We start from the raw sequence: 57142 nt of genomic DNA, 5'->3' as shown, positions 1-57142 counted from the left end.
GCGAATTTGCGCAGACGACGCAGGGCAACCTTGATGTTGCGCGTGCCCAGCTCCACCGAATCGTCGAGGTTCTTGTACTCGCGCTGATCCCAGACCTTGACCGCTTTGCCCTGACGCTTGCCGGCGTCGCCGACGCGGATGCCTTCCGGGTTGAAGCCGCCGGAACCGAATGGGCTGGTGCCGCCGGTACCGATCCATTTGTTGCCGCCGGCGTGACGCTCCTTCTGTTCTTCCAGACGTTTCTTGAACTCTTCGATCAGCTTGTCCAGGCCGCCGAGGGACTGGATCTGCGCACGTTCCTCGTCGGTCAGCGAGCGCTCGAATTCCTTGCGCAGCCAGTCTTCGGGAATTAGCGCCTGGAGATGATCGTCGAGTTTTTCCAGGCCATTGAAGTAGGCGCCGAACGCACGGTCGAACTTGTCGAAATGCCGTTCGTCCTTGACCAGAATCGCCCGCGACAAATAGTAGAACTCGTCCATGTCGGCGAAAGTTACGCGCTGCTTCAGCGCGTTGATCAGGTCGAGCAGTTCGCGCACCGAGACCGGCACCTTGGCTGCACGCATTTCATTGAACAGGTTGAGCAACATGGCATCAGCCTCTTAGCGAGAACCGCGACGGCTCATGAACGCCAGGCGCTCAAGCAATTGCACGTCCTGCTCGTTTTTCACCAGCGCACCGGCCAACGGCGGAATGGCCTTGGTCGGATCGCGCTCGCGCAGCACCGCTTCGCCGATGTTGTCGGCCATCAGCAGCTTCAGCCAGTCGACCAGCTCCGAGGTCGACGGCTTCTTCTTCAGGCCCGGCACCTTGCGCACGTCGAAGAACACGTCCAGCGCTTCGCTGACCAGATCCTTCTTGATGTCCGGGTAGTGCACGTCGACGATTTTCTGCAGGGTGCTGCGGTCGGGGAAGGCGATGTAGTGGAAGAAGCAGCGGCCGCTCCAGGGTGATGGCGGCGTTGACCGCCAGCTTCAGGTCATCGGTGGCGACGTAGGCCTGGGTGCCTTCGAACTTCATCTGCTAATCCTCGAACGGTAACGCCGACCTGCACGGGCAGGGCGGGGGCGAAAAAATCGGATGCCCCGACTATAACGCGCAGCCCGGTCGACTGTGAACGCAGACGGCTTATTCAGTCTCTGAATGGGGCGTCACATGTTGACTCAGTTTCGGCTGATGGCCAGCATTCAGGCCTTGCCCATTTAAGATAGCCTCCAGGATGCCCACTAAATCTGTGGCGAGGGAGCTTGCTCCCGCTGGGCTGCGAAGCAGCCCCATCATCTGATGGAGGACTTGCGCTGATGTTACGGATGAAACGCCCCCGCCTGTCGGCGGTTCGTGTCTGGTCTGATTTTTGTCTGGAACTGACCTTTATCGATGATCAGCGATGGGTGGTCGATTTGAGTCAAGATCTTCAAGACGCTCCAAGGCTCCAGCCGTTGCTGGATCCTGAGATATTCGCCTCTGTAATCCTGGGCGATCACGGCTGGAGTGTGGAATGGCCTGAACCGGATATTCAGATCGGCGCTGATACACTCTATTTGGAAATGCTGGCGCAGCGCTCTAGCCCGCATCCGGCTTAGGTCTTTCATACCGCGCATTAAAGGCCTGAATGAAGCCATTGCGCAGAATCTGCAAAAACGCTTCGAATGCGCTGATATTTTGCTGATGCACGTTGCCGCTGAGTTCGACCTTGGTGGCGAACTGGTTTTTGGCCTGGTTCTTCAGCACGGTTTCCGTGCCGCCGACGATGGCTTCCCAGACGGAGCGGAAGATGCTCTTGTCCTTGTTTTCGACGTCCTGTTGCCAGTTGAACACCTCGACATCGCGCAGCAGCGGTTTGATGTAGCCAGTGACCTGGGCTTTTTTCGCCTGGGCTTCGATGACCACGTCGCCGTGGCCGGCGTTGAAATCGAACTTGCCGTAGGCCGAGGCGAAGTCGTTCATGCGCTTGAGTTCGATGTCGCGGGCGCGCAGGCGGAACTGGAAGTCCTCGAAGTTGCTCAGCGGATCGAAGGTCGCCGTGGTTTCCAGCGGTGCCTGGCCGAGCAGTTTGGCCTTGCCTTCGAAACGCGCGTCGCGCTTGCCCTGCTTGTCGACCACGTTAGTCAGGTTGTAGATGCTCGCTTCGACGTTGCTGGCGTTCATGTTGACCGGCGGTTTGGAGTTGAAATTGCGGAAACTGATCTTGCCATCATGAATCTGCACTTCGTCGAGGGTGATCGGCAGCAACTTGCCCAGTTGCGCCCGCCAGTCGGTGCCTTTACCGGTCTGGGAGTTCTGCTTGTTGGGGCCGCCATCGACAAAGTTGATCTCGGGATTGAAGAACTGCACCTGCGCCACCACGGCATGGTCGTACCACAGCGAGTGCCAGCTGACCGCCAGATCGATCACGGGCGCGTTGACGAACGGCACCGGTACCTTGCCGTCGACCTTGACGATTTTCAGGCCGTTGATCCGGTAGGCGCCGCGCCACAGGGCCAGATCGACGTCGGTGACCTGGCCGCGGTAATCACCCATGTCGGCCAGTTTGCCGTTGAGATAATCGCGCACCACGTAAGGCAGGGCGATGTGCAGGGCGATCAGCAGCACAACGACGACGGCGAAGATCCCTATTGGCCAGCTGTAGCGACGCTTCATGGCAACAATTCCCGAACGATGTAAGCGATTGACTGTGGCGCGGCGCAGACGTTCGACCCGACTGGACTGTGCCCGGCAACAGGCATACCTTGAAAGGCTGAATTCAACGCTGCATAAGGACCCAGCCATGAGCCGTATTTTTGCTGACAACGCCCATTCCATCGGCAACACGCCGCTGGTGCAGATCAACCGCATCGCGCCACGTGGCGTGACCATCCTGGCCAAGATCGAGGGGCGCAACCCCGGTTATTCGGTCAAGTGCCGGATCGGCGCGAACATGATCTGGGACGCCGAAAGCAGCGGCAAACTCAAGCCGGGCATGACCATCGTCGAGCCGACGTCGGGCAATACCGGCATTGGTCTGGCCTTCGTTGCCGCCGCCCGAGGTTACAAGTTGATGCTGACCATGCCGGCCTCGATGAGCATCGAACGCCGCAAAGTCTTGAAAGCATTGGGTGCGGAGCTGGTTCTGACCGAACCGGCCAAGGGCATGAAAGGCGCGATCGAGAAGGCCGCCGAAATCGTTGCCAGCGACAGCGGCAAATACTTCATGCCGTCGCAATTCGATAACCCGGCCAACCCGGCGATCCATGAAAAAACCACCGGCCCGGAAATCTGGAACGACACCGATGGCGCCGTTGATGTGCTGGTGGCTGGCGTCGGCACGGGTGGCACCATCACCGGCGTGTCGCGCTATATCAAGAACACCCAGGGCAAACCGATCCTGTCGGTGGCGGTAGAGCCGGTGTCTTCACCGGTGATCAGCCAGGCGCTGGCGGGAGAAGAGATCAAGCCGAGCCCGCACAAGATTCAGGGGATTGGTGCCGGATTCGTGCCGAAGAACCTCGATCTGTCGATGGTCGACCGGGTGGAACAGGTCACCGACGACGAATCCAAGGCCATGGCGCTGCGTCTGATGCAGGAAGAAGGGATTTTGTGCGGTATCTCGTGCGGCGCGGCCATGGCCGTAGCGGTGCGGCTGGCAGAGACCCCGGAAATGCAGGGCAAGACCATCGTGGTGATTTTGCCGGACTCCGGTGAGCGCTATCTGTCGAGCATGTTGTTCAGTGATCTGTTCACCGAACAGGAGAATCAGCAGTAGTCGAATTGACTCAGATCAGCCGGGATTCAGGATCGTTATGCTAATAAATGCTTTGTTGCGCAATTCTTAACACTGAATCTTGGGTTGGGCGGGTTTTTCCCGAGGCCGGTAGTGTTTATCATGGCCGGCTGCCATGCCGGGTAATGGGCATTGCGCAGCGTTGTCTTTATTCAAGGAGTCGTTGATGACCTTTTCGTTAGCCGCCAAGGTGTTGGTGTTGCTGCTGTTTGTGGGCAGCATCCTCTATGTGCATTTGCGCGGCAAGGCGCGTTTGCCGGTACTGCGTCAGTTCGTCAACCACTCGGCGCTGTTCGCCCCGTACAACGCGCTGATGTACCTGTTCTCCGGCGTGCCGTCCAAGCCGTATCTGGATCGCAGCAAATTTCCGGAACTGGATGTGCTGCGCGATAACTGGGAAACCATTCGCGACGAGGCCATGCACCTGTTCGACGAGGGCTACATCCGCGCCGCCGAGAAGAACAATGACGCCGGGTTCGGCTCGTTCTTCAAGAAGGGCTGGAAGCGTTTCTACCTCAAGTGGTACGACAAACCGCTGCCATCGGCCGAAACCCTGTGCCCGAAAACCGTGGCGCTGGTCAGTGCGATCCCTAACGTCAAGGGCGCGATGTTCGCGCTGTTGCCGGGTGGCAGCCACCTGAACCCGCACCGTGACCCGTTTGCCGGTTCCCTGCGCTATCACCTGGGCCTGTCGACGCCGAACTCCGACGACTGCCGGATCTTCGTCGACGGTCAGGTTTACGCCTGGCGCGACGGTGAGGACGTGATGTTCGATGAGACCTACGTGCATTGGGTCAAGAACGAAACCGAACAGACTCGCGTCATTCTGTTCTGCGACGTCGAGCGTCCGCTTAGCAATCGCCTGATGACCCGCATCAACCGCGCCATCAGCGCCTGGCTGGGACGCGCTACCGCCCCGCAGAACCTTGATGACGAACGTGTCGGCGGCATCAACCAGGCCTACGCCTGGAGCAAGAATTTCAGCGACCGGTTCAGCGGCGTGGTCAAACAGTGGAAGCGCCGCCATCCCAAGGCCTACCGAGTTTTGCGCCCGGTGCTGGCGGTGGTGGTGCTGACGTTGTTGGGGTATTGGCTGTTTGGTTGAGGCTGGATGTTGAAATAAAAAAAACCGCTCCTGGTGAGCGGTTTTTTTATGAAGGGAAGGTGAAAGAGGCGCCGGCAAGAACACCGCGAGGCTCCTCAACGGCCGGGTTGGCCAATGCTTCCCTTATTCGCTGCAACTCTCTCTCAGAAAGCTCTGCGCACGAGCGCTTTCTATCGTCCTTCGTTGACTTGGCACCTGATGCCCTGTTTTCAACGACAGCTTTCATGGTATCTCCGACGTTGATCATTAAATGAGCAGATGCCCCGATACTAGACTTAGTCAATAAGCTTAACAAGCCGACCTTCTGCGTCGAACTCAAAACCCAGTTGCCTATAAAGCGGAACTACTGCTGGGAGAGGTTCCTGTATTTCTATTTGCTCGCTGCCTATGATTCGTGCGAAGTGAGTAACGGCGGTCAAGGCAAACGTGGCGATGCGGCTCTTGAGAGGGTGATCCGTTCCCGGTTGACCTTCAAGGCGTACGATTTTCACGCGCAACCGACTCTGGTTAGGATTCGCGAAGCAGAGTCCGCAAAGTTCTTGATCAAACCAGATTGCCAAATCGAACGCCATAGGCTCTCTTGCCTTCCACCTGACAACTTCCTGCCAGGAAAAATGAGGATCAAGCCATTTTTCATAGGCATTCAGGGCCAGAGCATCGATGGCCTCAAATCGAACTCTGGAATGGTCCAGGTCCACAATTCCGCTCTGTTGCAAGTCTTTCTGCAGTTTTGCAAAAGTAATACCGGCCTGCTTCCTCGCCTCTGACCGATACACCTGATACCGCAAATATGTCCGTTCCCTTGGCATGTGATCTCGAGCATTCCATGTCTCCCCGTTTTGGGCGTAGCCGTTACACAACAGCCTATTCACCTCGCGGCCAACTGTCCCTGCTGGCCCTTTGGCCAAATCATTGCAATCCATGTCCCGCGCTGGTTATAGTCGGCGCTCGTGAATCAGCTGATTCGCGTTTCAAACCCTCAAAGAAGATCAGCCCCAATGCCTGCATCCCTCATCAACGCGGTAGTCGATTCAGCGGTCAACGCTGGCGTCGTGCCGTGCGGGAATCAGCAGCCAGGGCAGATCAGTCATTACCCCCCACCTGTCAGTAGCACGCCGGTGTGCGCCGTCGTATCACCGCCGGGCGTTGGCGTTTCGGGCTGATCGGCATTCTGCTGACCCCTGCGCCCGCCAGAACAACTACTGAATTTCAGCTTCGGCTGAGTTGGCTATTTGCCTGACTACAGGTGGTATTCATGTTGGTCCTTTCGAAACAATCCGCGCTCGCGGCGACGTCCACGAGCCTGTTCGTTCTGCTGTGGAGCAGCGGGGCGATCTTTTCCAAATGGGGTCTGGCCCACGCTTCGCCCTTTGCCTTTCTGCTGATTCGCTTTGTGATCGCCCTGTGCGGGCTGCTGCTGTTGGCGCCGCTGCTCAAGTTGAAGCGGCCCAAGGGCGGTCGGCCAATGCTGTTTGCGATGGCTACGGGCGTGGTGCTGCTGGGGGCTTATCAGATTTTCTATCTGCTGGCCCTGAACAGCAAAGTCACGCCGGGGGTGATGGCGACCCTCATGGGCGTACAGCCGATCCTCACCGTGGTGTTGATGGAGCGGCAGCGCTCGGCGAGCCGGGTATTCGGTCTGGCGTTGGGGCTGGCCGGGCTGATCATGGTGGTTTACCAGGGGATTGGTCTGGCCGGGATGTCTTGGGCGGGCATGTTGTTCGGCCTGCTGGCGCTGGCGAGCATGACCCTCGGTTCGATCATGCAGAAACGCATCAGCGAAAATCCCCTCGGTACGCTGCCGGTGCAGTACCTGGCCGGGCTGTTGTTGTGCGCAGCTCTTGTGCCGTTTCAGCCGTTCCACTTCGAACACAGCGCAGGTTTCATCGTGCCGGTGTTGTGGATGGGGCTGGTGGTGTCGGTGCTGGCGACGCTGTTGCTGTATCGCCTGATCGCCCGGGGCAATCTGGTGAATGTCACCAGTCTGTTCTATCTGGTGCCTGCAGTGACGGCGGTGATGGACTACCTGATTTTCGGCAATCGTCTGGCGGCGTTGAGTGTGCTGGGGATGCTGTTGATCATTGTCGGTTTGGCGTTTGTGTTCCGTAAAACTGCTTGAAAACCTTCAGGCCAACCCGGGCATTTTCAGTGTCTGGGCCGGCCTCTTCGCGAGCAAGCCCGCTCCCACAATTGGAATGCATTCCTCCTGTGGGAGCGGGCTTGCTCGCGAAGACTGACTTGTTAACGCCGCAAATCAGCGGACGGTTACGGCAGCGGGTTTCACCACCGCCGGCTTCAACACCAGCCACAATGCCAGCGCAATCAATACCCCGCCATACACGTGCGCCATCGACAACGGCTCATCCAGCAGCAATGCCCCCCACAACACGCCGAACGGCGGGATCATGAAGGTCACGGTCATCGACTTGACCGGGCCGATCGAACTCATCAGCCGGAAATAAATGATGTAGGCGAATGCGGTGCAACCCAGACCCAGGCCCAGCAGCGACAGCCAGACACTCCAGCCGCCCCAGCTCGCCGGCGGTTGCGTGAGCACGCTGTAAGCGAACAGCGGCAACAGGAACAACGTGGCACCGAGCATGCTGCCCACTGCTGACAGACGGCTGTCGAGGCCGCCGGCCTGATCCAGCCAGCGTCGCGTGAGGAACCCGGCAAAACCGTAGCAAGTGGTGGCGAGCAGGCAGGCGAGGGCGCCCATCAGCAATTGCAGGTCGAACGCCACCGGGCCGGCGCGGGTCAGGATGCCGACGCCGAGCAGGCCGAGAAAGACTCCACCAAACTTGGCGGCCGTGGGCTTTTCACTGAAAAACAACGCGCCAATCAACACACCCATCAATGGCGTGGTGGCGTTGAAGATGGCCGAGTAACCGGCCGGCAACACTTGGGCCGCGACTGAGTACAGCGTCGCCGGAATCCCCGAGTTGATCACCCCCAGCAGCATCACGGTTTTCAGCTTGCCCTTGAAATCCCAACTGATGCGCATCAGCCCGAGAATCACCAGCAAGCCGGCAGCCGCGATCGACACACGGAAGAACGCGGTGGGAATCGTGCCGATCACCGGCGCAATAATGCGCATGAACAGAAAGCTCGCACCCCAGATCGCTGCCAGCGACAACAAACGAACAATATCGACAGGGCTCACGATGGGTACTCCTTCCTTGATGGGGACGAGAGTGTTGCCGAGCGCCCTGACGATGGCAACCGCTAAACCGGCATTTAATTTTCCGCTCAGAGCACGAAGCGCGTCACCAGGCCATTGAGGTCAATCGCCAGCCGCGACAGTTCCTGACTGGCGGCAGAGGTCTGGGTAGCGCCGGCGGCGGTCTGGGTCGAGAGGTCGCGGATGGTCACCAGATTCTGGTCGACTTCGCGCGCCACCAGCGCCTGTTGTTCGGCGGCACTGGCGATCACCAGGTTGCGCTGGTTGATCTGCGAAATCGACGCGGTGATTTTCTCCAGCGCCTGACCGGCACTGTTGGCCCGGCGCAACGTGTGGCTGGCTTGCTCGGCACTGCTTTGCAGCGCGCCGACGGTGGCACCGGTGCCTTGCTGGATACTGCTGATCATCAGCTCGATTTCTTCGGTGGAGTTCTGCGTGCGTTGCGCCAGCGAGCGCACTTCATCGGCGACCACCGCAAAACCGCGTCCGGCTTCACCGGCACGCGCCGCTTCGATCGCGGCATTGAGCGCCAGCAGGTTGGTCTGCCCGGCGATGCCGCGAATCACCTCCAGCACTTTGCTGATGTCCTGAGCCTGGCTGGCGAGGCCTTCGGCCTGTTCCGAGGCACCGAGCACCGCGCTGACCAGTTCTTGAATCGAGCTGATGGTTTCGCTGACCTGCACGTGGCCGTGCTTGCTGTCCTCGTTCGACGCCTCGGAGGCCTGGGCGCTGGACACTGCGTTGGCGGCGACTTCATCCACCGCTGTACTCATCTCGGTGACGGCGGTGGCGGCCTGCTCGATCTGGTCGTTCTGTTGTTGCAGGCCACGGGTGCTTTGCTCCATCACCGAGCTCATTTCCTCGGCGGCGGAGGCCAGTTGCTGCGCCGATTCGCTGATGCCACGGATGGTCGAGCGCAGGTTGCCTTGCATCTCGGCGAGGGCGCTGAGCAACTGCGCGGCCTCATCGCGACCGTGGTCGGCAATCTGCCCGCTGAGGTCGCCGGCGGCAATTTTTTGCGCGACGCTCAGGGCCTGATTGATCGGGGTGGTGATGCTGCGGGTCAGCAGCCAGGCCAGCAGCAGGGTGGCGATCAAGGCGACCACGATGATCGTCGCGACAATCCACAGCGCTCGCTGGTAAACCCCGGCAGCCGCTTCGGCGGCGCTGTCGGCGCCTTGCTGATTGAAGCTGATCATCTGCTCCAGCGTCTTGTCGAGGAGCGTGCCCTGTGGCGCCAATTCATTGTGCAGGCGGGCGTAGGCCTGTTCACTTTGCCCGGCGTCGATCTGAACGATGATCTGGTCAAGGATGCTCATGTATTTGCCGATATTGGCATTCAAGCCATCGAGCATCGCCCGTTCTTCATTACTGGCCAGCAACGTGGTGTGGTCCTTCAGGCGCTTCAACAATTCCTCGCGCTGAACCTTGATGATGCCTTTGCTTCTGTCGCGCACCGCAGGCTGGGTGCTGGTGATCAGCCGCAGGGACTCGAGGCGGATGTTGGCGATGTTCGCCGCCGCATCGTGAATGCTCTCGATGCTGGGCATCCACGACTCTTCGATCACCGTTGCGCTCTCACGCAGGTTTTTCATCTGACCCAGGCCGAACAGGCCGACCACCACCAGCAGGCCGGCCAATACGGCAAAACTCAAACTGGCGCGCAAACCGATGCGCAGATTGCGGATAGACATCAAAGTGCTCCTTGATCTATGGGGGGAGAGGTCGTCCTCGTGGGCCGAGGATCTTGTTGTGAGGCGGGTGCTGGCGGGCTGTATATCAAAGTGCCACTATTTTGGTAAGACCAATCTGTGGGCTGCGCCGAGTTGGTACTAACAGGCAACGCGGTCACGGAAAAACCGCGAGCCAGAGAGTCGGGTTGATGATTGGATCCGAAAGCCAGAGAATCCGCGGGTTGGCGCGCAAAGAAGAAGCGGACTGCGTGGGCAGTTAATTGACCGAACGGTCGAGTTAAAAAACTTCTATAAAAAATGTGTCGTGTACAACCAGCAGGCGCATTTGGCAGAAATTGCACTTCTCCTGCGCGTGCATCCGTGGCTAAGCTCAGGCACAGATTTCCACTTGCACGCCGAGGTCTCATCTATGCCGCAGCAATGGCCAGCCACCGACATCGCCCGCATGATCCTCGATGGCTTTGACGATTACCGCGAGCATTTCCGGCGCATTACCGACGGTGCGCGCGAGCGCTTCGAGCAAGCGCGCTGGCAGGAGACGCAGACCGCGTCGGCGGCGCGGATCAATCTCTACGAAGAAAAGGTCGGCGAAACCATCACCCGCCTGCGCGAGCATTTCGACGACGAGACGCTGATGAATGTCAGTTGCTGGCCGTTGGTCAAAAGCGCCTACATCAGCGTGATCGACCTGCGCTTCGACGATGAGCTGTCCGAGACCTGGTACAACTCGATCTTCTGCGGGCTGTTCAGCCACGACCTGATCAGCGACGGCTGCATGTTCATCCACACCACCCGGCCGAGCCTGCGTCGTGCACGGGCGGCGCAAACCCGCACCTACAAGCCGCAAGGGCAGTTGTCGTCGATGCTCGCGAGCATCTTTGCCGACTACCGCTTCAGCGAGGACTACGCCGATCTGCCCGGCGACCTGCAGCGCCTCGAAGCGCAACTGCGCGAGAACCTGCCAGACTGGGTGTGCAAGGACCCGGAGCTGAGCGTCGAGCTGTTTTCCTCGGTGCTGTACCGCAACAAGGGCGCGTATCTGGTCGGGCGCATCTACACCCGCGACGAGCAGTGGCCGCTGGTGATTCCATTGCTGCACCGCGAGGGCCGCGGGATTCAGATCGACGCACTGATCACCGACGAAGCCGATGTGTCGATCATCTTCTCCTTCACTCGCTCGTACTTCATGGTCGATGTGCCGGTGCCGGCGGAGTTCATCGGCTTCCTGCGGCGCATTCTGCCGGGCAAGCATATCGCCGAGCTGTACACCTCGATCGGTTTCTACAAGCACGGCAAATCCGAGTTTTACCGGGCGCTGATCAATCACCTGGCCAACACCGACGACCAGTTCATCATGGCTCCCGGCGTGCGCGGCATGGTCATGAGCGTGTTCACCCTGCCGGGCTTCAACACCGTGTTCAAGATCATCAAGGACCGTTTCTCACCGTCGAAAAACGTCGACCGGGCGACGGTGATCGAAAAGTACCGACTGGTGAAAAGCGTCGACCGGGTCGGGCGCATGGCCGATACCCAGGAGTTCGCTGACTTCCGTTTTCCGCTGAGCAAGTTCGATCCGGCGTGTCTTGAAGAACTGCTGGAAGTCGCGCCGTCGACGGTCTCGGTCGAAGGCGACACGGTGCTGATCCGCCACTGCTGGACCGAGCGCCGCATGACCCCGCTCAACCTTTACCTGGACAACGCCAACGAAGCTCAGGTGCGCGAAGCGCTGGAGGATTACGGCCTGGCGATCAAACAACTGGCGGCGGCCAACATCTTCCCCGGCGACATGCTGCTGAAGAACTTTGGCGTCACCCGTCACGGCCGGGTAGTGTTCTACGACTACGACGAAATCTGCTTTCTGACTGAAGCCAATTTCCGCCACATCCCCGCGCCGCGCACCCCCGAAGACGAAATGGCCTCGGAACCGTGGTATTCGATCGGGCCGCTGGATGTGTTCCCGGAAGAGTTTCCGCCGTTCCTGTTCGCCGATGCCGGGCAGCGCAAGCTGTTCGATCAGTTGCATGGCGAGTTGTACAACGCCGATTACTGGAAGGGTTTGCAGGAGGCGATTCGCGCGGGGAAAGTCATCGACGTCTTCCCCTACCGCCGTAAAGGATTGGATAACGAGTAACTACCCTTGTAGGAGCTGCCGCAGGCTGCGATCTTTTGATTTTGCTTTTAAAAAACAACATCAAAAGATCGCAGCCTGCGGCAGCTCCTACAGGGGAAGCAGGTCAATCGAAGGCAAATCTGCGACAATCGCCCCCCTGCATAAACAGACGACCGAATTGCGTACCCGATGACCGACGAATCGCCCTCCATCGACAAACTGCTGAAAAACCTTGATCACGCCATGCTCGCCGACCGTCACCGGCTGCGGCGGCAGTTGCTCGAGCTGCGCAAGAAACCCGACGAGGCCAAACTGGCTCAGTGGGTGGCACGCATGCAGGCGTCCTGTGATCAGGTGCTGGCGCGCCGTGCCAGCCTGCCGGTGATTCGTTACGACGACAGCCTGCCGATTGCCGCCAAGCGCGATGAAATCAAGACGGCGCTGGAGAAGCATCAGGTCCTGATCATCGCCGGCGAAACCGGCTCGGGTAAAACCACCCAGTTGCCGAAAATCTGCCTGGAAATCGGTCGCGGCCAGCATGGCCTGATCGGCCACACCCAGCCGCGCCGAATCGCTGCGCGCAGTGTCGCCAGCCGGGTCGCCGAAGAACTCGGCACGCCGCTCGGCGCGCTGGTCGGCTATCAGGTGCGCTTCGAAGATCAGAGCGATGCCAACACCCTGATCAAACTGATGACTGACGGCATCCTGCTGGCGGAAACCCAGAACGACCGCTACCTCGAACGCTACGACACAATCATCGTCGACGAAGCCCACGAGCGCAGCCTGAACATCGACTTCCTGCTCGGTTACCTGAAAACCCTGTTGCCGCGTCGTCCGGATCTGAAGGTCATCATCACCTCGGCGACCATCGACCTGGAGCGCTTCTCCAAGCATTTCGATGATGCGCCGATTGTCGAGGTGTCCGGGCGGACTTTCCCGGTGGACACTTGGTATCGCCCGCTGACCCTGGAGCAGGACGAAGAGGGCAACCGCGTCGAGGACGACCTGACCGTGGACCAGGCGATCCTCGCCACCCTCGACGAAATCGCCGCCTATGAGCGCAGCGAACGCCGCAGTCCCGGCGATGTGCTGGTGTTCCTGCCCGGCGAGCGCGAGATTCGCGACGCCGCCGACATGCTGCGCAAGGCTCAGCTCAAACACACCGAAATCCTGCCGCTGTACGCGCGCCTGTCGCCGGCCGAACAGCAGCGGATTTTCCAGTCGCATCCGGGGCGCCGCGTAGTGCTGGCGACCAACGTCGCCGAGACCTCGCTGACCGTGCCGGGTATCCGCTACGTGATCGACAGCGGCACCGCGCGCATCAGTCGCTACAGCTATCGCGCCAAGGTACAGCGGCTGCCGATCGAAGCGATTTCCCAGGCCAGCGCCAATCAGCGTAAAGGTCGCTGCGGTCGGGTCGAGCCGGGAATCTGTGTGCGGCTGTACAGCGAGGAAGATTTCCTCGGTCGCCCGGAATTTACCGATCCGGAAATTCTGCGCACCAACCTGGCCGCCGTGATCTTGCAGATGCTGCACCTGCGCCTCGGCGAGATCACCGCGTTCCCGTTCATCGAACCGCCGGACGGCAAGGCGATCAGCGACGGTTTCAATCTGCTGCAAGAACTTTCGGCGGTGGATCGCAACAGTCAACTGACCCCGCTCGGTCGCCAGTTGGCACGCCTGCCGGTGGACCCGCGCATGGGCCGCATGCTGCTCGAAGCGGCCAAGCTCGGCAGCCTGCAGGAAGTGCTGATCGTCGCCAGTGCGATGTCGATTCAGGACCCGCGCGAGCGTCCACCGGAACGTCAGCAAGCAGCGGATCAGGCCCACGCGCAATGGAAAGACACTGATTCGGACTTCGCCGGACTGGTCAACCTGTGGCGTGGTTTTGAAGAGCAACGCCAGGCGCTGACTGCCAGCCCGCTGCGCAACTGGTGCCGGAAGAATTTCCTCAACTATCTGCGTCTGCGCGAGTGGCGTGATTCCCATCGCCAGTTGAGCCTGATCTGCCGTGACATGCAGCTGAGCCTCAACAAGGAACCGGCGGATTACCCGAAATTGCACAAAGCGGTGCTGGTTGGCCTGCTCAGCCAGATCGGTCAGAAAACCGAGGACGGCGATTACCTCGGCGCCCGTCAGCGGCGTTTCTGGATTCATCCGTCATCGGGCATTGGCAAGAAGCGTCCGCAGTGGCTGATGACCGCCGAGCTGGTGGAAACTACCAAGCTTTACGCGCGGATGGTCGCCAAGATCGATGCCGACTGGATCGAGCCGCTGGCCGGGCACCTGATCAAGAAAAACCATTTCGAACCGCACTGGGAGAAAAAGCGCGGTCAGGTCGTGGCCTACGAGCAGATCACCCTGTTCGGGCTGATCGTGGTCGGTCGCCGCCCGGTGCATTACGGCCCGGTGGACCCGGTGGTTTCGCGCGAGCTGTTTATCCGCGAAGGTCTGGTGCGTGGCGAGATTCAGTCGAAAGCCAAGTGCCTGACCGCCAACAAGCAGTTGCTCGAACAGCTCGACGAACTGGAAGCCAAGGCCCGGCGCCGCGACATTCTCGCCGACGAAGAAACCCTGTACGCGTTCTACGATGCGCGCTTGCCGGCGGAGATTCACCAGACCGCGACGTTCGACAGCTGGTATCGGGTCAACAGCCAGAAAGACCCGCAGTTGCTGATCATGCGCGAGGAAGACGTGCTCGCCCGTGAGGCCAGTGAAGTCACCGCGCGCGACTACCCGGACACGCTGCACATCGGCGATCTGGAACTGGCGCTCAGTTACCACTTCGAACCCAATCACCCACGCGACGGCGTGACCCTGCGCGTGCCGGCACCGCTGTTGCCGATGCTGCCGCCGGAGCGTCTGGAATGGCTGGTGCCGGGGCTGATCGAGGCCAAGTGCATTGCACTGGTGCGCAACCTGCCAAAAGCCCTGCGCAAGAATTTCGTGCCGGTGCCGGACTTCATCAAGGCGGCCTTGCAGCGCATGACCTTCGCTGAAGGTTCGCTGCCGCAGGCGCTCGGTCGCGAGTTGCTGCGCATGACTGGCGCACGGGTCAGCGATGAGGCGTGGGCGGAAGCCGCGCAGCAGGTCGAAAGTCATCTGCGGATGAACCTGGAAATCGTCGACGGCCAGGGCAAGTTCCTTGGCGAGGGTCGCGATCTGGCCGAGTTGACCGCGCGTTTTGCTGAAGCCAGTCAAGCTGCTTTGGCGGTACCGCAAAGTGCGAAAAGTCAGCAGCCGGTGGAGGCCAAGGTCTTCGCCCCGGTGGCGGAAAAGACCCAGCAGAAGATTGCCGGGCTTTCGATGACGGTTTATCCGGCGCTGGTGGAAGAGGGCGGCACGGTCAAGGAAGGGCGGTTCTCGACCCCGGCCGAAGCCGAGTTCCAGCATCGCCGCGCCTTGCAGCGGCTGCTGCTGCAGCAACTGGCCGAGCCGGCGAAATTCCTGCGCGGCAAACTGCCGGGTATCACCGAGTTGGGCCTGTTGTATCGCGAGTTGGGTCGGGTCGATGCGCTGGTCGAAGACATTCTGCTGGCCAGTCTCGACAGCTGCATCCTTGAAGGTGAAGACCCGTTACCGCGGGACGGCGCCGGGCTGGCGGCATTGGCCGAACGCAAACGCGGCAGCTGGACCGAACACGCTGAGCGCGTGGCGCGGCTGACACTGGAAATCCTCAAGCTGTGGCACGGCCTGCAAAAACGCTTCAAGGGCAAGATCGACCTGGCCCAAGCGGTCGCGCTGAACGACATCAAGCAGCAAATCAGCAATCTGGTGTATCCGGGTTTCGTCCGGGAGACGCCGATGCAATGGCTCAAGGAGTTGCCGCGCTATCTGAAGGCGGTCGAGCAGCGTTTCGAAAAACTCGGCGCGCAGGTGCAGAAGGATCGGGTCTGGAGCGGCGAACTGGCCGGGCTCTGGACGCAATACCAGACCCGCGCCGCCAAACATGCGCAGGAAGGCAAACGCGATCCGCAGCTTGAACTGTACCGTTGGTGGCTGGAGGAATACCGGGTGTCGCTGTTCGCCCAGCAGTTGGGGACGAAAGCACCGATCTCGGACAAACGGCTGAGCAAGCAGTGGAGTCAGGTCGAGGCTTGATCCCCAACTCTGCTCGATCACCTGTGGGCATTTGTGGTGAGGGGATTTATCCCCGATGGGTGGCGAAGCCGCCCCAAAAGCGACCATCTCAGCCCATCAGTTTTGATGCGGGTGATGGTTTGGCGGCTACTTCGCAGCCGATCGGGGATAAATCCCCTCACCACAAAGATAGAGATATGCCCCACATCGGGATTTGGGTTGTGCTTGAGAAAGGCGCCAAAACCTTGGGTTTATGGCAAACTTCGCGTCCATAAATGCCGGTTTCGCGACCCAGAGCCTTCGGCGAGTTCGCGGATCGGACTAAAAGATGCCAGGTCAGCGTCCCCGGACGGGAATAGACCCTTTGTGTGTTGGTACGTCGGTGCCAGCGCTTTCTGCCTGAACAGATTAGAGAAACGACCATGCATAACGTCGTCATCAGCGGCACCGGCCTGTACACCCCGGCCAACAGCATCTCCAACGAAGAGCTGGTGCAGTCTTTCAATACCTACGTCGCGCAGTTCAACGCCGACAACGCCGATGCCATCGCCCGCGGTGAAGTCCAGGCGCTGACCGAATCCAGTGCGGCATTCATCGAAAAAGCCTCTGGCATCAAGAGTCGCTTTGTCATGGACAAGGACGGCATCCTTGATCCTGCGCGCATGGCCCCGCGCCTGCCGGAGCGCTCCAACGACGAATGGTCGGTCCTGTGCCAGATGGCCATCGGCGCCGCCGAACAGGCGCTGCAACGTGCCGGCAAGACCGCCGCCGACATCGACGGTGTGATCGTTGCCTGCTCCAACCTGCAACGCGCCTACCCGGCCATCGCCATCGAAGTCCAGGAAGCGCTGGGCATTCAGGGCTTCGGTTTCGACATGAACGTGGCCTGCTCCTCGGCGACCTTCGGCATTCAGGCCGCGGCCAACAGCGTGCAGCTGGGTCAGGCCCGGGCGATCCTGATGGTCAACCCGGAAGTCTGCACCGGGCACCTGAACTTCCGTGACCGCGACAGCCACTTCATCTTCGGTGACGCGGCGACGGCGGTGATCATCGAGCGTGCCGATCTGGCGACTTCCCCGTACCAGTTCGACGTGGTCAGCACCAAACTGCTGACCAAGTTCTCCAACAACATCCGCAACAACTTCGGCTTCCTCAACCGCGCCGCGGAAGAGGGCATCGGTGCCCGCGACAAGCTGTTCGTGCAGGAAGGCCGCAAGGTGTTCAAGGACGTCTGCCCGATGGTCGCCGAGTTGATCGGTGAGCACCTGGAAGAGAACCAACTCAACGTCGGCGACGTCAAGCGCTTCTGGCTGCACCAGGCCAACCTGAGCATGAACCACCTGATCGTGCGCAAGCTGCTGGGCCGCGAAGCCACCGAAGAAGAAGCACCGGTGATTCTCGACACCTACGCCAACACCAGCTCCGCAGGTTCGGTGATTGCCTTCCACAAAAATCAGGATGATCTGGCCGCCGGTTCGCTGGCCGTGCTGAGCTCGTTTGGCGCCGGTTACTCGATCGGCAGCGTGATTTTGCGCAAGCGCTGAGTGCGCCTGAAAAGATCGCAGCCTGCGGCAGCTCCTACACTGTTCTCTGTAGGAGCTGCCGCAGGCTGCGATCTTTTGCTTTCGACCATCTGAAAATGAGGCGTGCATGGCCGCAACGGACGACACTCAACTGCTCGAACGCCTGCTCGCGGGTGAGCAAAAGGCGTTCAAGGAACTGGTCAGCACCTACCAGAGCGCGATGCGCGCCGTGGCTTACGCGATTGTCGGCCAGCGCCATGTCGAAGAAGTGGTGCAGGACGCCTGGCTTTCGGTAGTGCGTCATATCGGCAGCTTTGAGGGGCGTTCCAGTCTCAAGACCTGGCTGCTGACCATCACCGCCAATTCCGCCAAAAGCCGTTACAAACAAAACCGCCGCGAAGTGTTGATGGATGATCTGCCGTCTCCCCACGGCACCATCGACGACGATCGCTTTTCTCCCGGTGACGGCCATTGGCTGGTGGCGCCGTTCGCCTGGCATCAGGACACCCCGGAAGCGCTGCTCACCGAAAGCGAATTGCGCGAATGCCTGGAGCACACCTTGCTCAGTCTGTCGGAGCTGCAAAGCAGCGTGTTGCTGCTGCGCGAACGCCAGGGGCTGGAGCTGGAGGAGATTTGTAATCTTCTGGAGATCTCGCTCTCCAATGTCCGTGTGCTGCTGCATCGTGCGCGGCTGAAAGTCTTCGCCACGGTGGAGCATTTTGAGGAGACCGGCGAATGCTGACCTGCAAGGAACAAGTGGCGCGCTCCAGCGATTATCTCGATGGCCAGTTGAGCTTTCGCGAAAAACTGATGGTGCGTCATCACCTGATGTTCTGCCCGAACTGCCGGCGCTTCATTCGGCAGATGCGTTTGATGCAGGCCACGTTGAAGGCGATGCCGGAGAAGCCGCAAGAAGATGTGGATGCGCTGGCCGAACGTCTGGCCGAGCAACGCCGCAAGGAAAAATAACCCCCCCTGTAGGAGCTGCCGAAGGCTGCGATCTTTTGATCTTAGAAACAAGATCAAAAGATCGCAGCCTTCGGCAGCTCCTACAGGGTTTTTGCATCCTGCAGAAATAGCCCGGCGCGGGACGAAACGAACGGATGATGGGGATCGTCGCGCCCGCGTCGGGCTATAGGGTGACGCTTTTTAGAACTTGGCTTCGGCATCCAGTTGCAGCGTATTGATGTCGGAGTCGGTCTTCTTCAGGCTGGCGTTGGTGTAGTCCGAGTTGGCCATGAAGTAGGTCGCGCCCAGGGTGAAGTTCTTGTCCAGCTCGTAGCTGACTTTCAACTTGCTGCCGCGCGAACCGGTGTAGCCGTTGGCGAAGTCGGAGTCGGTGAAGGCACCGACCACCGCGTTGCGTTGCACGTCGCGGTAGTTGTAGTCGATCCCGAAGCCATACACCTTGGTCTTCACGCCGGCCAGCCAGCCAGTGTCCTGGTCGTTGCTGGCGTCTTTGTTGTTGACGTACTGACCGTAGATCGACAGCGGCACTGGCAGGTTGGCGATGTCCAGTTGACCGAAGCCCTCATACAGTTTGAAGGTTTCGTTCGGGCTGTTGCCGTTGACGGCCAAGGCGCATGGCGCAGTGACGGTGCCGGTGGTCGGGCAGGCGCTGTCCTTGTCGTTGTCGTAGGAGTAGAGGCTGCCGCCCAGGGTCAGTTTCAGGCTGTCGGTCAGTGCGAAGCGACCACCCAACTGGCCGGCGTACAGACGCAGGTCGTGCTTGAACTGCACGCCTTCGCCGTCGACGTTGTCCTTGAGGGTGTAGTGACCGGCGCTACCGAACAGTTCGGTGCTGCCGTTCAGCGGGTACTTGTAGGTGACGGCCAGACCTTCCGGGTTGATATCGCTGTCCCAGATGATGTCGCCCATGCTGACCCAAGGCTGGTTCATTTTACCGGCGATCAGGTGCAGGTTCTTGATCGCGTCAGGGTGGTAGTCGACGTAACCCTGGTCGAGCCAGATCTGCTTCTTGTCGAAGTAGTTGTTCAGGTCCTGGTTGGTGGAGCGGGCGTCGTCGCTGCTGCCGGTGGCGATACGGATACCGGTGTCCACCTGCGGGTTGATTTCGGTGTAGGCACCCAGACGGGCACGAATACGCTGACGGTCCTGATCCTTGCTGTTCGGCACGCCGTCGTTGTGTACGGTTTCTTCGCGGAAGCGTACATCGCCCTTGAACTGGGTCTTGGCGGCCCAGGCGAGTTTCTGGTCGAAGGAGCTCAGCTCGTTGGTTTTCTTCGCGGTCGCCGCGATTTGCTCGTTGGTCTCTTGCTGCGCCTGCTGCGCGATTTGCTGAGCCTTCTGATCCTTGGCCAGTTCAGTTTGCAGTTCGATGTACTGCGCCTGGGAAATGGAACCGTTAGCCTTGAGCATGTCGAGCAGTTTGGCGTCGACTGCAGCACTGGCCGGAACACTCATGGCCAGCAACAGGCCACCGCACAGGGCCGCCGCAGTTTTCGTGGAAGCAAGACGCATAGCAATCTCCGAAGATGAGAGGGGATGGGTGAACCATCCTGGGCACACCGACGCGGACGTCGGAAAACAGTGTCCGGGTAGAACCCGGCGCTCTAAAAACAGGAGCGAGTATCGCGATGGTTTATGACAGAGCAGTGGCTAAGTGATGTCATGTCGATGACGATATAAAGCGCTCGTGAACTATTGAGCTAGAGCGCTGTCGGCCGATTGAGCGTGTGCAATGGATGCCGATCAGCGATACTCGCGGGGCTTTGACGCCAAGATGTGGAGAGCCAGTTGATGCCGTTGCAACGTCTGCAAAACCTGTCGGAAATCACCCCGGCGACATGGGATGCGCTGGTGCCCGAGAACCAGCCCTTTCTGCGCCATGCGTTCCTCAGTGCGCTGGAAGACAGCGGCAGCGTCGGGCCCCACACAGGCTGGCAACCCGAGCATCTGCTGCATATCGAAGACGGCCAACTCCTCGCGGCGCTGCCCAGTTATCGCAAGTGGCATTCCTACGGCGAGTACGTGTTCGATCACGGCTGGGCCGATGCCTGCGCTCGCGCCGGTATCGACTACTACCCCAAGCTGCTGACGGCGGTGCCGTTCAGTCCGGTCAGCGGTCCGCGCTTGCTGGCCGCCCGGGTCGAGGACGGTTTCGAACTGCTCAAGAGCCTGCCGGGCTATCTGGAAATCGAAGAGCTTTCCAGCGCACACATCAATTTCACCGACCCGTTCACTGACGCCGCCATGGCCGAGCAGCCGGGCTGGCTGCAGCGTATCGGCTGTCAGTATCACTGGCAGAATCGCGGTTACCGCGACTTCCAGGACTTTCTCGATGTGCTCAGTTCGCGCAAGCGCAAGCAGATGCGCAAGGAACGCGAACAGGTGGCGGGGCAGGGCTTCGAGTTCGAATGGCTGGAAGGGCGGCAACTCAGCGAATCACAGTGGGATTTTGTCTATGCCTGCTATGCCAACACCTATGCGGTGCGCCGCCAGGCGCCGTACCTGACGCGCGAGTTCTTCAGCCTGCTGGCCGCGCGGATGCCGGAGGCGATTCGAGTGGTCTTCGCCAGACAGGGTTCACGTCCGGTGGCGATGGCGTTCAGTCTGGTCGGCGGCGACAGCTTCTACGGACGCTATTGGGGGTGTCTGGCGGAGTTCGACCGACTGCATTTCGAGACGTGTTTCTATCAGGGCATGGACTATGCGATTGCCCAGGGGTATCAGCGTTTTGATGCCGGTGCGCAGGGCGAGCACAAGCTGATTCGCGGGTTTGAGCCGGTGATCACCCATTCGTGGCACTACCTGCGCCATCCGGGCCTGAAGGCCGCAGTTAAAGATTTCCTGCAGCAAGAGCGCGCCGGCGTTCTTGCGTACGCCGAGGAAGCCAGAACAGCCTTGCCCTACCGCCAAACCTAGATCCCCTTGTAGGAGCTGCCGCAGGCTGCGATCTTTTGATCTTTAAAAGTCAAAAGATCGCAGCCTGCGGCAGCTCCTACAGGGAGGCGGTAGTTTCAGGATTCCTCTCTACCCAGCCAGCGATAAATCGTCCCGCCCACCACCGCACCCAGCAGCGGCGCGACCCAGAACATCCACAACTGCGCGATCGCCCAGCCGCCGACGTTGTGCGTCCCTGCAGATTTACGACAGGTTCCGTGCTGGAACCTTGGCTGAGTACAGCAGGCTTTGGATGGATTTCCAGCAGGCATGAAAAAACCGCCAGAGCCCGTGGTTGGCGGGCTGGGGCGGTTTTCTGGTGGACAAACATTGTGTGGCGAGGGAGCTTGCTCCCGCTGGACAGCGAAGCTGTCCCAAAACTATCTGCACCGGTAGTGTCAGACTTTCTCGGTTGGCGGGCTTTGCGCCTGCTGCGCAGCCGAGCGGGAGCAAGCTCCCTCGCCACAAAAGCTCACAGAATCGGGTTTTTTGTGATCAATCGATTCCGACAAACCCCCCGGTCTGGTGCGCCCACAACCGCGCATACAGCCCGCGATGCGCCAGCAGTTCGGCGTGGGTGCCGCTCTCGGCGATCTGGCCGTTTTCCAGGACCACCAGCCGATCCATGCGGGCGATGGTCGAGAGGCGGTGGGCGATGGCGATCACGGTTTTGCCCTGCATCAGGGTTTCCAGGCTTTCCTGGATCGCCGCTTCGACTTCCGAGTCGAGTGCCGAGGTCGCTTCGTCCATGATCAGGATCGGCGCGTCCTTGAGCAGTACCCGGGCAATCGCGATGCGCTGACGTTGACCGCCGGACAATTTCACCCCGCGTTCGCCGACGTGCGCATCGAAACCGGTGCGACCTTCAGCGTCCGACAGCAACGGAATGAACTCGTCGGCGCGGGCCTTGTGCACCGCGTCCCAGAGTTCGGCGTCGGTGGCGTCAGGCTTGCCGTAGAGCAAGTTGTCGCGGATCGAGCGGTGCAGCAGCGAGGTGTCCTGCGTGATCATGCCGATGCGTGCGCGCAGGCTTTCCTGGCCGACTTCCGCAATGTTCTGCCCGTCGATCAGGATGCGTCCGCCCTCGACGTCGTAGAGGCGCAGCAGCAGGTTGACCAAGGTCGATTTGCCGGCGCCGGACGGCCCGATCAAACCGATTTTCTCGCCCGGTTTGATGGTCAGGTTAAGGTCGCCGATGATGCCTTTCTTCTTGCCGTAGTGAAAATCCACGTGCTCGAAACGCACTTCGCCACGGGCCACGGCCAGCGGTTTGGCTTGCTCGTGATCGGTGACGCTGACCGGTTGCGAGATGGTCTGCAGACCGTCCTGGACCATGCCGATGTTTTCGAAGATGCCGGTGACTACCCACATGATCCAGCCGGACATATTGACGATGCGGATCACCAGTCCGGTCGCGAGCGCAATTGCGCCGACAGTGATCAGCGACTGGGTCCACAGCCACAGCGCCAGCGCGGTGGTGCCGACGATCAGCAGGCCGTTCATGGTGGTGATCGCCACGTCCATGCTGGTCACCACGCGCCCGGCCATCTGCGCCTTGACCGTTTGTTCTTCGATGGCTTCCTTGGCGTAGTGCTGTTCGAAATTGGTGTGGGCGAACAGCTTGAGGGTGGCGATATTGGTGTAGCCGTCGACGATCCGCCCCATCAGTTTCGAGCGCGCGTCGGAAGCTTCCACCGAACGCTCTTTCACCCGCGGCACGAAGTAATACAGCGCGCCGATGTAGGCGGCGATCCACGTCAGCAGCGGGATCATCAGGCGCCAGTCGGCTTCGGCGAACAGCACCAGCGAACTGATCGCGTAGATCACCACGTGCCACAGCGCATCCACCGCTTGCACCGCCGAATCACGCAGCGAGTTACCGGTCTGCATGATGCGCTGGGCGATACGCCCGGCGAAGTCGTTCTGGAAGAAGTTCAGGCTCTGCTTGAGCACGTAACTGTGGTTCTGCCAGCGGATCATGCTGGTCATTCCCGGGCTCAGGGTCTGATGCACCAGCAGATCGTGCAGGCCGAAAAAGATCGGCCGCAGCACCAGCGCAACCACCACCATCCACGTCAGTTCGAGGGCGTGGTCGCTGAAGAAATTCGGGTTGGGCGTGCCTTGGGCCAGGTCGATGATGCGGCTCAGGTAACTGAACAGCGCCACTTCGATCAACGCGGCAAACAGACCGACCACCAGCAGAGCGGCAAAGCTCGGCCAGACTTGTTTCAGGTAATAGGTATAGAAGGGCCAGACACGATCTGGAGGGGACGCCGTCGGAGCGTCGCGGAATATGTCGATCAGTTGTTCGAAACGGCGATAGAGCATCAGATAACCGCCCGGAAGCCGGGCTCTCCTTTTATCGGTGTGAGCGGCGTGGCATCACGCCCGCGCCGCTCGATACGCCCTGTACAGCTTAGTCGATGACTTTGGCCGACTTGATGATCACAGGGTCGGAAGGCACGTTTTGCATGCCCTGTTTGGTGGTGGTTGGCGAGTTGACGATGACGTCGACCACGTCCATGCCTTTGACCACTTTGCCGAATACGGCGTAGCCATCACCCTGGTCGAGGAAATCGTTGTCCTTGACGTTGATGAAGAACTGGCTGGTCGCCGAATCAGGTACGGAGGTGCGCGCCATGGACAAGGTGCCACGGACGTTGGCCAGACCGTTTTTGTGTTCGTTCTTGATCGGCGCCTTGGTGTCTTTCTGCTGCATCTGTGGCGTGAAGCCGCCACCCTGAGCCATGAAGCCCGGGATCACACGGTGGAAAATGGTGTTGGTGTAAAAGCCGCTGTTGACGTAATCCAGAAAGTTTTTGGTACTGATCGGCGCCTTGACCGGGTCCAGTTCGATTTCGATCTGGCCGTTGCTAGTGTCCAGCAGCACGTGCGGTGCCTTGGCCGGGGTGGCAGCCATCAGGTTGGCAGCAAACAGCACAGTACCAGCGGCGAGGGCGAGTTTTTTCAGCATGGGTCAGTGATCCTGAGATTGAATATCGGCTGCGGCAAGAAACTCCAGCAGCGTTTGATTGAAGCGTTCGGGTTGATCGAGCGGGGTGGCGTGGCGCGAATCGGCGATCACCACCAGCCGCGCATCGGGCAGCAGTTTTACATAGGTTTCTTTCAGCGCGACGGGTGTGTAGTCACGGTCGGCGCTGACGATGAGGGTTGGACAGGAAATTCTCGAAAGTCGTTCCTGAACGCCCCAGCCAACAATCGCATCGAAGCTGGCGAGATAAGCACGTTTGTCGTTTTTTGCCCAGCGCTCGGACATTTTTTGCCGCAGTTCGGCCTGCTCAGGCTTGGGAAAAAGTTTGCTGCCCAAGGCCTTGCCGATGGTCGCGAGGCTGAGTACGCGCATCAGACTCCAGCGCTTGAACCACTGCCAATAGTCGTCGCGACTGCGGATTTTGACTTCGGGGGCACTGTTGACGATGGTCAGGCTTTTCAGCATGTGCGGCTGATCGACGCCGAACTGAAAGCCGATCATCCCGCCCATCGACAGCCCGACGTAGTGCACCGGGCCGAGGTTCAGGTGCTCGATCAGTGCCAGCAGGTCGGCGCTGAAACCGGCGATGCTGTAGCGCTCGCGGGGTTTGTCAGAGCGACCGTGACCGCGTATGTCCGGAACGATCACCCGGTAGTGCGCCGACAGCGCCGGGATCTGCATTTCCCAGTCCAGGGTGCTCGAGCCGAGCCCGTGAACCAGCAGCAACGGCGTACCGTGGCCATATTCCTCGTAGTGCAGGTTGCAACCTTCGTGCTCGAAATAGGCCATCGGTGAACTCCGTGTCAGGCTTGTTCAGGGGCGGCGAACGGTGCGTCCAGCGGCAAGGTGTCGAAGGTACGCAGCAGTTCGATGAGGATCTGTGTCGCCGGGCCCAGCGGTTTGTCCTTGTTGGAATACAGATAGAAGCTCGGGTTGCGGCTGCCGCCCTGATCCAACGGTAGCAGCTTGAGCGTGCCTTCCTTCAATTCGCGTTCGATCATGTGCCGCGGCAGCCAGGCGAAGCCCAGGCCGCTGCTGACGAACGTGGCGGCGGTGGCGAGGCTGCCGACGGTCCAGCGCTGTTCGGCGCCGAGCCAGCCGACGTCGCGCGGTTGCTGGCGGCCGGAGTCGCGGATCACCACCTGCATCTGCGTTTCCAGATCCTGGAAGCTCAGTTCGCGATTGAGCCGGTGCAGCGCGTGATCCGGGTGGGCGACGGCGACAAACTCGACGTCACTCAATTCCGTGCCCAGGTAACCGGGAATGCTCAGGCCGGTGATCGCCAGATCGGCGACGCCTTCGAGCAAGACCTCTTCGACCCCCGACAATACTTCTTCACGCAGCCGCACGCGGCAGCCGCGACTCTGTGGCATGAACGCGGTCAGCGCGCGGACAATGCGGGCGCTCGGATAGGCGGCATCGACCACCAGCCGCACCTCGGCCTCCCAGCCCTGTTCCATATGGTGGGCGAGGTCTTCCAGTTGGCTGGCCTGTTTCACCAGTTGTCGTGAACGCCGTAGCAGCACGCCGCCCGCCTCGGTGAGCACCGCTTTGCGCCCGTCGATGCGCAGCAACGGCACACCGAGCTGGTCCTGCATGCGGGCGACGGTATAACTCACCGACGATTGCGAACGGTGCAGAGCCTCGGCGGCCTGGGCGAAGCCGCCGTGGTCGACCACGGCCTGCAATGTTCGCCATTGATCAAGGGTCACGCGGGGCGCTTTCATCAATAGCTCCTCTTGTCCTAAGCTGGCCGTCCCTCAAGGAGACTGGCGAATGAAAAAATTCTGTTGTGTGGTGCTGGCGCTGCTGCCGCTGACGGCGTTTGCTTACCCGATCGACGTGCAGAAAAACCTCAATGGCTTGAAGATCGACTACGAAACCTACGACACCGATAAGGACATCGGCTCGATTCGGGTCGCCAACTACGGCGACGTGGACGCGACCTGCAAAGTCGTGTTCAACAATGGCCCGGAAGCACCCCGTACGCGCAACATCGAGGTCCCGGCCCGCAAACATACGAACGCCACGGCCAAGTTCTCCCGCGAGATCATCAGGCTGCGAATCGACCTGAGCTGCACCCCGAAATAACGGCAATCCTCTGTAGGAGTGAGCCTGCTCGCGATAGCGGTGTGTCAGTCAGAGAATGCGTCGATTGACACGCCGCAATCGCGAGCAGGCTCACTCCTACAAGGGTACAAAGTGCATCTAAACGAATTATTCGATCTTTTGCAGCAATTATTTGCGCTTTTTCATCGATCCATCCCTGTTTAACCTTCACTCCATCGACCTACAACATTCTCGGATGGAGGCTACACAGCATGTCCCGCGTTCTGATCATCGAAAGCAGCGCCCGTCAGCAAGACTCGGTTTCCCGGCAACTGACCCAAACCTTCATCGCTCAGTGGAAAGCCGCGCACCCCAACGATCAGATCACCGTGCGTGACCTCGCCGTGAACCCCGTTCCACACCTGGACAGCAACCTGCTGGGCGGCTGGATGAAGCCCGCCGAGCAGCGCAACGCCAACGAACAAGTGTCGCTGGATCGCTCCAATGAATTGACCGATGAACTGCTGGCCGCCGACGTGCTGGTGATGGCTGCGCCGATGTACAACTTCGCGATCCCGAGCACCCTCAAGGCCTGGCTCGACCACGTGCTGCGTGCCGGCGTGACCTTCAAGTACACTGAAACCGGCCCGCAAGGCCTGCTCAGCGGCAAGCGTGCCTACGTGCTCACCGCTCGCGGCGGCATCTACGCCGGCGGCCCGGCCGACCATCAGGAACCGTACCTGCGTCAGGTCATGGGCTTCATCGGCATCCACGACGTGACCTTCATTCACGCCGAAGGCATGAACCTGGGCGGCGACTTCCAGGAGAAGGGCCTGAATCAGGCCAACGCCAAACTGTCCCAGGTCGCTTGACAGGTTAATCCCCAGATAATCGCCGGTTGTTCTAGTGACCCGGCGCAACCCCTTCAAGGCTCTACGCGCATCGAACCTCCCTTTGCACTTGTTGCTCCTGAGTGCTGTAGCCCGATTGAACGCTTTAGCGAGATCGGGCTTTTTTTTGCCTGCAATTCAGTGAGCGACGGATTCCCTGTAGGAGTGAGCCTGCTCGCGATAGCGATCGTTCAGTCACATCGATGTTGACTGACACACAGCAATCGCGAGCAGGCTCACTCCTACAGAGGGATTTTGTGTTGGTTGCAGAATGTAAAAACCGCTATCGTCGCCGCCATTCGAAACAGAGGCGACCATGGGCTATCTACTTTTTGTCACGCTGATTCAGGCGTTTTCCTTCAGTCTGATCGGCGAATACCTGGCCGGACACGTCGACAGCTACTTCGCGGTGCTGGTGCGCGTGGTGCTGGCCGGGCTGGTGTTCATTCCGCTGACCCGCTGGCGTTCGGTGGAACCGGCGTTCATGGGCGGCATGCTGCTGATCGGCGCGTTGCAGTTCGGCATCACCTACGTCTGCCTGTACCTGAGCTTCCGCGTGCTGACGGTGCCGGAAGTGTTGCTGTTCACCATCCTCACACCACTGCACGTGACGCTGATCGAAGATGCGCTGAACCGGCGCTTCAATCCATGGGCGCTGGTGGCGGCACTGGTGGCGGTGGGCGGCGCGGCGGTGATCCGTTTTGACCGGATCAATCCGGACTTCTTCATGGGCTTTTTGCTGCTGCAACTGGCCAACTTCACCTACGCCGCAGGCCAGGTGCTGTACAAGCATCTGGTGGCGAAACACCCAAGCGACCTGCCGCATTACCGGCGTTTCGGCTTCTTCTACCTCGGCGCACTGGCGGTGGTGTTGCCGGCGTTTCTGCTGTTCGGCAAGTCCAACTTCTTGCCCGAAGCATCCTTGCAGTGGGGCGTGTTGCTGTTCCTCGGCCTGGTCTCGACCGCGTTGGGGATGTACTGGTGGAACAAGGGCGCGTGCATGGTCAACGGCGGCACGCTGGCGGTGATGAACAACCTGCATGTGCCGGTGGGCTTGCTGCTGAATTTGCTGATCTGGAATCAGCATGAGGAACTGGGAAGGTTGTTGCTGGGCGGGAGTGTGATTCTGGCTGCCGTATGGATCAGCCGGTTGGGGATTCGCAATTCCCAAGCCACCGCATAACCCCTGTGGGAGCGGGCTTGCTCGCGAAGACGGTGCGTCATTCAACGATTATGTTGACTGACCTGACGCTTTCGCGAGCAAGCCCGCTCCCACAGTTTTGATCTGTGGGGTTATAGGAGGTGTTGTTGTGGTTCTGGTATGTGCGCTGAGCCGAGTACAGCCGGCAACAACCCCGAACGCAAATCCCCACCACTTGGCTGCTGATAAAGGCTCAAACCAAACTCCGGCAGCACCGCCAGCAGATAGTCGAAAATATCGCCCTGAATCCGTTCGTAATCGGCCCACACCGTGGTGGTGGTGAAGCAGTAGATCTCCAGCGGAATGCCCTGCGCGGTGGTCTGCATCTGCCGGACCATGCAGGTCATGTTCGGTTGCACCTCCGGGTGACTCTTCAGATACGCCAGCGCATAAGCGCGGAAGGTGCCGATGTTGGTCATGCGCCGGCGGTTGGCCGACATCGCCGCCACATTCCCCTGCGCTTCGTTCCACGCCTTTAGCTCGGCTTTCTTGCGGGCCATGTAACCGCTCAGCAGGTGCACCTGGGAGAGTTTTTCTTCCTCATCGTCACGGATGAAGCGCACGCCACTGGCATCGATGAACAGGCTGCGCTTGATTCGCCTGCCGCCGGACTGCTGCATGCCGCGCCAGTTGCGGAACGATTCGGACATCAGGCGCCAGGTCGGGATCGAGACGATGGTCTTGTCGAAGTTCTGCACCTTGACCGTGTGCAAGGTGATGTCGACCACGTCGCCATCGGCGCCGACTTGCGGCATTTCGATCCAGTCGCCGACGCGCAGCATGTCGTTGCTGGTCAGTTGCACGCTGGCAACGAACGACAGCAATGTGTCCTTGTAGACCAACAGAATCACCGCCGACATCGCACCCAGACCGGACAGCAGCAACAGCGGCGAACGGTCGATCAGGGTGGCGACGATGATGATCGCGCCAAACACGTACAGAACCATTTTCGCCAGTTGCACATAGCCCTTGATCGAGCGGGTGCGGGCGTGTTCGGTGCGCGCGTAGATGTCCAGCAGCGCATTGAGCAGGGCGCTGACTGAAAGCAGCAAGAACAGGATGGTGAACGACAGCGCGACATTGCTCAGGAACAGCATCGCGGTTTTGCTCAGTTCCGGCACCAGGTGCAGGCCGAACTGGATCACCAGCGACGGCGTCATCTGCGCCAGGCGCTGAAAGACCTTGTTGTGGCGAAAGTCGTTGAGCCAGTGCAGCGCCGGCTGGCGACCGAGCATGCGGCTGGCATGCAGGATCAGATAGCGCGCCACTCGTCCGAGGACCAGCGCGATCACCAATAGCAGCATCAGCGCCAGGCCGGATTGCAGGAGCGGGTGCTGTTCGAGGGCACCCCAGAGGTCTTGGGCGTTGAGCCAGAGCTGTTTGAAATCCATGTGAGCAACGATTCTTCTGTAAGACGCGATGGGCGATTAGAGCATTTAAGACGCTGTGTATTACCGTTGGAGACAAATCGAGCAACAAAAAAGCCACTGATTACGCCCGTTTGTATAAAGAAACTCGGCCTGAGCGCTCGAAACCGGTAACCTATGCAGCTGTTTTTTTGCATATCTTCGAGGTAGCACCCGTGTTTTCCCAATTCGCCCTGCACGAACGCCTGCTCAAAGCCGTGGCCGAGCTGAAATTTGTCGAGCCAACGCCTGTGCAAGCAGCGGCCATTCCGCTGGCGCTCCTGGGGCGTGACCTGCGGGTGACGGCGCAAACCGGTAGCGGCAAGACCGCCGCTTTTGTCCTGCCGATCCTCAACCGCCTGATCGGCCCGGCCAAGATCCGCGTCAGCATCAAGACCCTGATCCTGCTGCCGACCCGCGAACTGGCCCAACAGACGTTGAAAGAAGTTGAACGCTTCTCGCAGTTCACCTTCATCAAGTCCGGCCTGATCACCGGCGGCGAAGACTTCAAGGTCCAGGCGGCGATGCTGCGCAAGGTGCCGGACATCCTGATCGGTACCCCGGGCCGGATGATCGAGCAACTCAACGCCGGCAACCTCGATCTGAAAGAAGTCGAAGTACTGGTGCTCGACGAAGCCGACCGTATGCTCGACATGGGTTTCGCCGAAGACGTGCAGCGTCTGGTCGACGAATGCCCGAACCGTCAGCAGACCATGCTGTTCTCCGCCACCACCGGCGGTTCCGGCCTGCGTGAAATGGTCGCCAAGGTGCTGAACAACCCTGAGCACCTGCAGCTCAACGCGGTCAGCCAGCTGAACTCGACCACTCGTCAGCAGATCATCACTGCCGACCACAACCAGCACAAAGAACAGATCGTCAACTGGCTGCTGGCCAACGAGACCTACCAGAAGGCCATCGTCTTCACCAACACCCGTGCCATGGCCGACCGCATCTACGGCCGTCTGGTGGCTCAGGAATACAAGGCGTTTGTGCTGCACGGCGAGAAAGACCAGAAGGATCGCAAATTGGCGATCGACCGTCTGAAGCAGGGCGGCGTGAAGATCCTGGTAGCGACCGACGTCGCGGCCCGTGGTCTGGACGTTGATGGACTGGATCTGGTGATCAACTTCGACATGCCACGCAGCGGCGACGAATACGTGCACCGCATCGGTCGTACCGGCCGTGCCGGTAACGACGGTCTGGCGATCTCGCTGATCTGCCACGGCGACTGGAACCTGATGTCGAGCATCGAGCGCTACCTGAAGCAGAGCTTCGAGCGCCGCACCATCAAGGAAGTCAAAGGCACCTACGGCGGGCCGAAAAAGGTCAAGGCCTCGGGCAAAGCCGTCGGTGTGAAGAAGAAAAAGACCGACGCCAAGGGCGACAAGAAGAAAACCGCCGCCAAGACCCCGACCAAGCGCAAGAGCGCCAACCGGCCGAAGCCGGATTCGCTGGTGAGCAGCGACGGCATGGCTCCGCTCAAGCGTCGCAAGCCGGCTGAGCCAGCGGCTGAGTAAGGCGTTTCGCAGGCAATAAAAAACCCGGACAGTGTCCGGGTTTTTTTATGCGCAGGGTTTGTCAGTTGCCCAACTGGCCGCTGGTGTCCGCGTCAAAGCGCTGTCTGGCGCGATCTGCCGCCGGCTTGAGCAACGCGAGCAGCGCGGCTTCGCTGTACAACCGCGAACCCCCCAGCTCTTTCGGCGTTGGTTCGATCGGGATCAGGACATCCTCACCGTCAGCATGCAGCCAGATCGCCACGACGTGCAGTGCCGAGACAAACAGCACGCGCAATTCGACGCTCTTGCCCTGCAATTGCGGCGCCTGTTCCGCCAGTTTCAGCGCGCCCACGGTGTCGGCGGCCCGGGTGCCGTGGTTCAGCGAAGCGAACTCGACATGGCCACGTACCTCAGCCAGTTGCGCATCGGCAATGCTCACGCCGTCGGCAAAAACCAGGTAGTGCCAGTCACCGATGCGTGCGTCTTTCAGACCCTTGCCCTGGCTCAGATCGTCGAGTGTCAGCGAGTAGCCACGATAGGCTTCGCTGAGGCTGACGTTGGCCGATGTCGCATTGGCGAACTGGCGGTTGATACCGAAGCCCTGGTTTTGCAGCGCGGCTTGCAGCACCGGACGCAAAGTCTGTACGCCGTTGGAAGGCGCCTTTGGATAAGTCAGTTGCATGATATCGCCCTCCTAGTTTTTCGCGGTGAAGTAAGTGTGAGTCCAGTTGCCGCCGCCGTTGTACGAACCGGGGAATGAGTTCAGGGCGCGGGTCGAGTAACCGTAGATCGAGTCGGCGATCAGCACGTAGTTGCCGTTGGTGCCGTAGATCGTCAGGAAGTGCGCACCACCGCCGTACCAGGCACAGCGCAGGCCGACCGGGCGGCCCATGTTGATCTGGTTCTGGATGGCCGACATCTGCAGCGAGCCCTGATTCATCCCGTTGTAGCAGCGGGTGGTTTGCAGGGCCGAATCCAGATAGCCGTAGACGTTGCACGGTCCCGGCTGGCTGCAGCAATTGCGGTCCAGTTGGGTGCTGGCGACGCCGCACTGGGTCCAGTTCCCGGTACCGTAGTAGTTGCCGACCGAGGCGGAAACGGCGGCCCAGCACCAGTTGGTCTGGGTTTGTTTTTGCATGGTGAAGTTGAGGTTGGCGGCGGCCAGTGCCGCATTTTGCGCAGTGGCTTCAACCTCGACCAGCTGCGGGTCGAGCAGGTGGCCGACGAGGCACCTTGGCAGGCTCTCGCCGGTAAACGATGTTGCTTGATTGGTTAACATTTTTCAGTCCTCCATGAATGAAAACAAGCGTCCAGCTTGTGGTTGTATTGCGGTATTGCCGAGCGATCGGTGGTTAACGGTTTTCATCTGCGATGAACGGTGCCGATCTCCTTGCTCGAGGTAACCTTAGTATGTGTATGCGTTTATGCAAGAAAATAAATGCATTTGTGCATTTTAAAGATCAAAAGATCGCAGCCTGCGGCAGCTCCTACAGGTATCGGTGTAGGAGCTGCCGCAGGCTGCGATATTTTGATTCTGAGGTGATTAACCCTCGGTTTTCTTCTTGGCCGAATCCAGCTCTTTCAAGCGCTGATCAATCAACTGGCACTTGTCCGGCAGATCGGCGCTGGCCGTGCCCAAGTCCATTTTCTGCAACTCGGCGTTGATCTCCTTGGCCTTGGCCGGGTTCTGTTCGGTGAGCTTCGCCACTTCCTTGGCCAGTTGTTCACGTTTGGCGGTGGCTTCCTCGGGTGTGCACGCCCACACGGGCAGGGCGCAGGCGAGGGTGGCGGCGAGGGTGAGCTTGAGCAGGGTTTTCATGGGGGGCGGGCCTCCGTTCCGGTTAAGGCGGGTTAACCGGTGGAGGGCCGGATGACATTAAAAGTTCAGAAATGTGGGCGCCAGCAAGGCGTGCCCCCACAGGTTTATCAACTTCCATGACAGCAACTTGATTTTGTTTCTCCCTCATATCGGTCGTGGTGTCGTACCCATTCCATGATCTCGTCCTCATTGCGGCCCTTGGGCGTGAGGTCGAGATAGTTGTAAGCCCCTACCAACATATCCAGCCCACGCGCATACGTTGAATAGGTATGGAAAATCTCCCCGGATTCATTGCGGTAAAACACACTCAGCCCCGGCATTTCCTCTTCGGCGCTGTCAGTCTTTTCGTAGTTGTAAGTAGCCTTTCCGGCCTCGGCGTCTTGGGCTCTGGCGCAAACGCCAAAGTCGTAGTTGAAATCGGAACCGTCTGACGACACCCAGTCGAATTTCCAGCCCATACGTCGCTTGAATGCCTGAAACTCATCGAACGGTGCGTGGGAAACCGCGACCACGGCAATATCGTGATGCGCCAGGTGCTGGTTGGCGCCGTCGATGTGGTCGGACAGGAACGAGCAGCCCTGACAGCCTTCCTCCCAGTCCTTGGCGAACATGAAGTGGTACACGATCAACTGGCTGTGTTTGCCGAACAGGTCGGCCAGTTTCAGTTCGCCGTTTGGGCCGTGAAATCGGTAGTCCTTGTCGACTTTGACCCACGGTAATGCGCGGCGTTTGGCGCTGAGGCGGTCGCGTTCTTTGGTGAAGGCCTTTTCTTCGGCCAGATGTTGCTTGCGCGCAGCGAGCCATTCTTCGCGCGATACCACCGGATGATTCTCGACGTTCATGATGATTTCTCCTGCGGGGTTGAAACCGTCTTTGTCAGACTAGTCGTTTAACCCTCGAACAATTCGACAGACCGCCGGTCGGTCGCGGCGTGAAATGCGGCTGAACGGCGGCGACAGGCACCGGTCACAACCTATGACAGCGCCCCAAATCACGTGCACCGGAGGTTGAATCAGGATGACGACTTACAACTGGGATTTGATTGAACGCTTGCTCCATGAAGTACAGAACAGTGCAGGCGAAAGTTTCGCGCCGCGAAAATATGCCGAGGACTATGCGGCGCAGAAAGCCAGTGCAGGCGAGCCGATCGAGAATCTGGATCACCTGAAAACGCTGGCCTGCGAATATGAAGGCTTGTTGCTTGAGCGTGGATTTATCGAACCGCGCCCGGATCATATGGGCAGTACTGGCAGCAATTTTATTCTGACGCCGCGCGGATCAAGTCTGCTGAGCCTGATCGACAGCAGCATTCCCGGAAATGATCATCCGCGGCAGGTGCTGGACGAGCAGCAAGATGCGCTGGATGAAGCGACATTTGATGAAGTGGCTTCAAAGGCGCAGATTGCCTGATAGCCTTTGTGGGAGCGGGCTTGCTCGCGAATGCGGTGTGTCAGACACATAAATGGTGAATGACCCACCGCATTCGCGAGCAAGCCTGCTCCCACATTGGTTTGACGTCTGATTCAAGGTTTTTGTGCGGCCTTGAGGCATTTGAGGTCATTGAAGTCCTTGCGCACACCCTCAATTTTCTTCAACAAACGCTGACGCTGTTGCGGCGTACTCTCGGCCATCAGATCAACCGCCAGCGAACGCGCCTGCGCTTCGGTATTGGCGTAGGCTTTTTGGTAATCCGCTGTCCATAAGCGCTCCCGGTTGACCAGAAGCGTCTCGATTCGCTGTGGGAATTCAGGACTCTTACGCTGGGCGACGGCGTTGCTGAACTGCTGCTGCCAATGCGCGCGGTTGGCGATCCATTGGGTGTTCTGCTCGCCCAGCGCGGTCGACCAGGCCATCACCCGTTGTTCCTGAGTGGCGCTCAACGGGCCAAGCCAATCGGTCAGGCGTTTGTCCATCCGTGCGCCCCGTTCGGCAATCTGCTGCGCCAGTGGTGGTTTGACGTATTCCTTCTCCCGTTTGCGCAGATCCTTGGCGAACGCGTCGTTCATTTCCGCGACCTGTTTATCGTCCAGCCCTTGGAGTAATTCGATGGCCGACGGCGTGATCTGGCGTGCGGTGTCGGCAATGGCTTTTTTCGCTTCCTCGTTTCGTGCTTGCAGCGCAGCGTCGGTGACCTGATTGGTTTCGACCATTGCCTGCAAGCGATCCAGCCAGTCGAGGTAACCCGGCAGTTGCGTGGTGCAGTGCCAGTTCAGGTGTTCCTTGAGCCGTTCGTTGAACCAGTCCTTTTGCTCGCCGGTCATGTCTAGGTAGTCGCCGAGCGTCCATGGAATGATCACGTCGAGATTGCGGTAGGCCAGGCCGACACGGCTGCAAGCGCCCAGGGCGAGGGTGACGATCAGCAGGGTGGCGAGGGTTTTGAACCAGCGAGACATGAGCGAATCCTTGCGAGAGCCTGGCGTCTGATTCTTATGTGAACGCAGGAAGCTCCCGGCAGTTCAGCCGATCAATAGAACGCGCGTTCGGCCTTGAGCGTGACCAGCCCGTCGCATTCGCTGTTGTGGCCGGAATAGGCCGAGCAATCACTGCCACTGAGGTTGGAGTTGCTGTAGATCAGGTCGAGATCGACGCCCATGAACGGCCGGGAAAATTTCACCGACCAATCGGTAAAACTGCTGACGTAACCACCGTCCACCGACACCGGCGTATTCAGTTGATGAGTGGTGTATTTCATGCTGATCCCGATGCCGAACGGCTGATTGCCACCGAGGTCGGCGAACAGCGTGTTGTTCTGTTTGTCCGGGTCGTTGCTGAAGGCCACACCGAAGCGGCTGCCGAGCAGGGTCAGGCCGCCGAACACTTCCTGGCTGTCGAGGGTGTCCACTTTGGGATAGCTGTAGTGGATCATCCCGACTTCATAGCCGAGGGTCTGATCGAAAGGTTGTTTGAAGCCGACATAGGAGTCGATTTCGAGGTTCTTGCCCGGTGTGAGGCCCATGCTCGGGGCGTACTGACCGACATACAGGCCGCTGTCGTGGCTCAGATCGAGGCCGCCGTGGAACGAGCCGACTGCCGCCGGTTTGACCAGCCCTTGAGCCATGCTGCGGCTGGGCGTGGTGCCGAGTTTGAGGTCGAAGTCGCCAAGCTCGCGCTGGAAAATCTGCGCGTGCGCAGTCGAGCAGACCAGCAGGCCTACCAGCAGTAAACAGGAAGTTGGTTTGAGCATGCGTCACTCCATGAACAGCGAGGGCAGGGCGTGAGCCTGCTGAAACGCTTGATCCAGACGCGTGCAAGGATACCGGCGAATGCTCGGCAATGATGGCCGTTCGTCGATTTTCAACAGATTGGTTAAACACAAGGAGGGTGTTGCGCGGGTGCCAGTCCAGACGCTTCGAAGCTCAAAGCGTCTCAGGACGGGTGTATTACCGGGTGTTACTTCTTGCCCAGGCTGATCTGCTTGGACGGACCGAACGTCTGGCCGCTGACGCCTTTGGCAATTTGCTGGATTTCGCCGCCGGACTTGAGGAACGCTGCGATTTGATCGTTGATCGATTCGCTGGTTTCAACGGCGGGAGCTGGCTTTGCTTTGCTGGTGGATGCTTTTACACGCATGGCGGCCATTAACCTGTAGAAAAGTAACTCGGCCAGGCATCGTACAGGAATAACTTGACAATTGCTTGATAAATATCCCCCGGAATAACTGAGCGCATGGGTGGATTATTCTCGATTAATTATTCGAAATATCCGCCTAAGCTACTGTTTTAAATACGATCATTTGTTCATTTCAACTGAAAATATCTTGAGTGAATTGGCCTGACCGATGCTGCGCTGGCCAGACGAGTGGCAACCCTGGCGCGCCAGCCCCAGGAAAATCACGGTGTCCCGCGGATTTTCTCGAACGGGTTGCTCAGCCAGCGAACGGAACCGGCAAAACCGGGTAGAATGCCGCCACGCAATGAGGGTTCTGGAAAATGGCTTTAGTCGGGCGTTACAACAGTTTGCAAGTGGTTAAACACACTAACTTCGGTTTATATCTGGACGGCGGTGCCGACGGCGAGATTCTTTTGCCCAACCGTTATATCCCTAAAGATATTCCCAGCGAAGATGAAGACTGGCTCAACGTTTTTATTTATCTGGACAGCGATGACAAACTTATCGCTACCACTGAAAAACCAAAAGTGCAGGTCGGCGAATTTGCCAGCCTGAAAGTTGTTGAAATCAACAGCATCGGCGTGTTCCTCGATTGGGGCCTGCCGAAAGATCTGTTGCTGCCGTATTCCGAAGAAAAGCGGCAGATGACCGCCGGCGAATACTGCGTGGTGCACGTATACCTCGACAAACACACGCGCCGCATCACCGCAACCGCACGTCTGGATCGCTACCTCGACAAGACCCCGGCCAACTATAGCGCCGGGCAGGAAGTTGATCTGCTGGTGGCCGAAGCCACCGACATGGGTTTCAAGGCGATCATCAATAACAAGCACTGGGGCTTGATCCACAAGAATGAGATCTTCAAGTTCATGCGTTCCGGCATGCGCGAGAAAGGCTTCATCAAGGAAGTACGCGCCGACGGCAAGATCAGCCTCAGCCTGCAACCGGTTGGGCAGGAAGCGGCGAGCAGTCTGAGCTCGAAGATCCTCGCCAAGTTGCGCGAAAACGATGGCTCGCTGGCCGTCAGCGACAAGAGCGATCCGGCATTGATCAGCAGTCTGTTCGGCGTCAGCAAGGGCAACTTCAAGAAGGCCATCGGTTCGCTGTACAAGGAAGGCAAGATCGTCATTCATGCTGATCGCATTGAACTAACCTGAGTGCCCGCCGGCCCCATGTAGGAGCTGCCGCAGGCTGCGATCTTTTGATTTTCAAAGGCAAAAGATCGCAGCCTGCGGCAGCTCCTACATGAGGGTTTGCAGATGAAGAAAGCGTTGATTGCCTATGGCGCCACACTGCTGGCGTTTCTGTTGCTCGATGGAATCTGGCTCGGTGTGCTGATGGCGCCAACCTATCGCGAACTGCTCGGTTCGCTGATGCTCGAAAAACCGCTGCTGTTACCGGCCGCGGTTTTTTATTGCCTGTACGTTTTTGGTTGCTTGCAGTTTGTGGTGTTGCCGGCGCTGAGCTGGCAACGCGCGGCACGCATGGGCGCGTTGTTGGGGCTGGTGGCGTACGGCACTTATGACTTGACCAACTGGGCGACGCTGCGCGGGTGGTCGGTGCAGGTGAGTTTGATGGATTGGGCTTGGGGGACGTTTGCGACGGCTGTTGCCTGCACGGTCGGTTTCCTGGCTGCGAAGCGATTTGTGAGGTCAGCTGCGTAATCCTGGCTGTCGGGGCCGACGCCTTCGCGAGCAAGCCCGCTCCCACAGGAGGAATGCGTTCTAATGTGGGAGCGGGCTTGCTCGCGAATGGCGGCACAGTCGACGGCCATTCACCGCTGACGTTACTGACGCAGACAATGTCTTTTTCAGACGGCTTTTTCTGCCTGACTGATTGATAATCCCCGACACTGATTTTCGACCATTGGACGGCTGCCATGTTGTGTGTTTTCGAGGTGTTGCGGTGAGTGTCGAGCGGCGCAATGCCGACGGGTTTGCCTTGCAGGTGATGATCGGCCTGTGCCTGATCTGGGGCGTGCAGCAAGTGATGATCAAGTGGGCCGCGCCCGACATCGCGCCGGTGATGCAGGCAGCCGGACGTTCGGGGATTTCCGCGTTGCTGGTGGGTTTGCTGCTGTGCTGGAAGGGTGGCTGGGATCAGGTCGGCAGCACTTGGCGTGGGGGGCTGTTGGCCGGTGCACTGTTCGGTCTGGAGTTCTTCTTCATCGCCGAAGGCTTGCAACTGACCACCGCCGCGCACATGTCGGTGTTCCTCTACACCGCGCCGATTTTCACCGCACTGGGCGTGCATTTCCTGTTGGCCAGCGAGCGCTTGCGACCGTTGCAATGGCTGGGGATCCTGCTCGCATTCATCGGTATCGCGATTGCTTTCGCCGGCGGCGTGTCGTGGGACAACCTCGACCGGCGCATGCTGCTGGGCGATGCCTTCGGGGTTATTGCCGGCGCCTGCTGGGGCGCGACCACCGTGGTGGTGCGCGCCTCGCGCCTGTCGGAAGCGCCAGTGACCCTGACCCTGTTCTATCAGTTGATCGTCGGTTTCGTCGGTTTGCTGTTGATCACGCTGTTCAGCGGCCAGATCACTCACGTCAGCCTGACCAGCGTGGCGGTGGCCAGCGTGTTGTTCCAGGGGCTGGTGGTGTCGTTCTTCAGTTACCTGACCTGGTTCTGGCTGTTGCGGCGTTATCTGGCGGCCAATCTGGCGGTGTTTTCGTTCATGACGCCGCTGTTCGGCGTCACCTTTGGCGTGGTGCTGCTGGGTGAAGAATTGAGCATTAACTTCGTCATCGGCGCGGTACTGGTGTTGCTCGGCATCACCTTTGTCAGCGCTGAGCAGTGGGTACGTCGGCGTTTGCGCAAAGCCCTCGGCCAGCACTGACCGGTTGCAGCGCCAGCCCGCCAGCGATCAGCAGACCGCTGCCGGCAATGATCAGCGCCGGTTGCAAGCCCCCGCTGAAATGGCTGCTCAGCGCCGCGAGTAACGGGCCGCTGAGCTGGCCGACAGCGAAGCATGCGGTCAGCAGTCCGGCGTTGCGCTGAGTTGTGTGCGGCGCCAGTTCTCGCGAGCGTTGCATCACCAGTTGCATGCAAGCGAGGAACGGCATGCCGCACAACAACACCCCCAGCGCCAGGCCATAAGCGCTGCCCAACAGACAGGCGAAGACCCCGAGCGCCTGCAACCACAGCGTTGCGGTCAGCCAGTGCCGTGTGGTGTTCGGGTCGTGGCGACGCAGGCTCACCAACAGCACGCCAATCGCCGCGCCAAGACCGAAGCACGGCCAGAACAGATCGGCCTGCCATTGCCCATGAAACTGCGCGTTGGCCATTTGCGAGAGAAACGTGGCCGGAATGATGTAACCCACGCCATACAGCGCATACACCACCGCCAGTCGCGGGATGCCGCGTTTCGAATGGCTGACATTGAGCGTGACGACCGGCGTGTGCACGCCCGGTTGCGGCAGAATCCGCACGATCCCCAGCAACATCAGCAGCGCCACGGCGGCATAGATCAGCCACAACGTGGCGGAAGTCTGGTTCAGCAGATGTGAGAACAGTGCCAGCAACCCGGTCAGAAAAATCCCCAACCCCGGACCGGCGAATACCAGCGCCCCCAAGCGTGGCCGACCCGCTGCCGCCGCCAGTGGCTGACTCAGCGCGGTAATCATCACCAGCACCCACGCACTCGCCACCCCTGTACCGAAGCGCAACAGCAAATGCGCCCAGAAACCGTTGGCCCAGAACGACGCCAGGGTCAGCAGCACACACAGCCACAAACCGCCATGCAAGCGGCGCTGCACTTGCTGCGGACGATGGGCGAACATCGCGTCCACTGCGCCCAGCAGGTAGCCGAGGTAATTGGCCGCAGCAATCAGACCGGCGGCAGTCAGGTCGACCTGGCCTTCGCTGAGCAGGTGCGGCAGTTGCGGGGTGAGGGCGAAGCGCCCGATGCCCATGGCCATCATCAGGGCGACGAAGCAGGCGGATAAGCGAATCAGTGGTGACATGGTCGAGATTCCTTGGGAGGAGCAATGACCGTCAGGCTAGAATCGATTGACTTTCTTTAAAATTGAATAATAGTGAGTAACTTGTTCTGTTATGGAGAAAGGTCGTGGAGTTCAGCCAATTGCGGATCTTCCAGGCGGTGGCCGAGGAAGGTTCGATCACCCGCGCTGCCGAGCGTCTGCACCGAGTGCCGTCCAACCTGTCGACCCGGCTCAAGCAGCTGGAAGAGCAATTGGGTGTCGAACTTTTCGTTCGCGAGCGTCAGCGTTTGCAGTTGTCGCCTGCGGGAAAAGTCCTGCTGGACTACACCGGCAAGCTGTTCACCCTGCGCGATCAGGCCAGTGCGGCGGTGATGGGCGGGCAACCGGCCGGGGATTTTGTCCTCGGCACGCTGTACAGCACCGCGGCGATCCATTTGCCGGCGCTATTGGCGCGCTATCACAAGCAATACCCGGCGGTGAATCTGCAAGTGCAGTCCGGGCCCAGCGGCGAATTGCTCGAGGGCCTGGTCTCCGGGCGTCTCGACGCGGCGCTGGTGGACGGTCCGCCACAACTGGCCGGGATCGACGGCGTGCCGCTGTGCGACGAGCGTCTGGTGCTGATCAGCGAAGCCGATCACCCGCCGATCCGCAGCGCCAAGGAGGTCGAGGGCAGGGCGGTGTTCACCTTCCGCCATGGTTGCGCCTATCGCGCGCGGCTGGAGGCGTGGTTTGTCCATTATCAGGCGGCGATGGGCCGGGCGATGGAGATCGAGTCTTATCAGGGCATGCTCGCCTGTGTGATTGCCGGCAGCGGTGTGGCGCTGATGTCGGAGTCGATGCTCGCGAGCTTGCCGGGGCGTGAAAGCGTCGCGGTGCACCCGTTGGCCGAGCCGTTTGCCAGTGCGACAACGTGGCTCATGTGGCGCAAGGGCATGGTCGGGGCCAACCTCAATGCCTGGATTGAACAGCAGCAAGCGCTCTATCCCGTGGCCGCGAACGAAACCCGGCAAACGGCGTGAACCAACCGATGGTAATTCTGTTCAATTCAGTAACAGATCATTGCGGATTTGCCCGAGCATTGCGTAGGACTTAGGACTATTATCAGTGCGAAGCGGCCTCAGAATTCCGGCCGCTCAGCACTACCCTGAAGGGGGCATGACGATGAAAGAGAAAATTCAGAACTGGCTGCACGATTTGGGTGTTGCCCTCGGCTTGATCGAACCGCCTCTGCAACCCGTACCGATCCGCACCGATGACGAACAGCGCCGGCGTCAGCCTCGTCGGCGGTAGTGCTTGATTAAAGATCAAAAGATCGCAGCCTTCGGCAGCTCCTACAGGAAATCCATTCCCATGTAGGAGCTGCCGAAGGCTGCGATCTTTTGCTTTTCAGTGTCGCCCGATCTCCAGCAAAAACCGGCTCAAGTCCTTCGCCGTCCTGACGGTCTTGAGCATGTGATCCTCTTCGGCCGTGAACGCCGTCAGTCCGAATTCATCTTCCAGATGAAAGATCAAATCCTCGATATCCGCCTTCTCCAGCCCTAATTGCACCAGGCTGGTGTCGTCGTTGAATTCGCGGGATTCCAGCAGGCGCCGAATGTATCGGTGCACCGCAGCACGCACGGCAGCTCTTCTCATGGCAGAAGTTATCGTTGTTGTTTTGACTGATTACAGCAGGCCTCAAGCGTGCCTGCGCAGCCATTCGTCAATCATCGAACGCAAATGCCCGCCGGAAAAACTGCCGAAATGCCCGCCATGCACCGTGCGGATCGGCAGCGCCTGCAAGCGCCGCAGACTGGTGGCGTAATCTTCCAGATTGGAGTGGTAGGCGTCTTCGATCAACGGCCCGTCGTAGATGATGTCGCCGCTGAACAAGGTTTCGGTCGCCGATTCATACAAACTGATCCCACCCGGCGAATGCCCCGGCGTGTGCAGCACCTGCAAGGTGCGGTTGCCAAGATCCAGCACGTCGCCATCCTCGACAAACCCGGTGGCCGGCGCAGCCTTGACCCGGTATTCGGCGTAGCACAGCGGACAGTCCGGGTGCGCCTCGAACATGTCGTCGCCGACAAAGGCCCGGCTCAGGTCGTTCTCACCGTCCGGCGCGGCGAGGATGTCGGCCTCGGCGCGATGCACCAGGCGTTCGGCGAATTCGTGATGCCCGGCGATGTGGTCAAAGTGGCAATGACTGGCGACGGCCACCAGCGGTCGTTCGGTGAGCCACGGCAACTGCTCGCGCAGGCTGACCAATCCCGAACCGCTGTCGAGCAGTAGATCCTTGTCGCGGCCCTGAATGTGCCAGAGGTTGCAGCGGTAGAACGGGCGGATGTACGGCTCGTGGATCAACCGGATGCCATCACTCAAGCTCAAAACTTCGAACCATTGATCGCGAGAAACAATCTTCATCAATCATTTTCTCCAGACGAAAAAAACGGGTGTGGCAACCGACGCCACACCCGTCGAAGAAAGCATCAAGTCGTTACATCAAAGCTTAGATCGCACTCGCCACCGTCGCCGGGCGAGGGGAGACCAGGCTGACCACCACAAAACTCACCAGACCTACCGCGAGGCTGTAGTAGATCGGCGTGTTGGCGTCCAGACCGTCCTTGAACATGAACAGCAGCGCGGTGGCGAAACCCAGGCCCATGCTGGCGATGGCGCCGGCGGTGGTCGCACGTTTCCAGAAGATCGCGCCGATCAGCGGAATCAGCATGCCGCCTACCAACAGGTTGTAAGCAAGAGTCAGGGCGCTGATCACGTCATTCACCACCAGCGCGATGCCCAGTACGACGATGCCTGTCAGCAGGGTGAACAGACGGTTGATCGTCAGGCTCGACTGTTTGCCACCGCGCAGTTTCGGCAGCAGGTCTTCAGTCAGGGTGGTGGCCGCAGCCAGCAGGCCGGCGCTGGCGGTGGACATCATGGCAGCCAGTGCCGCAGCGATCACCAGACCACGGATGCCGTCGGGCAGCGACAGTTTAACGATGGCGGCGAAGGCGTTGTTGACGTTGTCCAGATCCGGGATCAGTACGTGCGCGGCCATGCCGATCAGTGCGCAGGCCAGACCGTAGAGGATGCAGTAGATTCCGGCGATGCTGCCGGCGTACTGAGCGATTTTCGCGGTCTTGACGGTGAACACCCGTTGCCAGATGTCCTGACCGATCAGGATGCCGAAGAAGTAGATCATGAAGTAGGTGATGATCGTGTCCCAGCCGATGGTGGTGAAGTTGAACGCCGCTGCCGGCAGCTTCAGCACCAGTTCGTCCCAGCCGCCGACGCGGTACAGGCAGATCGGCAACAGGATGAACATCAGGCCCACGGTCTTGATGATGAACTGGACGATGTCGGTCAGGGTCAGCGACCACATGCCGCCGATGGCCGAGTAGATCACCACCACGCCACCGCCAAGCAGCACCGAGATCCAGAACGGCAGACCGAACAGCACTTGCAGCACGGTGCCGATCGCCAGGATCGAGGTCACGCCGATCATCAGCGCGTAAGCCAGCATGATCGCCGCACTCGCCGAGCGGGCCATCGGGTTGTAGCGTTTTTCCAGGACCTGGGTAACGGTGTAGATCTTCAGTTTCAGCAGCGGTTTGGCGAGGAACAGGTTCAGCGCGACGATGCCGCAACCCAGCGCGGCGCACAGCCAGAAACCGGAGATGCCATGTACGTAGCCCAGACGCACGGTGCCGACGGTGGACGCGCCACCGAGCACGGTCGCGGCCATGGTGCCCATGTACAGGCTTGGACCGAGGTTACGCCCGGCGACCAGAAAATCCTCGTTGGTCTTGGCCTTGCGCATGCCGTAGTAGCCGAGCAAAAGCATGCCGGCGGCGTAGATGAGGACGACGAATAAATCCAAAGCCATGATGGCGTGTCTCCGATTGTCTTTTTTATGTGGAACGCTGAATCGAATGCCTCTTTGTGGCGAGGGAGCTTGCTCCCGCTGGGCTGCGAAGCGGCCCCAACAGCTTCATTGCGACTGCTGCGCAGTCGAGCGGGAGCAAGCTCCCTCGCCACAAGAACTCCAATCCTTCAAATTTAATGCGTGAATCAGGCGGCCTGACGCAGTTCAGGTTTTGCTACCACTTGGCTGTGCGCATCCTGCGGTCCAAATACCTCCCGCGGTTCCGGGAACAGGCTCAGCAGCGTCAGGTACACCACCGACGCCAGGCCGAGGGTCACCGGCAGGCTGATGTCGATACCACCGGCCATCTCGCCCAGCGGGCCGACGAACTGCCCCGGCAGGTTGACGAAGCACAAGCCAACTGCCGCGCTCGGGATCCATGCGCCCAGACCACGCCAGTTCCAGCCGTGGTTGAACCAGTAGCGTCCGCCTTGCTCGCCGCGAGTGAACACTTGCAGGTCATCCGGGCAGTAGAAGCCGCGACGTACCAAGAGGCCGATGATCATGATCACCATCCATGGGGTGGTGCAGGTGATGATCAACACGGCGAAGGTCGACACGCTCTGCACCAGGTTGGCCGCGAAGCGCCCGATGAAGATGAAGGCAATCGACAGCACGCCAATCAGCAGCGTCGCCTTGACCCGCGACAGCACTCGCGGGAACACGCTGGACATGTCCAGCCCGGTGCCATACAGCGAGGTGGTGCCGGTGGACATGCCGCCGATTACCGCAATCAGGCACACCGGCAGGAAGAACCAGCTCGGCGATACCGCCAGCAGGCCGCCCACATAGTTGTTCGCCGCGATGTAGTCCGGTGCCTTGATCGCGACGATGGTCGCGGTGCTCAGGCCGAACAGGAACGGGATGAACGTGGCGATCTGCGACAGCACCACTGCGGCCATGATCCGCTGTTTGGAGGTGTCACGCGGGATGTAGCGCGACCAGTCGCCGAGGAATGCACCGAAGGAAATCGGGTTGCTCATCGCGACCAGCGCCGCGCCGATGAACGCTGCCCAGAAGCCCGGTTGCCCGAGGTTCACCGTGCCGGCGTAGTTGACATCGAAAGGACCGGCGAAGGCGAAGATGCCCAGCAGGAACAACAGGCTGGCGCTCCACACCGCGATCTTGTTCACCCACAACAGGAAGCGGAAGCCGTAGATGCACACGGTCAGCACCAGAATCGCGAACAGACCGTAGGCCAGGCCCAGGGTCAGGTCGGTTTCCGGCAGGCCGATCAGGCGTTTCGCCCCACCGATCAGCGCATCCCCCGAACTCCACACCGAGAGCGAGAAAAACGCGATGGCGGTCAACAGCGACAGGAACGAGCCGACGATCCGCCCGTGCACGCCGAAGTGGGCACCCGAGGACACGGCATTGTTGGTGCCGTTGAGCGGGCCGAACAGGCCCATCGGTGCGAGGATCAGCGAGCCGAGCAGCACGCCCAGCACAATTGCCCAGACGCCGGCCTGAAACGACAGGCCGAACAGCACCGGGAAACTGCCGAGCACGGCGGTGGCAAAGGTGTTCGAACCACCGAAGATCATCCGGAACAAGTCCGTCGGGCCTGCGCTGCGTTCGTGGTCCGGGATCTGTTCGACCCCGTGGGTTTCAATTTGCGTAAGGCTTTGGTCGTTGTCTTTGTTGTTGTTATTCATGATCTGCTCCGATCATAAAGGCGCGCTCATCGTGCGTGAGCGTCACCTGTTTGGCTAAGGGGGTGGCAGCCCTTCCGGCATTGCGGACAAATGTTCATGGCAGGCCAGCCAATGGCCTTGTTGTTCTAGGCTCGACGCTTGTTTCCTGAAAACAATCGTCTCGCGCTCCTGGCTGAAGTGTTGCTCCCCTTGCATGCGCAGCTCGGTGGCCACGTCATGGACAAACACCGCCACGTCACCCTGCAGGCTGACGAAGGCGTTGCTCGAAGTGCACGACAGCACTTCAAAGCCATCCTCGGCGCGCCAGCTGTCCCACAAGGCCTGATAGGCATCGCGCGACAGCAACGGCTGTTCGAGGGTGTAAAACACGAAACTTGCATCGGCGCTGAACGCGCCGAAATAAGCTTCGCGATCGTTGCGAGCGAAGGCGGACACCAGATCGGCGGCCGCTTTCAACACCTGATCACGTTCGTTCATGGCCGAACCCTCAGCGGTGGACCACGCCCGGCAGTACGCAGAGCATTTCGTACAGCAGGTTGGCGGCCAGCAGCGAGGTGTTGCCGGTGGTGTCGTAAGCGGGCGAGACTTCTACCAGATCGCAGCCGATCAGGTCGAGGCCCTGACAGCCGCGAACGATCTCGATCGCCTGAATGGTCGTCAGACCCCCGATTTCCGGGGTGCCGGTGCCCGGCGCCCAGGCCGGGTCGATGCCGTCGATGTCGAAGCTCAGGTACACCGGGCCGCCGCCGACTTTCTCGCGCACTTCGGCCATCAGCGGTGCCAGCGACTTGTGCCAGCACTCTTCGGCCTGCACCACGCGGAAACCCTGATCGCGGCTCCAGTTGAAGTCGTCAGCGGTGTAACCCTGCGCGCGCAGACCAATCTGCACCACGCGGTCGCAGTCCAGCAGACCTTCTTCGACAGCGCGACGGAAGGTCGTGCCGTGAGCGATCTTCTCGCCGAACATGTGATCGTTGACGTCAGCGTGGGCATCAATGTGCACCAGACCGACCTTGCCGTGCTTCTTGTGAATCGCCCGCAGGATCGGCAGGGTGATGGTGTGGTCGCCACCCAGGGTCATCGGGATTACGTTGTGCTCAAGGATGTTGTCGTAGGCTTCTTCGATGATGCGTACGGCGTCGAGCAGGTTGAAGGTGTTGATCGCCACGTCACCGATGTCGGCGACCGACAACGAGTCGAACGGCGCGGCGCCGGTGGCCATGTTGTACGGGCGGATCATCACCGATTCGGTGCGGATGTCGCGCGGCCCGAAGCGGGTGCCGGGGCGCAGCGAAGTACCGATGTCCAGGGGCACGCCAACGAAGGCAGCGTCCAGGCCGGCAGCGGTCGGTACATGGGGGAGTCGGAGCATGGTGGCGATGCCGCCGAAGCGCGGCATTTCGTTGCCGCCCAGTGGTTGGTGAAGAATCTTGTCCACGGGTAGGGCCTCATCGTCTTTGTTTTATTTATGTCGGCGCGCCGTCGAGCACGGGTTCGGACGCCGCTGTGGGGCCGATTCTGCGAAATGTAGTGCGGGGGAAGAATCGCTACGGGCAAAAACTTAGTTCAGATTTTTCTAAACTAATGGCGAGGTGCGGGATAGACTTCTCGAACCCGTACCGATACCCCTGTGGCGAGGGGATTTATCCCCGATCGGCTGCGTAGCAGTCGTAAATTCGTTGCTCGCGGCATACCTGATGAATCGATTTGCAGGCGTGGGGCGGCTTCGCCACCCATCGGGGATAAATCCCCTCACCACAAAGTCATCAGTGTTCGACAGATGTTTGGAGAGCCGCATGGCCAACGCTTTACCCGACCTGAAACTATTGCGCATCTTCGTCAGCGTGGTCCGGCATCAGGGCTTTGCCAACGCGCAGCAGGAGCTCAATCTGTCGACCTCGGCGATCAGCACCTACATGAGCCAGCTTGAAGCCGCGCTCGGTCTGGTGCTGTGCCATCGCGGGCGGGGTGGGTTCAGCCTGACCAGCAAGGGTGAGCTGTTCCATCAGGAAACCCTGCGCCTGCTGGCCGAGCTCGAAGGTTTCGAGCAATACGCCGCCGCGCTCAAGGGCGAGTTGCGCGGCACACTCAACCTCGGGGTGATCGACTCCACCGTCAGCGACAAGGCCTTGCCGTTCGCCGAAGCCATCGGTGCCTATAGTCAGGAACACCCGGCGGTGCATTTGCATTTGTCGGTGATGAGCCCGTACGAACTGCAACTCGGTGTGCAGGACAACCGCCTCGATCTGGCCATCGGCGCGTTTTCCACACGCATGAGCGGTCTGGTGTACATGCCGCTGTACCGTGAACAACACTGGCTGTATTGCAGCAGCCGGCACCCGCTGTTCAACGAGCGGCGGATTCCCGAGCAGGTCATCACTCAGCAGCGCATGGTCGGGCGTGGTTACTGGAGTCAGGCGGAGCTGGCGCGCCATGGTTTCAAGCACAGCGCGGCGACCGTGGAAAGTATGGAGGCGCAGCTGATTCTGGTGCTCTCCGGCGCCTACATCGGTTACCTGCCGGAGCATTACGCCCAGGCCTGGGCCGACAAGGGCGACTTGCGCGTGTTGCTGCCGGCGACCTTCGGTTATCAGGCGCCGTTCTCGATGATCATGCGCCGTGGCCGCAGCCGCGAACCGCTGATCCAGACCTTCCGTGATCTGCTCAAAGCACAGTTGAATCAGGCATAAGAACCATGTCCAGACCGCAATGCCCGCGCTGCCTGCGCCCCCAGACCCATTGCCTGTGCCCGCTGATTCCGAGCCTCGACAGCCGCACCCGCGTTCTGCTGTTGCAGCATCCGAGCGAGGTCAATCACGCGCTCAACACTGCACGATTGGCGGCGCTGGGCTTGACCCATGCCGAGCTGGTTGTCGGTGAAGTGTTCGAGGATTTACCTGCGCTGTTGAACCGGCCGGGTTATCAGACGCGGTTGCTGTTTCCTGCCGACGATGCGCAGCCGCTGCAGGCTTACCGCGAATCCGATGAACCGCTGCTGTTGGTGGTGCCGGACGGTACCTGGCGCAAGGCGCGCAAGATGCTCCATCTCAATCCGTTGTTGGCGGCGTTGCCACGGGTGACGCTGGCCGCAGGCGGGGTGTCGCGCTACCGGTTGCGCAAGGCGCCGGGGCCGGGTGCGTTGTCGACGATCGAGGCGATCGTTCAGGCGCTGGAAACCCTCGAAGCGCCGACCACGTTTGCGCCGTTGCTCAAACCGTTCGAGGCGTTGATCGAGGGGCAGATTGCGGCGATGGGGGAGGAGGTTTACCAGCGTAATCATGGAGAAAAATAGTTGTTGTCTGGCCTGGCCCTATCGCTGGCAAGCCAGCTCCCACAGTGTCCGTGTCGAACACAAAACCTGTGAACACCTCAGAACTTGTGGGAGCTGGCTTGCCAGCGATGAGGCCAGTCAATTCACCACAAAATCCAGACATTTCTACCGCTCACGCATCGCCTCGGTCCGGGCTTTGAGCACCGGTTTAAGCAGGTAATCCAGCACACTTTTCTCCCCGGTAATAATGTCCACCGTCGCCACCATCCCCGGGATGATCAGCAGCGGTTTCACATCGCCGCCCAAGTGGTTTTTATCGGTGCGCACCTGAATCAGGTAGAAGCTGTTGCCCTTGTCATCGGTGATGGTGTCGGCGCCGATCAATTCCAGTTTCGCGCTCAACCCACCGTAGATCGTGTAGTCATAGGCACTGAACTTGACCATGGCTTTCTGGCCCGGATGGAGGAACGCGACGTCCTGCGGCCGCACCTTGGCCTCAATCAACAGGTTGTCTTCCAGCGGCACGATTTCCACCATGTCGCTGCCCGGCTGGACCACGCCGCCGATGGTGTTGACCTTGAGCTGCTTGATCACCCCGTGCACCGGCGAAGTCACGGTGGTGCGGCTGACGCGGTCGTCGATGGCGATGCTCGACGCGGTGATTTTCGACAGGTCGGTGCGCTTCTGATTGAGGTCCTTGGCGGCGTCGGAACGGAAGGTCTGTTCCGATTCGTCGATCTTGCTCTTGATCTCGTTGATCGCCGATTCCGCCCGTGGAATCGCCAGGGTCGTTGCGTTCAGTGAACCGCGAATTTCCACCGCGCTGCGCTTGAGTCGCAGGATCTCCACCGGCGACACCGCACCAGTGCCGACCAGCGGCGCCGACATGTTCATCTCTTGCTGCAACAGCGCCAGGCTGGAACTGTACTGGCCTTGCTTGGAGCGGAACTCCGCCAGCTCCTGAGTCTTCTGCCGCAGCTGTTCGGTGAGGGTGCGTTGCTCACTGGCCAAGCGGCGCTGGCGCTGGTCGTACAGCGCGCGTTCGTCTTCGGCGACCTGCGGCGCCTTGGCGACCACCTCGTCAGACAGCTTGAACGGGCGACCCTCGGCTTCGGCGGAGAGGCGTTCGACTTGCGCGGTCAGGGCGTATCGGTCTGCCTCGCTCTCACCCTTGTTCGACAGGAAGCGCGTGTCATCCAGACGCAGCAGCTTGTCGCCCTTGTTCACCATCTGCCCTTCACGGACAAAAATCTCGGTGACGATCCCGCCCTCGAGGTTCTGGATCACCTGGACCTTGCTCGACGGAATCGCCTTGCCTTCGCCCATGGTCACTTCTTCCAGCACGGCGAACTTGGCCCAGACCAGCGCACTGATCAACAGCGCCGCCGCCAGCCACACGGTGATCCGCGACCAGCGCGGCGAATCCTGCAACGCGGCGCCGGCGGTTTCCGGCATGAACTCGGCTTCGGCGCTTTTGCCGAAGCTGTCGAAGTAGCCGCGCTCTTTCGAAGATGAAGCTGACATGCGGCGATACCCCTCATTCAAGAGAAACAGGTCAACACAATCCTTGTGGCGAGGGAGCTTGCTCCCGCTGGGTTGCGAAGCAGCCCCAAAGATCTTGTGGGCGCTGCGCACCCAAGCGGGAGCAAGCTCCCTCGCCACAGACAGTAGGTGGCCGCAGGTTTGTGTTGCATCGACTAAACCGCCGCCGAGCCGACGCGGCCTTTGCGCAGTGCATCGATGACCGCTTCTTTCGGGCCGTCGGCGACGACCCGACCGTTGTCCAGTACCAGCAACCGGTCCACCAGACTCAGCATCGAGGTGCGGTGGGTGACCAGCAGCAGTGTCTTGCCTTGCACCCAGTCGTGCAGCTTCTGGCGCAGCAGGTCTTCACTGCTGTTGTCCATGGCGCTGGTGGGTTCGTCGAGCAGCATGATCGGTGGGTCGAGCAGCAACGCCCGGGCGAGTAACACCGCCTGACGCTGGCCGCCGGAGAGCAACTGGCCGCGCTCGCCCACTGGCCGGTCGAAGCCTTGCGGATGCTGACGGGCGAGTTCGGTGACGCCGGTCAGCTCGGCGACTTCGAGCATGCGTGAATCGCTGATGTAGCGGGCGCCCAGGGTCAGGTTGTCGCGCAGGCTGCCGGCCAAAAGCGGCAGGTCGTGGGCGACATACCCGATCTGCTGGCGCAGGTCGGCGACATCCAGTTGCCGCAGGTCGAGGCCGTCGAGCAGCAACTGGCCTTCCTCGGGTTCATAGAAGCCCATCACCAGCCGCGCCAGGGTGCTTTTGCCCGAGCCGCTGCGGCCGATGATGCCGATCCGCTCGCCGGGTTTCATGCTGAAGCTGACGTTGCTCAGCGCTGGCGCGTTCTGGCCGTTGTAGTGAAAGGTCACGCCACTGACGTCCAGCGCACCTTGCAGTTGCGTGCGCTCCAGCGGCCGCTGTTTGCCGTCGCGCTCCTGGGGCAGGCCCATCAGTGAGTCGGTGCTTTTCATGGTCAGTTGCGCTTGCTGGTAGCGGGTGATCAGCCCGGCAATCTGCCCCAATGGCGCGAGCACCCGGCTGCCGAGCATGTAGCTGGCGACCAGCGCACCGACGCTGAGGTTGCCGGCGATGATGCTGTAAACCCCGGCGACGATCGTCGCCATCCCGGAAAACTGCTGAATGAACAGCGTGCCGTTGGTCGCCAGCGCCGAAAGATTGCGCGCATGGCTGTCGAGGCGGGTGAGGGCGCCGTGGGTGCTTTCCCATTTGTGCTGGCGCTCGCTTTCGGCGCTGCAGGCCTTGAGGGTTTCCAGGCCGCCGAGGGTTTCGATCAGCAGCGCCTGCCGTTCGGCACCCAGGCTCAGGCTTTTCTGCACGGTGTCGCGCAGACGCACCTGAATCGCCAAGGCAAAAATGATCGTAATCGGAAACGCCAGCAGCGGAATCACCACCAGCCAGCCGCCGAGCAGGCCGATCACCACCAGCATCAACACCACGAAGGGCAGGTCGATCAGGCTGGTCAGGGTGACGGCGGTGAGGAATTCGCGCAGGCCCTGAAAGTCATGAATGCTCTGGGCGAAACCGCCGATGGTCGCCGGCCGCGCTTTCATCGACATGCCGGTGATGCGCTCGAATAAAGTCGCGGAAAGGATCACATCGGTTTTCTTGCCGGCGGTGTCCAGCAGGTGCGCGCGCACCACCCGCAGCACCAGTTCGAAACCGGTGCCGATCAGCAGGCCGATCGCCAACACCCACAGGGTCGAGGTGGCCTGATTCGGCACCACGCGGTCGTAGGTCTGCATGACGAACAGCGGCACCATCAGGCCCAGCAGGTTGATCAGGAAACTGGCGAGAATTGCATCGCTGTACAGCCATTTCGACAGCTTCAGCGTGTCGCGAAACCAGGCATGCACCCGCGGCACCAGCGGTGAACGCAAGTCTTCGAGTTCGTGGCGCGGACGGGCGAACAAGGCCTGACCGCTGTAGTGTTCGGCGATTTCTTCGCGCTCGACCCATTGCTCGCCGCCATCGGCTTCGCTGGGCAGGATCAGCGCCTTGCCGTCGTCGGCAAAACGCCGCAGGACGGCGGTGCGGCCGTCCTTGAGCAGCAACAGGATCGGCAGATTCAGCGCAGAAATATCCTTCAGTTCGCGGCGCAACAAGCGCGCCTGCAAACCGGCCCGGGCGGCTGCGCGGGGCAGCAGGTCCAGGCTCAGGCGTTGCTTGTTCAGGGGCAACCCGGCACTCAGGCTGGCGCGACTGACCGTCGCGCCATGCAATTTGCAGAGGATCAACAGACCGTCGAGTAACGGATCATCGAAGCTCAGCCGCGGATCAATCCCGGTATTCCCGCCTCCGGCCATGCTGGTCATATTGATCGCTCCTTAAGACTTGCCCAAACCTGTGGCGAGGGGATTTATCCCCGATGGCTGCGCAGCAGCCCCATGGATCTCATTGCTGCTCAAATCTTTGGGATTGCTGCGCAACCCAGCGGGAGCAAGCTCCCTCGCCACAAAGTTTTCGTTTACTTCAGTTCGGGCAGGCGTGCTTCGTTTTTGACTTCGGTCGCCGCAATGGCATCCGCCGGCAGCACCACCCGTTGCTTGCTCAGCAACTGGCCCATGTTCGCCAGCACGCGGTACATCGAGTATTCCTCGGTGTAACGAATTTCGGTGTAGCGACGGTTGGCGTTGTAGAGCTCGTTTTCACTGTCGAGCAAGTCGAGCAGGGTGCGTTGGCCGAGGCCGAACTGATCCTGATACGCCGCGCGCACTCGCTTGGTGGTCTCGGCGTATTCGCGGGCGGTCGGGGTCTGCTTGTTCGCGTTGACCATGGCGTTCCACGCCAAGTGGATGTTCTCGTTCAACTGGCGCAGGGCGTTGTTGCGGATGTCCATCGCCTGATTGATCTGGTGCGCATCGGACGCCAGACGCGCCTTGTCGCTGCCGCCACGGAACAGGTTGTAGTTCATGATCACGCCGACGCGCCATTCGTTGTCGTGGCCTTCATCGCCCTGCACGTTGTTGTTCGCGCCCACCGCCGCTTCGGCGTCGAAGCGAGGGTAGAACGGCGACTTGGCGACTTCATACTGGCTCTCGGCCGACTGCACGTCCGCCTGCGCGGATTTCAGGTACGGGTTGTTCTCGACCATGCTCTGCTGCGCTTCCGGCAGGCTGGTGGGGATTTCGCCGCGAGTCGACGGTGGCGCTTCCAGTTCATCGGGCATGCGCCCGACCACGGCGTAGAAGTTCGATTCGGCGTCGGCCAGATCGACTTCAGCGGTGTCGAGGTTGTTTTGCGCCAGCGCCTTACGGGCCACCGACTGATCGGAGTCGGCGGTACTGCCTATGCCGCGCTGGGTGCGCAGGCCGATCTGATCATTGACCCGCAAGTGCGCTTGCAGGTTGTTCTTGGCCAGGGTCACCAGTTCACGGCGCTTGAGCACTTCGAGGTAGACCTCGATGGTGCGCAGGGCCAGATCCTGGGCGGTGCCTTGTGCGTAATAGGCGCGCGAGTTGGACACGCCCTTGGTGCGCTCGACCTCGTTGGCGGTGTTGAAACCGTCGAAGATCATCTGCCGCAGGCGCAGTTCCGACTGGGTGTAATTGAGGATTTCGGTGTGGTGATTACCGAAAGCCCGGGTATTGGTGTTGTCGCTGTAACCGCGCCCGTAGGCAGCATTCAAATCGACAGACGGATAGAAGCCGCCCTTGGCGACTTTTACCTGCTCATCGGCGGACAGTTTGGCGTCCACGCGCGAGGCGAGATCCGGGTGGGTGGCGATGGTGCTTTGAATCGCTTCGGTCAGGTTCATGGCCTGGGCTTGGGAAGTGCAAGCCATGGCCAGCAAAACCGCGCTGCAGAGGGGGGTTAAAACGCGCATGGGGTGCATCTCCCTGGTCCTGATGGTGCGTTACTGTCGCCAAATATTTGACGATAATTTGGGGTGTAAGCGTTTCACTCTTGTAACAACAGAGCTAAGAACATCCTGAAGCGTAGCTAAGAAAAAATTTTCATAAGGCTTATGCCGAAAAAAACTTATGCGCTTGGCCAAAAGCGGCACATTGTTCAGCACGAAAGCCTTTGTTTCATGCGCTTTAGGGAGCGCAAAAAGGCTTGAGGAAAGTTCCATTCACTTTGCGACATACGGCGAAGTAATGCTGAAGGGGAGGGACGCGTAGCGGTCGATGAGCGACAGATTTTTGTCACTCGGGTGATTCACCACCGTTACGTAGCGCTAGTGGGTGTGCTGCATCGATCAGGATTCTGTAGTGCTTGAAAGCACTGAAGTTTCCTTGTTTGCGCAACCTGCGAAACGAACTGTCGAGGTGCGAGCGTCACCCCGGCAACCCGCTTGAGCCATGGGCGTGCTTCGCGAACCAGTGCCGACGGTGGTCGGCAGCGGAGGAGTTTCACATGGCAACGCTCATCGGGATCGTCACTAAAGTCATTGGTCAGGTTTTTGCTCAGGGCACCGACGGCACGCGCCGCGCCCTGGTCGAGGGCGACCGCTTGTTTGCCGGCGATCAATTGATCACCGGGGCAGAAGGCGCCGTCGCCGTTCATCTGCAAAATGGCCACGAGCTGACCCTGGGCCGCGACAGCAGCATGGTCATGTCCGGGCAATTGCTGGCCAATCAGGCCGTGCATGTCGATTCCCCTGAAGCACTGACGCCCAGCGAAGCGCAGCTGACTGACGTCGAGCAGATCCAGAAAGCCATTGCCGCCGGGGATGACCCGACCAAAGCGGCGGAAGCGACCGCAGCGGGGCCGAATGCACCCACCGGCGTGCCAGGCGAGGCGGGCGGTGGTCACAGTTTTGTATTGCTGACCGAAGTCGGCGGTCGGGTTGACCCGGTTATCGGCTTCCCGACTGCCGGTTTCGGCGGCATCCCCGAGTTCCCCCAAGTGCGGCCGTTTGTGGTCGTCGACAATGGCGACAACACGCCAGCGCCTGTCGTACCGCCGGTCAACAACCCAGTGACCCTGACTGGTCTCGCCGTGCCTGGTGGAGAGCTGACCCTCAACGAAGCCAATCTGCCAGACGGCTCCTCGGCCAACCCCGGTGCGCTGACCCAGGGCGGCAGCTTCACGGTGTCGGCACCGGACGGTCTGAACAGCCTGAACATCGGCGGCATCAATGTGATCAGTGGCGGCGTGGCGGCGGGTTTTCCGCAGTCGATCACCACACAGCTGGGCAATACGCTGACCATTACCGGTTACAACGCGTCGACCGGGGTGGTCAGCTACAGCTACACCCTCAACGGCAATGACACCCATCCGGCGGGTGACGGCACCAACAGCCTCAGCGAACATTTCAGCGTGACGGCGGGTGACAGCAATGGTGACAGCGCCACCGGCTCGCTCGACGTCAACATCATCGACGACGTGCCCAGAGCGGTGAACGACAGCAACGCCAACACCGCCTCGGAAACCCTGCTGACCCTGACCGGCAACGTCCTGACCAACGACGTACAAGGCGCCGACCGTGTGCCGACCGGGCCCGTCACTGCCGGCACTTTCACCGGTACTTTCGGTACGTTGGTGTTGAATGCCAATGGCACGTACACCTACATCCTCAATACCAGCGACGCGGATTTCAAAGCGCTGCACGGTGGCGGCAATGGCACAGAGACCTTCACCTACACCATCATCGATTCGGACGGCGATAGCAGCACCGCGAATCTGGTGCTGCAGATTCATAACAACGACGATCCGGTGCTGATCAACGGCTTGAACGTCGAGGGTGGCGAGCTGACGGTTTATGAGAAAAACCTCAGCACCGGCAGTGCGCCGGACGCCAATGCGCTGACCCAGAGTGGCACGTTTACCATCACTGCACTCGATGGCGTCACCACGCTAACCGTCGGCGGCATTGCCGTGGTCACCAATGGCGTGGCCGCCGGATTCCCGCAATCGGTTACCACACCGCTCGGCAGTACGCTGACAATCACTGGTTTCAACGCCACGACAGGCGTGGTCAGCTACAGCTACACCCTCGACCACAATGACGCGCATCCAACCGCCAATGGCGCAAACAACCTGCCCGAGCAATTCGCCGTA

The 57142-nt window shown here is 60.1% G+C and carries 51 protein-coding genes and 2 pseudogenes (1 of these 53 only partly in view); 23 read left to right on the top strand and 30 right to left on the bottom strand.

Features of this window, described 5'->3' with window-relative positions:
• Nucleotides 1-587, bottom strand: the 5' portion of a protein-coding gene (locus ACIOUG_RS04880) for a VWA domain-containing protein (RefSeq protein ID WP_047292337.1). 592 nt of this gene lie to the left of the window's left edge; 587 of the gene's 1179 nt are visible here — the first part of the coding sequence; the start codon lies at nt 585-587; its stop codon lies off the left edge, out of view.
• Between the two features lie 12 nt (nt 588-599).
• Nucleotides 600-938, bottom strand: a pseudogene (locus ACIOUG_RS04875) (ATP-binding protein); the annotation flags it as partial.
• 369 nt (nt 939-1307) lie between these two features.
• Between ACIOUG_RS04875 and ACIOUG_RS04870 the strand changes: the two are divergent.
• Nucleotides 1308-1580, top strand: coding sequence for a DUF2442 domain-containing protein (locus ACIOUG_RS04870; RefSeq protein WP_401062953.1), 273 nt, complete (start codon nt 1308-1310; stop codon nt 1578-1580).
• On the opposite strand, the gene ACIOUG_RS04865 is transcribed toward ACIOUG_RS04870, so the two are convergent.
• Complete coding sequence (locus ACIOUG_RS04865; RefSeq protein ID WP_401062951.1) at nt 1561-2637, bottom strand: DUF748 domain-containing protein; 1077 nt, start codon at nt 2635-2637, stop codon at nt 1561-1563. The two genes, ACIOUG_RS04870 and ACIOUG_RS04865, sit on opposite strands and share 20 nt — an antisense overlap.
• Nucleotides 2638-2764: 127 nt before the next feature.
• Here ACIOUG_RS04865 and cysK point away from each other — a divergent pair, with 127 nt between their 5' ends.
• Nucleotides 2765-3739, top strand: a complete 975-nt coding sequence (cysK, locus tag ACIOUG_RS04860) for a cysteine synthase A (protein WP_401062949.1) — start codon at nt 2765-2767, stop codon at nt 3737-3739.
• A 184-nt stretch (nt 3740-3923) separates the two neighbouring features.
• Complete coding sequence (locus ACIOUG_RS04855) at nt 3924-4862, top strand: aspartyl/asparaginyl beta-hydroxylase domain-containing protein (protein WP_401062947.1); 939 nt, start codon at nt 3924-3926, stop codon at nt 4860-4862.
• A 275-nt stretch (nt 4863-5137) separates the two neighbouring features.
• Here ACIOUG_RS04855 and ACIOUG_RS04850 read toward each other — a convergent pair whose 3' ends face one another.
• Nucleotides 5138-5671, bottom strand: coding sequence for a hypothetical protein (locus ACIOUG_RS04850; protein WP_401063267.1), 534 nt, complete (start codon nt 5669-5671; stop codon nt 5138-5140).
• 446 nt (nt 5672-6117) lie between these two features.
• On the opposite strand from ACIOUG_RS04850, the gene ACIOUG_RS04845 reads away from it, so the two are divergent.
• Nucleotides 6118-6981: a DMT family transporter gene (locus tag ACIOUG_RS04845; RefSeq protein ID WP_401062946.1), complete on the top strand. Its 864-nt coding sequence runs from the start codon at nt 6118-6120 to the stop codon at nt 6979-6981.
• A 135-nt stretch (nt 6982-7116) separates the two neighbouring features.
• On the opposite strand, the gene ACIOUG_RS04840 is transcribed toward ACIOUG_RS04845, so the two are convergent.
• Nucleotides 7117-8025 carry a DMT family transporter gene (locus ACIOUG_RS04840; protein ID WP_401062944.1) on the bottom strand — a complete coding sequence of 303 codons (909 nt, stop codon included), beginning with the start codon at nt 8023-8025 and terminating at the stop codon, nt 7117-7119.
• A gap of 86 nt (nt 8026-8111) precedes the next feature.
• Nucleotides 8112-9737, bottom strand: coding sequence for a methyl-accepting chemotaxis protein (locus tag ACIOUG_RS04835; protein ID WP_401062943.1), 1626 nt, complete (start codon nt 9735-9737; stop codon nt 8112-8114).
• A 409-nt stretch (nt 9738-10146) separates the two neighbouring features.
• Between ACIOUG_RS04835 and aceK the strand changes: the two genes are divergently transcribed.
• The 5 genes from aceK to ACIOUG_RS04810 all read left to right on the top strand — a co-directional run bounded on the left by aceK (nt 10147) and on the right by ACIOUG_RS04810 (nt 18419).
• The gene (gene aceK, locus ACIOUG_RS04830) at nt 10147-11868 is read left to right on the top strand and encodes a bifunctional isocitrate dehydrogenase kinase/phosphatase (protein WP_401062941.1); all 1722 of its coding nucleotides are present in this window, start codon (nt 10147-10149) and stop codon (nt 11866-11868) included.
• A gap of 168 nt (nt 11869-12036) precedes the next feature.
• Entirely contained in the window at nt 12037-15948 is a 3912-nt protein-coding gene (hrpA, locus tag ACIOUG_RS04825) for an ATP-dependent RNA helicase HrpA (protein WP_401062939.1), read from the top strand.
• A 401-nt stretch (nt 15949-16349) separates the two neighbouring features.
• Nucleotides 16350-17471 (top strand): beta-ketoacyl-ACP synthase III, encoded by a 1122-nt coding sequence (locus ACIOUG_RS04820; RefSeq protein ID WP_401062937.1) that lies wholly within the window; start codon nt 16350-16352, stop codon nt 17469-17471.
• A gap of 106 nt (nt 17472-17577) precedes the next feature.
• Nucleotides 17578-18192: an RNA polymerase sigma factor gene (locus tag ACIOUG_RS04815; RefSeq protein WP_401062936.1), complete on the top strand. Its 615-nt coding sequence runs from the start codon at nt 17578-17580 to the stop codon at nt 18190-18192.
• Nucleotides 18186-18419, top strand: a complete 234-nt coding sequence (locus ACIOUG_RS04810; protein WP_401062934.1) for an anti-sigma factor family protein — start codon at nt 18186-18188, stop codon at nt 18417-18419. The genes ACIOUG_RS04815 and ACIOUG_RS04810 overlap by 7 nt, the downstream gene beginning before the upstream one ends.
• A gap of 180 nt (nt 18420-18599) precedes the next feature.
• Here ACIOUG_RS04810 and ACIOUG_RS04805 read toward each other — a convergent pair whose 3' ends face one another.
• Nucleotides 18600-19931, bottom strand: coding sequence for a putative porin (locus ACIOUG_RS04805; RefSeq protein ID WP_401062932.1), 1332 nt, complete (start codon nt 19929-19931; stop codon nt 18600-18602).
• Between the two features lie 279 nt (nt 19932-20210).
• On the opposite strand from ACIOUG_RS04805, the gene ACIOUG_RS04800 reads away from it, so the two are divergent.
• Entirely contained in the window at nt 20211-21335 is a 1125-nt protein-coding gene (locus ACIOUG_RS04800; RefSeq protein WP_401062930.1) for a GNAT family N-acetyltransferase, read from the top strand.
• Nucleotides 21336-21430: 95 nt separating this feature from the next.
• On the opposite strand, the pseudogene ACIOUG_RS04795 reads toward ACIOUG_RS04800, so the two are convergent.
• The 5 genes and pseudogenes from ACIOUG_RS04795 to ACIOUG_RS04775 all read right to left on the bottom strand — a co-directional run.
• A pseudogene (locus ACIOUG_RS04795) lies at nt 21431-21538 on the bottom strand (aquaporin); the annotation flags it as partial.
• A 310-nt stretch (nt 21539-21848) separates the two neighbouring features.
• A complete protein-coding gene (locus tag ACIOUG_RS04790) occupies nt 21849-23681 on the bottom strand; it encodes an ABC transporter ATP-binding protein (protein ID WP_401062928.1) in 1833 nt (610 codons plus the stop codon).
• An 88-nt stretch (nt 23682-23769) separates the two neighbouring features.
• Entirely contained in the window at nt 23770-24327 is a 558-nt protein-coding gene (locus ACIOUG_RS04785) for a peptidylprolyl isomerase (RefSeq protein ID WP_401062926.1), read from the bottom strand.
• Nucleotides 24328-24330: 3 nt separating this feature from the next.
• Complete coding sequence (locus tag ACIOUG_RS04780) at nt 24331-25134, bottom strand: alpha/beta fold hydrolase (RefSeq protein WP_401062925.1); 804 nt, start codon at nt 25132-25134, stop codon at nt 24331-24333.
• A gap of 14 nt (nt 25135-25148) precedes the next feature.
• On the bottom strand, nt 25149-26072 hold the full coding sequence (locus tag ACIOUG_RS04775; protein WP_401062923.1) for a LysR family transcriptional regulator: 924 nt from the start codon (nt 26070-26072) through the stop codon (nt 25149-25151).
• A gap of 49 nt (nt 26073-26121) precedes the next feature.
• Between ACIOUG_RS04775 and ACIOUG_RS04770 the strand changes: the two genes are divergently transcribed.
• From ACIOUG_RS04770 to ACIOUG_RS04760, 3 genes are all read left to right on the top strand, one after another.
• Nucleotides 26122-26436 (top strand): 3-phosphoglycerate kinase, encoded by a 315-nt coding sequence (locus ACIOUG_RS04770; RefSeq protein ID WP_401062922.1) that lies wholly within the window; start codon nt 26122-26124, stop codon nt 26434-26436.
• Nucleotides 26437-26666: 230 nt separating this feature from the next.
• Entirely contained in the window at nt 26667-27266 is a 600-nt protein-coding gene (locus tag ACIOUG_RS04765; RefSeq protein ID WP_401062920.1) for an FMN-dependent NADH-azoreductase, read from the top strand.
• 334 nt (nt 27267-27600) lie between these two features.
• Nucleotides 27601-28467, top strand: coding sequence for a carboxylate/amino acid/amine transporter (locus ACIOUG_RS04760; RefSeq protein WP_401062918.1), 867 nt, complete (start codon nt 27601-27603; stop codon nt 28465-28467).
• A 110-nt stretch (nt 28468-28577) separates the two neighbouring features.
• On the opposite strand, the gene ACIOUG_RS04755 is transcribed toward ACIOUG_RS04760, so the two are convergent.
• A complete protein-coding gene (locus ACIOUG_RS04755; protein ID WP_401062916.1) occupies nt 28578-29876 on the bottom strand; it encodes a mechanosensitive ion channel family protein in 1299 nt (432 codons plus the stop codon).
• 191 nt (nt 29877-30067) lie between these two features.
• Between ACIOUG_RS04755 and ACIOUG_RS04750 the strand changes: the two genes are divergently transcribed.
• Nucleotides 30068-31408, top strand: coding sequence for a DEAD/DEAH box helicase (locus tag ACIOUG_RS04750; RefSeq protein WP_401062915.1), 1341 nt, complete (start codon nt 30068-30070; stop codon nt 31406-31408).
• 61 nt (nt 31409-31469) lie between these two features.
• On the opposite strand, the gene ACIOUG_RS04745 is transcribed toward ACIOUG_RS04750, so the two are convergent.
• From ACIOUG_RS04745 to ACIOUG_RS04730, 4 genes are all read right to left on the bottom strand, one after another.
• A complete protein-coding gene (locus ACIOUG_RS04745; protein WP_401062913.1) occupies nt 31470-32069 on the bottom strand; it encodes a hypothetical protein in 600 nt (199 codons plus the stop codon).
• Between the two features lie 12 nt (nt 32070-32081).
• The gene (locus tag ACIOUG_RS04740; protein ID WP_401062911.1) at nt 32082-32666 is read right to left on the bottom strand and encodes a papain-like cysteine protease family protein; all 585 of its coding nucleotides are present in this window, start codon (nt 32664-32666) and stop codon (nt 32082-32084) included.
• 264 nt (nt 32667-32930) lie between these two features.
• Entirely contained in the window at nt 32931-33206 is a 276-nt protein-coding gene (locus ACIOUG_RS04735) for a hypothetical protein (RefSeq protein ID WP_401062909.1), read from the bottom strand.
• A 107-nt stretch (nt 33207-33313) separates the two neighbouring features.
• Entirely contained in the window at nt 33314-34048 is a 735-nt protein-coding gene (locus ACIOUG_RS04730; RefSeq protein ID WP_401062908.1) for a DUF899 domain-containing protein, read from the bottom strand.
• A 175-nt stretch (nt 34049-34223) separates the two neighbouring features.
• On the opposite strand from ACIOUG_RS04730, the gene ACIOUG_RS04725 reads away from it, so the two are divergent.
• On the top strand, nt 34224-34616 hold the full coding sequence (locus ACIOUG_RS04725; RefSeq protein ID WP_401062907.1) for a transcriptional regulator: 393 nt from the start codon (nt 34224-34226) through the stop codon (nt 34614-34616).
• A gap of 113 nt (nt 34617-34729) precedes the next feature.
• Here ACIOUG_RS04725 and ACIOUG_RS04720 read toward each other — a convergent pair whose 3' ends face one another.
• The 3 genes from ACIOUG_RS04720 to ACIOUG_RS04710 form a co-directional block, all read right to left on the bottom strand.
• The gene (locus ACIOUG_RS04720; RefSeq protein ID WP_401062906.1) at nt 34730-35599 is read right to left on the bottom strand and encodes a DUF6279 family lipoprotein; all 870 of its coding nucleotides are present in this window, start codon (nt 35597-35599) and stop codon (nt 34730-34732) included.
• Between the two features lie 71 nt (nt 35600-35670).
• Entirely contained in the window at nt 35671-36390 is a 720-nt protein-coding gene (locus ACIOUG_RS04715) for a TorF family putative porin (protein ID WP_401062905.1), read from the bottom strand.
• A gap of 206 nt (nt 36391-36596) precedes the next feature.
• Nucleotides 36597-36785 carry a hypothetical protein gene (locus tag ACIOUG_RS04710; RefSeq protein ID WP_016985943.1) on the bottom strand — a complete coding sequence of 63 codons (189 nt, stop codon included), beginning with the start codon at nt 36783-36785 and terminating at the stop codon, nt 36597-36599.
• Between the two features lie 350 nt (nt 36786-37135).
• Here ACIOUG_RS04710 and ACIOUG_RS04705 point away from each other — a divergent pair, with 350 nt between their 5' ends.
• From ACIOUG_RS04705 to ACIOUG_RS04695, 3 genes are all read left to right on the top strand, one after another.
• Nucleotides 37136-37972, top strand: coding sequence for a S1-like domain-containing RNA-binding protein (locus tag ACIOUG_RS04705; RefSeq protein ID WP_115987802.1), 837 nt, complete (start codon nt 37136-37138; stop codon nt 37970-37972).
• A 102-nt stretch (nt 37973-38074) separates the two neighbouring features.
• Nucleotides 38075-38479 carry a DUF2177 family protein gene (locus ACIOUG_RS04700; protein WP_401062903.1) on the top strand — a complete coding sequence of 135 codons (405 nt, stop codon included), beginning with the start codon at nt 38075-38077 and terminating at the stop codon, nt 38477-38479.
• Nucleotides 38480-38720: 241 nt separating this feature from the next.
• Nucleotides 38721-39653, top strand: coding sequence for a DMT family transporter (locus ACIOUG_RS04695; RefSeq protein ID WP_401062902.1), 933 nt, complete (start codon nt 38721-38723; stop codon nt 39651-39653).
• Here the strand turns inward: ACIOUG_RS04695 and ACIOUG_RS04690 are convergent.
• Nucleotides 39598-40779, bottom strand: a complete 1182-nt coding sequence (locus ACIOUG_RS04690) for an MFS transporter (RefSeq protein WP_401062900.1) — start codon at nt 40777-40779, stop codon at nt 39598-39600. The two genes, ACIOUG_RS04695 and ACIOUG_RS04690, sit on opposite strands and share 56 nt — an antisense overlap.
• 104 nt (nt 40780-40883) lie before the next feature.
• Between ACIOUG_RS04690 and ACIOUG_RS04685 the strand changes: the two genes are divergently transcribed.
• On the top strand, nt 40884-41777 hold the full coding sequence (locus tag ACIOUG_RS04685) for a LysR substrate-binding domain-containing protein (protein WP_401062898.1): 894 nt from the start codon (nt 40884-40886) through the stop codon (nt 41775-41777).
• A gap of 142 nt (nt 41778-41919) precedes the next feature.
• Nucleotides 41920-42048, top strand: coding sequence for a PA1414 family protein (locus tag ACIOUG_RS04680; RefSeq protein WP_003184145.1), 129 nt, complete (start codon nt 41920-41922; stop codon nt 42046-42048).
• A 96-nt stretch (nt 42049-42144) separates the two neighbouring features.
• Here ACIOUG_RS04680 and ACIOUG_RS04675 read toward each other — a convergent pair whose 3' ends face one another.
• From ACIOUG_RS04675 to speB, 6 genes are all read right to left on the bottom strand, one after another.
• Entirely contained in the window at nt 42145-42393 is a 249-nt protein-coding gene (locus tag ACIOUG_RS04675; protein ID WP_401062896.1) for an acyl carrier protein, read from the bottom strand.
• Between the two features lie 42 nt (nt 42394-42435).
• On the bottom strand, nt 42436-43161 hold the full coding sequence (locus ACIOUG_RS04670; RefSeq protein ID WP_401062894.1) for an MBL fold metallo-hydrolase: 726 nt from the start codon (nt 43159-43161) through the stop codon (nt 42436-42438).
• Nucleotides 43162-43246: 85 nt separating this feature from the next.
• The gene (locus ACIOUG_RS04665) at nt 43247-44626 is read right to left on the bottom strand and encodes a sodium:solute symporter (protein WP_401062893.1); all 1380 of its coding nucleotides are present in this window, start codon (nt 44624-44626) and stop codon (nt 43247-43249) included.
• A gap of 185 nt (nt 44627-44811) precedes the next feature.
• Complete coding sequence (locus ACIOUG_RS04660; RefSeq protein ID WP_401062891.1) at nt 44812-46320, bottom strand: purine-cytosine permease family protein; 1509 nt, start codon at nt 46318-46320, stop codon at nt 44812-44814.
• Nucleotides 46321-46374: 54 nt separating this feature from the next.
• On the bottom strand, nt 46375-46797 hold the full coding sequence (locus ACIOUG_RS04655; RefSeq protein ID WP_401062890.1) for a YybH family protein: 423 nt from the start codon (nt 46795-46797) through the stop codon (nt 46375-46377).
• Nucleotides 46798-46807: 10 nt separating this feature from the next.
• Nucleotides 46808-47758: an agmatinase gene (gene speB, locus ACIOUG_RS04650; RefSeq protein ID WP_003222717.1), complete on the bottom strand. Its 951-nt coding sequence runs from the start codon at nt 47756-47758 to the stop codon at nt 46808-46810.
• Between the two features lie 358 nt (nt 47759-48116).
• Here speB and ACIOUG_RS04645 point away from each other — a divergent pair, with 358 nt between their 5' ends.
• A complete protein-coding gene (locus ACIOUG_RS04645) occupies nt 48117-49010 on the top strand; it encodes a LysR family transcriptional regulator (protein ID WP_007956593.1) in 894 nt (297 codons plus the stop codon).
• A gap of 5 nt (nt 49011-49015) precedes the next feature.
• Complete coding sequence (locus ACIOUG_RS04640; RefSeq protein ID WP_401062889.1) at nt 49016-49612, top strand: tRNA-uridine aminocarboxypropyltransferase; 597 nt, start codon at nt 49016-49018, stop codon at nt 49610-49612.
• A 144-nt stretch (nt 49613-49756) separates the two neighbouring features.
• On the opposite strand, the gene ACIOUG_RS04635 is transcribed toward ACIOUG_RS04640, so the two are convergent.
• From ACIOUG_RS04635 to ACIOUG_RS04625, 3 genes are all read right to left on the bottom strand, one after another.
• Nucleotides 49757-51115: an HlyD family type I secretion periplasmic adaptor subunit gene (locus ACIOUG_RS04635; protein ID WP_401062887.1), complete on the bottom strand. Its 1359-nt coding sequence runs from the start codon at nt 51113-51115 to the stop codon at nt 49757-49759.
• A gap of 173 nt (nt 51116-51288) precedes the next feature.
• Nucleotides 51289-53451 (bottom strand): type I secretion system permease/ATPase, encoded by a 2163-nt coding sequence (locus ACIOUG_RS04630; protein ID WP_401062885.1) that lies wholly within the window; start codon nt 53449-53451, stop codon nt 51289-51291.
• A gap of 152 nt (nt 53452-53603) precedes the next feature.
• Nucleotides 53604-54962: a TolC family outer membrane protein gene (locus ACIOUG_RS04625; RefSeq protein ID WP_047292413.1), complete on the bottom strand. Its 1359-nt coding sequence runs from the start codon at nt 54960-54962 to the stop codon at nt 53604-53606.
• 533 nt (nt 54963-55495) lie between these two features.
• On the opposite strand from ACIOUG_RS04625, the gene ACIOUG_RS04620 reads away from it, so the two are divergent.
• The coding region (locus ACIOUG_RS04620) for a retention module-containing protein (RefSeq protein ID WP_401062883.1) at nt 55496-57142 on the top strand (1647 nt) is incomplete at its 3' end.

The sequence above is a fragment of the Pseudomonas sp. NPDC087803 genome (genome assembly GCF_044742995.1).
In the GTDB taxonomy this organism is placed as follows: Bacteria; Pseudomonadota; Gammaproteobacteria; order Pseudomonadales; family Pseudomonadaceae; genus Aquipseudomonas.
This window is presented reverse-complemented; position numbering and strand designations above follow the sequence as displayed.

Coding starts and splice junctions, on each gene's coding strand:
- ACIOUG_RS04870 (WP_401062953.1), top strand. CDS start 1,308: ATGAAACGCCCCCGCCTGTCGGCGGTTCGTGTCTGGTCTGATTTTTGT.
- ACIOUG_RS04865 (WP_401062951.1), bottom strand. CDS start 2,637: ATGAAGCGTCGCTACAGCTGGCCAATAGGGATCTTCGCCGTCGTCGTT.
- cysK (WP_401062949.1), top strand. CDS start 2,765: ATGAGCCGTATTTTTGCTGACAACGCCCATTCCATCGGCAACACGCCG.
- ACIOUG_RS04855 (WP_401062947.1), top strand. CDS start 3,924: ATGACCTTTTCGTTAGCCGCCAAGGTGTTGGTGTTGCTGCTGTTTGTG.
- ACIOUG_RS04850 (WP_401063267.1), bottom strand. CDS start 5,671: ATGCCAAGGGAACGGACATATTTGCGGTATCAGGTGTATCGGTCAGAG.
- ACIOUG_RS04845 (WP_401062946.1), top strand. CDS start 6,118: ATGTTGGTCCTTTCGAAACAATCCGCGCTCGCGGCGACGTCCACGAGC.
- ACIOUG_RS04835 (WP_401062943.1), bottom strand. CDS start 9,737: ATGTCTATCCGCAATCTGCGCATCGGTTTGCGCGCCAGTTTGAGTTTT.
- aceK (WP_401062941.1), top strand. CDS start 10,147: ATGCCGCAGCAATGGCCAGCCACCGACATCGCCCGCATGATCCTCGAT.
- hrpA (WP_401062939.1), top strand. CDS start 12,037: ATGACCGACGAATCGCCCTCCATCGACAAACTGCTGAAAAACCTTGAT.
- ACIOUG_RS04820 (WP_401062937.1), top strand. CDS start 16,350: ATGCATAACGTCGTCATCAGCGGCACCGGCCTGTACACCCCGGCCAAC.
- ACIOUG_RS04815 (WP_401062936.1), top strand. CDS start 17,578: ATGGCCGCAACGGACGACACTCAACTGCTCGAACGCCTGCTCGCGGGT.
- ACIOUG_RS04810 (WP_401062934.1), top strand. CDS start 18,186: ATGCTGACCTGCAAGGAACAAGTGGCGCGCTCCAGCGATTATCTCGAT.
- ACIOUG_RS04805 (WP_401062932.1), bottom strand. CDS start 19,931: ATGCGTCTTGCTTCCACGAAAACTGCGGCGGCCCTGTGCGGTGGCCTG.
- ACIOUG_RS04800 (WP_401062930.1), top strand. CDS start 20,211: ATGCCGTTGCAACGTCTGCAAAACCTGTCGGAAATCACCCCGGCGACA.
- ACIOUG_RS04790 (WP_401062928.1), bottom strand. CDS start 23,681: ATGCTCTATCGCCGTTTCGAACAACTGATCGACATATTCCGCGACGCT.
- ACIOUG_RS04785 (WP_401062926.1), bottom strand. CDS start 24,327: ATGCTGAAAAAACTCGCCCTCGCCGCTGGTACTGTGCTGTTTGCTGCC.
- ACIOUG_RS04780 (WP_401062925.1), bottom strand. CDS start 25,134: ATGGCCTATTTCGAGCACGAAGGTTGCAACCTGCACTACGAGGAATAT.
- ACIOUG_RS04775 (WP_401062923.1), bottom strand. CDS start 26,072: ATGAAAGCGCCCCGCGTGACCCTTGATCAATGGCGAACATTGCAGGCC.
- ACIOUG_RS04770 (WP_401062922.1), top strand. CDS start 26,122: ATGAAAAAATTCTGTTGTGTGGTGCTGGCGCTGCTGCCGCTGACGGCG.
- ACIOUG_RS04765 (WP_401062920.1), top strand. CDS start 26,667: ATGTCCCGCGTTCTGATCATCGAAAGCAGCGCCCGTCAGCAAGACTCG.
- ACIOUG_RS04760 (WP_401062918.1), top strand. CDS start 27,601: ATGGGCTATCTACTTTTTGTCACGCTGATTCAGGCGTTTTCCTTCAGT.
- ACIOUG_RS04755 (WP_401062916.1), bottom strand. CDS start 29,876: ATGGATTTCAAACAGCTCTGGCTCAACGCCCAAGACCTCTGGGGTGCC.
- ACIOUG_RS04745 (WP_401062913.1), bottom strand. CDS start 32,069: ATGCAACTGACTTATCCAAAGGCGCCTTCCAACGGCGTACAGACTTTG.
- ACIOUG_RS04740 (WP_401062911.1), bottom strand. CDS start 32,666: ATGTTAACCAATCAAGCAACATCGTTTACCGGCGAGAGCCTGCCAAGG.
- ACIOUG_RS04735 (WP_401062909.1), bottom strand. CDS start 33,206: ATGAAAACCCTGCTCAAGCTCACCCTCGCCGCCACCCTCGCCTGCGCC.
- ACIOUG_RS04730 (WP_401062908.1), bottom strand. CDS start 34,048: ATGAACGTCGAGAATCATCCGGTGGTATCGCGCGAAGAATGGCTCGCT.
- ACIOUG_RS04725 (WP_401062907.1), top strand. CDS start 34,224: ATGACGACTTACAACTGGGATTTGATTGAACGCTTGCTCCATGAAGTA.
- ACIOUG_RS04720 (WP_401062906.1), bottom strand. CDS start 35,599: ATGTCTCGCTGGTTCAAAACCCTCGCCACCCTGCTGATCGTCACCCTC.
- ACIOUG_RS04715 (WP_401062905.1), bottom strand. CDS start 36,390: ATGCTCAAACCAACTTCCTGTTTACTGCTGGTAGGCCTGCTGGTCTGC.
- ACIOUG_RS04710 (WP_016985943.1), bottom strand. CDS start 36,785: ATGGCCGCCATGCGTGTAAAAGCATCCACCAGCAAAGCAAAGCCAGCT.
- ACIOUG_RS04705 (WP_115987802.1), top strand. CDS start 37,136: ATGGCTTTAGTCGGGCGTTACAACAGTTTGCAAGTGGTTAAACACACT.
- ACIOUG_RS04700 (WP_401062903.1), top strand. CDS start 38,075: ATGAAGAAAGCGTTGATTGCCTATGGCGCCACACTGCTGGCGTTTCTG.
- ACIOUG_RS04690 (WP_401062900.1), bottom strand. CDS start 40,779: ATGTCACCACTGATTCGCTTATCCGCCTGCTTCGTCGCCCTGATGATG.
- ACIOUG_RS04680 (WP_003184145.1), top strand. CDS start 41,920: ATGAAAGAGAAAATTCAGAACTGGCTGCACGATTTGGGTGTTGCCCTC.
- ACIOUG_RS04675 (WP_401062896.1), bottom strand. CDS start 42,393: ATGAGAAGAGCTGCCGTGCGTGCTGCGGTGCACCGATACATTCGGCGC.
- ACIOUG_RS04670 (WP_401062894.1), bottom strand. CDS start 43,161: ATGAAGATTGTTTCTCGCGATCAATGGTTCGAAGTTTTGAGCTTGAGT.
- ACIOUG_RS04665 (WP_401062893.1), bottom strand. CDS start 44,626: ATGGCTTTGGATTTATTCGTCGTCCTCATCTACGCCGCCGGCATGCTT.
- ACIOUG_RS04660 (WP_401062891.1), bottom strand. CDS start 46,320: ATGAATAACAACAACAAAGACAACGACCAAAGCCTTACGCAAATTGAA.
- ACIOUG_RS04655 (WP_401062890.1), bottom strand. CDS start 46,797: ATGAACGAACGTGATCAGGTGTTGAAAGCGGCCGCCGATCTGGTGTCC.
- ACIOUG_RS04645 (WP_007956593.1), top strand. CDS start 48,117: ATGGCCAACGCTTTACCCGACCTGAAACTATTGCGCATCTTCGTCAGC.
- ACIOUG_RS04640 (WP_401062889.1), top strand. CDS start 49,016: ATGTCCAGACCGCAATGCCCGCGCTGCCTGCGCCCCCAGACCCATTGC.
- ACIOUG_RS04635 (WP_401062887.1), bottom strand. CDS start 51,115: ATGTCAGCTTCATCTTCGAAAGAGCGCGGCTACTTCGACAGCTTCGGC.
- ACIOUG_RS04630 (WP_401062885.1), bottom strand. CDS start 53,451: ATGACCAGCATGGCCGGAGGCGGGAATACCGGGATTGATCCGCGGCTG.
- ACIOUG_RS04625 (WP_047292413.1), bottom strand. CDS start 54,962: ATGCGCGTTTTAACCCCCCTCTGCAGCGCGGTTTTGCTGGCCATGGCT.